The sequence below is a fragment of the Streptomyces zinciresistens K42 genome (assembly GCF_000225525.1).
Classification (GTDB): domain Bacteria; phylum Actinomycetota; class Actinomycetes; order Streptomycetales; family Streptomycetaceae; genus Streptomyces; species Streptomyces zinciresistens.
In genome coordinates, this window is record NZ_AGBF01000025.1 from 1 (window position 1) to 57,671 (window position 57,671).

A 57,671-nucleotide genomic window follows, 5' to 3' on the forward strand; every position below is an offset into this window, starting at 1 on the left:
CGTCATCCGCACGGCCTCGCTGACCGTGCGCGTCAAGGACGTGCCCGAGGCCCTGGACGCGGCCCGGACCACCGTCGAGGCGGCGGGCGGGTACGTCGGCAGCGAGACGACCGTCCGGGACGGCCGGGGCCGCGAGCGCACCCGTCTCGTGCTGCGCGTCCCCGTCGCCGGCTACGCCGGGGTGCTCGCCGGTCTGGAGGGCTCGGGCACGCTGCTGGAACGCAGCGCCAGGGCGCAGGACGTCACCGACCAGGTCGTGGACGTGGACAGCCGGATCTCCTCCCAGCGGGCCAGCGTGGCCCGTGTGCGCGCGCTGATGGACCGGGCGGCCAAGCTCAGCGACGTGGTGGCGCTGGAGGGCGAACTGAGCAGCCGGCAGGCCGAGCTGGAGTCGCTGCTGGCCCGCCAGGCGTCGCTGAAGGACCGCACCGGCCTCGCCACCATCACCCTGTCCCTGACGGAGACGGGGGTGAGGAAGGCGGCCGCGGACGACGGTCCCGGCTTCCTGGACGCGCTCGCCGGCGGCTGGAGCGCGTTCGTGACCACGGTGCGCTGGCTGGCCGTGGCCTTCGGCGCCGCGCTGCCGTTCCTGGTGGCGGCGGCCCTGCTCGCGCTGCTGTGGCTGAAGGTCCTCAGGGGCCGGCTGCCGCGCCGCCCGGAACCGGTGCACGCGCCCGTGCCGGGCCCCCCGCTGCCGCCCGTCTCCGCGCGCGAGGGTGCCGGGCGGGACTGAGACGCCGGACCCTCGTAGCGTGTCCGCATGACCATGAACGCTACGAGGAACGGGGCGGGTGTGCGGGAGAGGCTGGTCGTGATCGGCGCCGACGCCGCGGGGATGTCCGCGGCGTCGCAGGCGCGCCGTCTGCGGGGCGCCGGGGAGCTGGAGATCGTGGCGTTCGAGCGCGGCAACTTCACCTCCTTCTCGGCCTGCGGCATCCCCTACTGGGTGGGCGGCGAGGTCGAGGACCGCGACCTGCTGATCGCCCGTACGGCCGAGGAGCACCGCGCGCGGGACATCGACCTGCGGATGCGGACGGAGGTCGTGGAGATCGACGTGGCCGGCGGGCGGGTACGCGCGCGTGAGGCGGACTCGGGGGCCGAGTACTGGACGTCGTACGACAAGCTCGTGATCGCGACCGGGGCCCGGCCGATCCGTCCCGGCCTGCCGGGGATGGACGCGCCGGGTGTCCACGGGGTGCAGACCCTCGACGACGGGCAGGCGCTGATCGACGCGCTGGCCCGCGCGCGGGGGCGGCGCGCGGTGGTGGTGGGCGCCGGGTACATCGGTGTGGAGATGGCCGAGGCGATGATCCACCGCGGCTACGAGGTGACGGTCGTCAACCGCGGCAGCGAGCCGATGTCGACGCTCGACGCCGACATGGGGCGGCTGGTGCACGAGGCCATGGAGGGCCTCGGCATCACCATGGTCGACGACGCCGAGGTCACCGCGATCCGCACCGGGGAGGACGGCCGGGCCCGCGCGGTGGCCACGAAGGACGCCGAGTACCCGGCGGACGTGGTGATCCTCGGGATCGGCGTCCGCCCCGAGACGGGGCTCGCGCGGGCGGCCGGCCTTCCGCTGGGCGGCCACGGCGGGCTGCTGACCGACCTGGCGATGCGGGTGCGCGGTCACGGGAACATCTGGGCGGGCGGTGACTGCGTGGAGGTCCTGGACCTGGTCTCCGGCCAGGAGCGGCACATTCCGCTCGGCACCCACGCCAACAAGCACGGGCAGGTCATCGGCACGAACGTGGGCGGCGGCTACGCGACGTTCCCGGGTGTGGTCGGCACGGCCGTCAGCAAGGTCTGCGATCTGGAGATCGCCCGCACGGGTCTGCGCGAGAAGGACGCGCGCAGGGCGGGCCTGGAGTACGTGACGGCCACGATCGAGTCCACGAGCCGGGCCGGCTACTACCCGGGCGCCACACCCATGACGGTCAAGATGCTCGCCGAGCGCCGCACGGGACGGCTGCTGGGGGTGCAGATCGTGGGCCGCGAGGGCGCCGGCAAGCGCGTCGACATCGCGGCGGTGGCGCTCACGGCCGGGATGACGGTGGAGCAGATGACGGCCCTGGACCTGGGGTACGCGCCCCCGTTCTCACCGGTGTGGGACCCCGTGCTGGTGGCGGCGCGCAAGGCGGTGAGGGCGGTGGGACAGTCCGCCTGAACGCCTTCCGCGCCGCTCGCACCGCGCCGTCTACGCCGATCCGTTGATCCGCTCGATCGCCTGCCGGGCCTGCTCGGCGGGCGGCCGGGACGGCAGGGACGACACCGACGCGCTGGCCGGCATGGCGGCCGCGGCCGGCTGTTCGGCGGGCGGCTTCGCGTGCGTGGCGGCCCGCGGGGAGCGCAGCCGGTGGCTCACCGCCTCGTCGAGGGTCACCGGGCGCTGCGTCTGGGCGGCGAGCCGTCCGGCGTCCTGGCCCAGCCGGGCCACGTCTTCCCACGGCAGCCGCAGCACCACGGCGATCTCGGCCTCGCCGTCGGGCGTGGCGTGTATCGGAGGAGTACCTCGGTCGTTCATCGCCTGTCCTCACGTCGTCCCCGCGGCCCGCCTTCCCCGTGGCGCGGGTGGTTGCCGGGACATACGCACCCGGCGGCGCCCGTGTTCACCGGTTCACGTGCCGTCCGCTGGGCAGATACTCCTCGTGGTCATCCCCGTCCATGACGTGAACCCGGTGAACCGCACCCCCTGGGTGACATACGCGCTGATCGCGGCGAACGTCCTCGTGTTCCTGTGCACGCCGGGCACCTTCGGGCCGGCCGGGGGCGAGAGCGCCACCGAGCAGCTCTGCCGGCTCCAGGCGTTCCTGGACCAGTACGCGCTGGTGCCGCGGGAGTTGATCCACGGCCGGCTGCCGGGCGCCGTCCCGACCGGCGAGGTGGCGGTCGGCGCGCAGGGGCCGGGCTGCGTCGTCGGCCCGCCCGGCTACGACAAGTCCCCGGTGCTGTCCGTGCTCACCTCGCTGTTCCTGCACGGCGGTTGGCTGCACCTGGCGGGCAACATGCTGTTCCTGCTGATCTTCGGCAACAACATCGAGGACCGCATGGGCCATGTGCGGTTCCTGCTGTTCTACGTCGTCTGCGGCTACGCGGCGTCGTACGGCTTCGCGCTCCTCAACGACGGCTCGGCCGAGCCGCTGATCGGCGCGTCCGGGGCGATCGCGGGGGTCCTCGGCGCCTACCTCGTGCTGTATCCGAGGGCCAGGGTGTGGGTGCTCGTGCCGTTCCTGGTCTTCCTGCCGCTGCGGCTGCCGGCGTGGCTGGTGCTCGGCTTCTGGTTCGTGCTCCAGGCGGTGTACTCGAAGGGCGACGCCGTCTCCGGCGCGGGCACCGTGGCGTACACGGCGCACATCGCGGGCTTTGTGGCCGGCATGGTGATCGCCTGGCCGCTGCGGGCGGGGACGCCGCCGCCACCGGAGCCGCGCGGACTGCTGTTCGGCAGGCGCGCGCGGCCGACGTGGTGAGCGGGGTTCAGCGCGCGCCGTGCGTGTGGACCACGTCGACGAGCCGGGTCAGCGCGTCGGGGTCGGTGGACGGCATGACGCCGTGGCCGAGGTTGAAGACGTGCCCCTCCAGGCCGGACGCCGCGTCCAGCACCTCGCGGGTCTTGGCCTCGACGACCTCGGGCCCGGCGAACAGGACGGTGGGGTCGAGGTTGCCCTGGAGCGCCTTGCCGGGGCCGACCCGGCGGGCGGCCTCGTCGAGCGGGACGCGCCAGTCGACGCCGACGACGTCCGCGCCGGCCTCGCCCATGAGGCGCAGCAGTTCCCCGGTGCCGACGCCGAAGTGGATGCGCGGGACGCCGTGTCCGGCGACGGCGTCGAAGACCTTCACCGAGGCGGGCATCACCGAGCGCCGGTAGTCGGCGGGGGCGAGGGAGCCGACCCAGGAGTCGAAGAGCTGCACGGCGGAGGCGCCGGCCTCGATCTGCACCGTGAGGAAGGCGGCCGTGATGTCGGCGAGGCGGTCCAGCAGGTCGGCCCAGAGCTCGGGGTCGCCGTACATCATCGCCTTGGCGTTCTCGTACGTGCGCGAGGGGCCGCCCTCGACGAGGTAGCTCGCGAGGGTGAACGGCGCGCCCGCGAAGCCGATGAGCGGGGTGGCGCCGAGCTCGGCGGTGAGCAGGCCGATCGCCTCGGTGACGTAGGAGACGTCCTCGGGGGTGAGGTCGCGCAGCCGGGCGAGGTCGGCGCGGGTGCGCACGGGCTCCTCGACGACGGGTCCGACGCCGGGCTTGATGTCGAGGTCGATGCCGATGGCCTTGAGGGGGACGACGATGTCGCTGAAGTAGATCGCCGCGTCCACGTCGTGCCTGCGCACGGGCTGGAGGGTGATCTCGGTGACCAGCTCCGGGCGCATGCAGGACTCCAGCATCGGGATGCCCTCGCGCACCTTGCGGTACTCCGGCAGCGAGCGCCCGGCCTGCCGCATGAACCACACGGGCGTGTGCGGTACGGGTTCACGCCTGCACGCCTTGAGGAAGGCGGAGTCGTACGTGGCTTGCGGCGGCGTCTGCTTGGCACTCACGGGGGCAAGTCTCGCACGGCCGCCGCGGGCCCCGGGCCGGGGCCGCCGTGTCGTCCGGGTGTCCCTCCCTGCGCGAAGCTCCCGTTCCCCTTAACCTTCCCGGCATGGCTGCGGCTCAGGGAAGACTGTCGGACGGTACGGGCGGGGCGGATGACGCGAGGGGGACCGGAGGGGCGGACCGGCAATCGGGGGGTACGGCGCCGCCGGCCTTCCGGGCCGCGGTGGAGGCCCTGCGCGGCAGCCGGCCGCGTCCGCAGATCGAGATCGAGCCGACCAGGGCGCCCCAGCGCCTGGCACCGTTCGCGTACGCCCTGGAGGCCGCCGTCGTCGAGGACGACGAGGACCTGGCCGACGGCCGGCTGGTGCTGCTGCACGACCCGGACGGCCATGACGCGTGGCGGGGCACGTTCCGGCTCGTGACGCTGGTGCGCGCGGAGCTGGAGCCGGAGATGGCGGCCGATCCGCTGCTGCCGGAGGTGTGCTGGTCCTGGCTGACCGGGGCGCTCCAGGCGCGCGGGCTGTCCTACGGCGAACCGAGCGGCACCGTCACCCGGGCCGGTTCCCACTACTTCGGCGGGCTGTCCGAGCGTCCCGCGGCCTCGCAGATCGAGATCCGCGCGTCCTGGACGCCCCGTGAGGGGCGGGGCGGGGTGCCGGACACCGGGGCCCATCTCGCGTCCTGGTGCGATCTGCTCGCGCAGGTGGCGGGGCTGCCCCCGGCGGGTCCCGGCGACGCGTCGGTGGTGACCCTGCCGCAGCGCCGCGATCCGCAGGCGCGCTGACCCGCGTCCGCACCGCCTTCTCGCGCCCGCGTCCCGTCCGTCCCCTCCGTCCCGTCCGATCCCTCTGATCCCTCTGATCCGTTCGATCCGTACCGGCCCCTCCGGGATTCCCGGAGGGGCCGCGTCATGCTCCGCGGCCACCTGCTTGACCGTCACTTTGTCGATACGGCCACATTCGGTCAGGAAAACGTTCTTGATCGAAGCGATTTCCTCACCGAACGATCGACCGTGTGTCTGAATTGCCCTGATTGTTACTCACTAAATCGTGATCTTTCTCTAAAGGGCCACGGGTTTGGTGCCGAAGACGACTGTGACCTTGAAAGCCGTCCCCGCACCCCAGGAGGCCCGGTGTCCGTTCTCCTCGAGCAGCCCGCAAGCCTGGTCGCCTACCGCCCGAACAAGCCGACCGCCATGGTGGTCGTGGCCGACCCGCGCGTCCGCTCCACCGTCACCCGTCATCTCTGGGCCCTCGGTGTGCGCGACGTGATCGAGGCCTCGTCCGTCGCGGAGGCTCGTCCCCGCATCGGCAACCCCCGCGACATCTGTGTCGCCGACGTCCATCTGCCCGACGGCTCGGGCCTGACCCTGCTGTCCGAGACCCGCGCCGCGGGCTGGCCCAACGGCCTGGCCCTGTCCGCGGCCGACGACATCGGCGCCGTGCGCAACGCCCTCGCCGGCGGCGTGAAGGGCTATGTCGTCACCGGCACCCGCACCAACCTCGGGCTCCCCACCCGGCCCGGTGCCGCCCCCATCGGCGCCGCCGCCGCCCGTATGCACCGTCGCCACCCGGGTGCCCCGAGCCACCCGGGCGGCTACCGCGAACTGTCCGGCCGCGAGGTCGAGGTGCTGCGGCTGGTGGCCGAGGGCCAGTCGAACAAGGCGATCGGCGTCTCGATGGGCCTGTCCGCCCTGACCGTCAAGAGCCACCTCGCCCGCATCGCCCGCAAGCTCGGCACCGGCGACCGCGCCGGGATGGTGGCCGTGGCCCTGCGCACGGGCATCATCCACTGAGTCCCGCCACCCCGCTCCACCGTCAGATCGTTCACTGGCGTGAACGGGACCTGCCAACGGACCCGCTCCCGCCCCTCGGCCGTCGTGAGCCGGACCCTTCACTTGACTGACTGGTTTACGACCCTCAGGCGCCCGCCGACGGAACGTTCCGTCGGCGGGCGCCGTCCATCCACGGATACCCTTGACAGGTGACCGACGCCCAAGACACCGCAGCAGACAGTTCACTGCGAACCACCGGAGGCGCCCCTCCGGACGACGCCGGATCTTCTGTTCCGGAGGCGCCGATCCCTCTGCTGGAGCCGCGCGAGGGCATTCCGCAGGTGATCGCCGACGACGCCGCGCTCGCCGAGGCGGTCGCGGCCTTCCGCGCCGGGTCGGGTCCCGTGGCCGTCGACGCGGAGCGCGCGTCCGGCTACCGCTACGGCCAGCGCGCCTATCTCGTCCAGCTGCGCCGGGCCGGGGCGGGCTCCGCGCTCATCGACCCCGTGGCCTGTCCTGACCTGTCCGGGCTCGGCGAGGCGCTGTCCGGCGTCGAGTGGGTGCTGCACGCCGCCACCCAGGACCTGCCCTGCCTGCGGGAGATAGGCATGGCGCCGACCCGGCTGTTCGACACCGAGCTGGCCGGCCGGCTCGCCGGGTTCCCCCGCGTCGGCCTCGGCGCCATGGTGGAGAGCGTGCTCGGGTTCGTCCTGGAGAAGGGGCACTCCGCGGTCGACTGGTCGACCCGCCCGCTGCCCGAGCCGTGGCTGCGCTACGCCACGCTGGACGTCGAGCTGCTCGTGGACCTGCGGGACGCGCTGGAGAAGGAGCTCGACCGGCAGGGCAAGCTGGAGTGGGCCCACCAGGAGTTCGACGCGATCGCGAGCGCTCCGCCCGCCGAGCCGCGCAAGGATCCGTGGCGGCGGACCTCCGGGATGCACAAGGTGCGCAGGCGCCGGCAGCTCGCCGTGGTGCGGGAGCTGTGGCAGACCCGCGACCGGATCGCCCAGCGCCGCGACGTGTCGCCGGGCAAGGTCCTCTCGGACACGGCCATCGTGGAGGCGGCGCTGGCGCTGCCCGCCACCGTGCAGGCGCTGGCCGCGGTCAACGGCTTCGGGCACCGCACCGGGCGGCGGCAGCTGGAGCAGTGGCAGGCGGCGGTGGACCGGGCGAAGGCCCTGACCGACGCTCAGCTGCCCTCCCCGGGCCAGCCGGTCACCGGGCCACCGCCGCCGCGCGCGTGGGCCGACAAGGACCCGGTGGCCGCCGCCCGGCTGTCCACGGCTCGGGCCGCCGTCTCCGCGCTCGCCGAGCGGCTCGCCATGCCGCAGGAGAACCTGATCACCCCCGACACCGTGCGCCGGGTGTGCTGGGAGCCCCCGAAGGACCTGGACGCCGAGTCGGTCGCCGGGGCGCTGGCCGCCCACGGGGCGCGGCCCTGGCAGGTCGAGCAGGTCACCCCGGTGCTGGTGGCCGCGCTGTCCGCGCGGGCGTCGTAGGGCGCTCACGACGGCCGCAGGCGGCGGGACCGCGCCACCGGTCCTGCCGGGAGCGAGCGTCCGGGGCCGCCGGACGGGTCACGGAAGCGGCGAGGCACCGTCGAGATCGCGCCAAGATCTTTCGCGTCCCGGGGCGCCGGGCCGCCGCGGCGGCCCGCCCGCGCCCGAGGCGGGACGCCGCCGATGGTGTGACCTTCGCCGCTCCCCCCGCCAGGACTGTGCAGCTACGTTACCCATAAGTAGCATGGGGCCTGAGCGCACGCTCAGCGTGTCGCGCAGCAGTAGTGCCATCCCGCACCCTGGAGGAGAGCCATCGTGCCTCGTACCGTCAGGGACGTCGTCTTCGTCGACGGCGTCCGCACCCCGTTCGGCAAGGCGGGCCCGAAGGGCATCTACCACGAGACCCGCGCCGACGACCTCGTCGTGAAGGCGATCCGGGAGCTGCTGCGCCGCAACCCCGGGCTCGACCCGCAGCAGATCGACGAGGTCGCCATCGCCGCGACCACCCAGATCGGCGACCAGGGCCTGACCATCGGCCGCACCGCGGGAATCCTCGCAGGTCTCCCCCAGTCGGTGCCCGGCTACTCGATCGACCGCATGTGCGCCGGCGCGCTGACCGCCGTCACCTCGGTCGCCGGTGCGGTCGCCTTCGGCGCGTACGACATCGCCGTCGCCGGCGGTGTCGAGCACATGGGCCGCCACCCCATGGGCGAGGGCGTCGACCCCAACCCGCGGTTCGTCAGCGAGAAGCTGGTCGACGAGTCGGCCCTGTTCATGGGCATGACGGCGGAGAACCTGCACGACCGCTACCCGCACATCACCAAGCTGCGCGCCGACGAGTACGCCGTGCGCTCGCAGGAGAAGGCCGCCAAGGCGTACGCCGACGGCAGGATCCAGGCCGACCTGGTGCCGATCTCGGTGCGCCGCACCGACCCGGCGGCCGGCGAGACCGGCTGGGGCCTGGTCACCGCCGACGAGCCGATGCGGCCGGGCACCACGCTGGAGAACCTCTCCGCGCTGAAGACCCCGTTCCGGGTGCACGGCCGGGTCACCGCGGGCAACGCGGCCGGTCTGAACGACGGCGCCACCGCCTCCCTGATCGCGTCCGAGGACTTCGCCCGCGAGAACAACCTGCCGGTGAAGATGCGCCTGGTGTCGTACGCCTTCGCGGGCGTCGAGCCCGAGGTCATGGGCTACGGCCCGATCCCGGCCACGGAGAAGGCCCTCGCCAAGGCGGGCATGGACATCTCCGAGATCGGCCTGTTCGAGATCAACGAGGCGTTCGCCGTCCAGGTCCTGGCCTTCCTCGACCACTACGGCATCGCGGACGACGACGCGCGCGTCAACCAGTACGGCGGCGCCATCGCCTTCGGCCACCCGCTGGCCTCCTCCGGCGTCCGGCTGATGACGCAGCTGGCCCGCCAGTTCGAGGAGCAGCCGCACGTCCGCTACGGCCTGACCACCATGTGCGTCGGCTTCGGCATGGGCGCGACGGTCATCTGGGAGAACCCGCACTTCGACACCGCCGGAGGCAGCAAGTGAGCACCACCGCCGAGCTTTTGAAGGGTGCGGCCGAGCTGTTCCCCGACGAGGTCGTGACGCAGGCGCACGTACGCCACCTCGACCTGCCGTACGGCGCCGGGCGCTTCGCGCTCATCACGCTGGACAACGGCTTCGACCACACCAAGCCGACCACCTTCGGTCCGGCCTCGCTGGCGAACCTGAACACCGCCGTCGACCAGGTCGAGGCGGAGGCCGCGGCCGGCGACATCGTCGGCGCCGGCGTCACCGGCAAGCCGTTCATCTTCGCCGTCGGCGCCGACCTCAAGGGCGTCGAACTGCTCACCGAGCACCAGGACGCGCTGGCCATCGGCAAGGGCGGCCACGAGGTCTTCAAGCGCCTCGCGGGCCTCGCGGTGCCGACCTTCGCGTACTACAACGGCGCCGCCATGGGCGGTGGCGTCGAGGTCGGTCTGCACTGCACGTACCGCACCGTCTCCCAGGCGCTGCCGGCGTTCTCGCTGCCCGAGGTCTTCCTCGGCCTGGTGCCCGGCTGGGGCGGCTGCACGATCCTGCCGAACCTGATCGGCGCGGACAGGGCCGTCTCGGTGATCATCGAGAACAGCCTCAACCAGAACAAGCAGCTCAAGGGCCGCCAGGTCTTCGAACTGGGCATCGCGGACGCCCTGTTCGAGGGGGCCGACTTCCTGGAGCAGTCGCTGATCTGGACCGCCCGGGTGCTGAAGGGCGACATCGCGGTCGAGCGCCCGGTGGTCGACCGCGGTGAGGGCTGGGACCAGGCCGTCGCCAGGGGCCGCTTCCTCGCCGACTCCAAGGTGCACGGGGCCGCCCCGGCCGCCTACCGCGCCCTGGACATCATCGCCGCCGCCAAGGACGGCGACCTCCAGCGGGGCTTCGACGCCGAGGACCGGGCGCTCGCCGACCTGATCATGGGCGGTGAACTGCGCTCCGGCATCTACGCCTTCAACCTGGTGCAGAAGCGCGGCAAGCGCCCCGCGGGCGCGCCGGACAAGAGCCTGGCCCGCCCGGTCACCAAGGTCGGTGTCGTCGGCGCCGGTCTGATGGCCTCCCAGCTCGCGCTGCTCTTCCTGCGCCGCCTGGAGGTGCCGGTCGTCCTGACCGACATCGACCAGGAGCGCGTCGACAAGGGCGTGGGCTACGTCCACGCCGAGATCGACAAGCTGCTCGGCAAGGGCCGGATCGGCCAGGACCGGGCCAACCGCCTCAAGGCGCTGGTCACCGGTGTCCTGGACAAGGCCGAGGGCTTCGCGGACGCCGACTTCGTGATCGAGGCCGTCTTCGAGGAGATCGGCGTCAAGCAGCAGGTGTTCGCGGAGGTCGAGGCGGTCGCCCCGGCGCACGCGATCCTCGCCACCAACACCTCCTCGCTGTCGGTCACCGAGATGGCGTCGAAGCTGAAGAACCCCGAGCGGGTCGTGGGCTTCCACTTCTTCAACCCGGTCGCGATCCTGCCGCTGCTGGAGATCGTGCGCGGCGAGCAGACCGACGACGCCTCCCTGGCCACGGCGTTCGCCGTCGCCAGGAAGCTGAAGAAGACCGCGGTCCTGACCAAGGACGCCCCCGCGTTCGTCGTGAACCGCATCCTCACCCGCTTCATGGGCGAGATCCAGAACGTCATCGACGAGGGCACCCCGGTCGAGGTCGCCGAGAAGGCCGTCGAGCCGCTCGGTCTGCCGATGTCCCCGCTGGTGCTGCTGGAACTCGTCGGCCCCGCGATCGGCCTGCATGTCTCGGAGACCCTCAACCGGGCGTTCCCGGACCGCTTCACGGTCTCCCCGAACCTCGCGGCCGTCGTCAAGGCGGGCAAGCGCGGCTTCTACGTCCACGACTCCGGCAAGCCGGAGCTGGACCCCGAGGTCGCCGCGCTGCTGAAGCAGGGCGACGCGGTGCTCACCGAGGAGCAGGTCCGCGACCGCGTCCTGGACGCCGTCGCCCAGGAGATCGGCCTGATGCTCGACGAGGGTGTCGTCGCCGAGGCCCAGGACATCGACCTCTGCCTGATCACCGGCGCCGGCTGGCCCTTCCACCTGGGCGGCATCACGCCGTACCTGGACCGCGAGGGCGTCTCCGAGCGGGTGAACGGCAGGAGGTTCCTGGCGCCGGGCGTCGCGAGCGTGCCCGCGTAGTACGGCCCGTGCCGGACGCCGGTGCCCCGCACATCCGTCGGTGTGCGGGGCACCCTGGTGCCGTCAGCCGTCAGCCGGGCGCCGGTCCTCGACGTGGACGACCCGCAGTTCCGTGCCGTCCTGATGGCGCTTGGCGCGGCCGTGCAGGCCGACGGCCAGATGCGTGGGGTCGGCGGGCTCGTCGGGACCGACATGGGTCATCACGTCGGGGTGATGGCCCGTCACCAGCCACCCCATGTCGTCCTTGAGGGTGAGCACGTTGAAGTCCCCGGCCTGGGAGCCGACGTGCACGGGACCGTACTCGCCCAGGAGCCGCACCGCGGCGTCCGCCAGATCGCCGGCGGGCTCCTTCAGCACCACGCAGGTGCCGTTCTCGAACAGTGCCCAGGACGCCCCCGAGGGCTCCAGGACCCGCTGCCAGACCACTATCAGCTCTTCCGTCTCCATACCCGCCATCCTGCCTGCCGCGCCCCTGTTCCTCCCGCCCGCGGTCCCGGTGACCGGGGCGCCCTCAGACCTCCCGCCACGCCTCCAGCGCGAGGCCGGGCTCGTCCTTGCGCCGGGTGACCAGCAGCCGGCCGTCCGACGGCGACAGGGTGGCCGCGACCACCCGCCCGCCCTCGTCGAGCGCCAGCGCCACCAGCGCGTCCTCCGGCAGCGGCGGACCCGACTCGGTCCACCACGCCCCCGCAGACTCCTGTTCGGTCGGATACGCGGCGAAGGCGACCCGGCCGGCGGCCGAACGCCGGGCCAGCAGCGTGCAGTCGTGGCCGTCGAGCCGGCAGCGCAGCGCCCGGAGGGGGCCCGGACCCGCGGACGTCAGCAGCCTCACCGGCTCCGATCCCGGGCGCCAGGCCCACAGCCCGTCCGCCTCGTCGGCGTAGAAGAGCGTGGTGTGCTCCGCGGAGGTCGCCAGCGCGTAGAGGGTGTCGGCGCGCACGGGGGTCTCCAGCGCCTCCTCCAGCACCGGCACGCTGCCCGGCTCCTCCTGCCGCCAGTGCAGCACGGCGCCGGGGACGGCCGCGTACAGCTCGACACGCCCCGACTCCCCCACCACGGCGGCCGGACGCTCGGCGACGTCGCGCCCCTTCAGGTCCCGCCACGGGCCCCAGCCGCCCACCTGCTTCTGGCCGCGCATGCTCATCCCGCCGGCCCGGTTGCGGACGAAGACATGGGCGCGCCCCTGCGCGTCGACGGTGACGGCCGGGCTGCCCGTACGGTCCCCGGTGCCGTCCGGGTGGCCGATGGACGCCCAGTCCAGGGCGGCGAGGCGCGGGCGGAAGTGCGTGGTGTGCACCAGCCCGGACTCGCCCGGCTTGGTGGGGCGCCAGGCCGCCAGGTGCGCATAGGAGTCGGCGCCCTGCCCGAACGCGGGGCCGGGGCGCAGCTTCTGCTCGCCGCCCACCCGGCGCGGCGGCTCCCAGCGGCCGTCCGCTCCGAGCTCGGCCCGGCACAGCACGGTGTCGCCCGCCGGCAGATAGACGCTGAGGCGGCCGTCGCGGCCGCGGATGAGCCAGTCGCCGTTCACCTGTTCACTCTATTCGGGGGCGGTACGCCGTGGGGCCCCGCCCCCGGGCAAGCTGGGTCACGGCAATGTCCGTACGAGAACAGGAAGTCGACGTATGACCGACAAGCTCACCGTGAGTGTCCTGGGCACCGGCATCATGGGTGCCGCGATGGCCCGCAACATCGCCGGGGCCGGGCACACCGTCCGGGTCTGGAACCGCACCCGTGCCAAGGCAGCGCCCCTGGCCGCCGACGGTGCCCATGTCGCCGGCACCCCCGCCGAGGCGGTCGAGGGCGCCGACGTCGTGCTGACCGTGCTCCACGACGGTCCGGCGACGCTGGAGGTGATGCGGGAGGCGGCGCCCGTGCTGCGCTCCGGCGCGGTCTGGATGCAGTCGACGACGGCGGGGATCGACGGCGTCGCGGACCTGGCGGAGTTCGCCGCCGAGCACGGCCTGGTCTTCTACGACGCCCCCGTCCTCGGCACCCGGGCGCCCGCCGAGGCGGGGCAGCTGACCGTGCTGGCGGCCGGGCCGGCCGAGGGCCGGGAGCGGCTGGCGCCGGTGTGCGACGCGGTCGGCGCCCGTACGGTGTGGACCGGCGAGGACGGCGCCGCCGGGACCGCGACCGGGCTGAAGCTGGTCGCCAACAGCTGGGTGCTCGCGGTGACGAACGCGGCCGGGGAGGCGCTGGCACTGGCCAAGGCGCTGGACGTCGATCCCCGCCGGTTCTTCGAGGTGATCGAGGGCGGTCCGCTCGACATGGGCTATCTGCGCGCCAAGTCGGGGCTGCTGCTGGAGGGGGGTCTGACGCCGGCCCAGTTCGCGGTCGCCACGGCGGCCAAGGACGCCCGGCTGGTCGTCGCGGCGGGCGAGCGGCACGGGGTGCGCCTCGACGTGGCCGAGGCGGGCGCGGAGCGCTTCGAGCGCGCGGCGGCGCAGGGCCACGGGGACGAGGACATGGCGGCGGCGTACTTCGCCAGCTTCGTGCAGGACGCGGAGGAGCGGTGACGGCACCGCCCTCCCGGTGAGGCCGCCGGCGTCGCGGGACGCCGCCGGGGTCGACGGGCATGCGACCCTTGCCGCATGACTGAGGACGTGCCGCTGCTGGTGGTCGTCGACGCCGCGAACGTCGTCGGATCGGTGCCCGACGGATGGTGGCGGGACCGGCGGGGCGCCGCCGAGCGGCTGCGGGACCGGCTGGCGGCCGACGGGGTGCCGGGACAGGCCGGGCCGGTCGAGATCGTGCTCGTCGTCGAGGGGGCCGCGCGGGGCGTGGAGTCGGTGCCGGGAGTGCGGGTGGAGGCGGCGCGCGGCAGCGGGGACGACCACATGGTCGGGCTGGTCGCGGCGGCCGGGGGGCGCCGCACCCTGGTGGTCACGGCCGACCGCGGGCTGCGGCGGCGGGTCGAGGAGCTGGGGGCGCGGGTCGCCGGTCCGCGCACGGTCCGCCCGCGGTGACGGACGGGCCCCGCGGCCGTCGCCGGGTGGGCGCGTCCGCGGGGCCCGTGCCGGGCGGGGGGCGGGGCTACGGCGTCGCGCCCGAACCCCGCCCGGCCTCCGCCTGCTGCTGTCCCAGACGGCTGTGGGAGCGGCCGTAGAGGAAGTACACGGCGAAGCCGGCGACCATCCAGATCGCGAAGCGGAGCCAGGTCTCCGCGGGCAGGTTGATCATCAGCCACAGCGAGGCGCACACCGACAGGACGGGCAGGACCGGCACCCAGGGGGTGCGGAACGCACGCGGCAGGTCGGGGCGGGTGTTGCGCAGGATGATCACGCCGATGGCCACCACCACGAAGGCGAACAGGGTGCCGATGTTCACCAGGGCGGCGAGTTCGGTCAGCGGGGTGAAGCCGGCGAGCACCGCGATGATCACGCCGAGCAGGATCGTCGGCCGGTGCGGGGTCTTGAACCGCGGGTGGACGTGGGAGAAGAACCGCGGCAGCAGCCCGTCGCGGCTCATGGCGAAGAAGACGCGGGTCTGGCCGAGGAGCAGGATCATGCAGACCGTCGTGAGGCCGACCGCGGCGCCGAAGCTGATGAAGCCGGCGTACCAGGGGTGTCCGGTCTCCTTGAACGCGTCGGCGAGGGGGGCGTCCACGGAGAGCTTGGTGTAGTTCTGCATGCCCGTGACGACGATCGACACGAGGACGTAGAGCGTGGTGCAGATGATGAGGGAGCCGATGATGCCGCGCGGCATGTCGCGCTGCGGGTTCCTGGTCTCCTCGGCGGCGGTGGCCACGACGTCGAAGCCGATGAAGGCGAAGAAGACGACGGAGGCGGCGGTGAAGATGCCCATCACGCCGAAGTTGGACGGCGCCCAGCCGAACATGAGCTGGATCAGCGGCGCCTGGAGGCTGCCGCCGGCGTCCACGGGCTGGCTCTCGGGGATGAACGGGTCGTAGTTGTCGGCGTTGATGAGGAAGGCGCCGGCGATGATCACGGTGAGGACGACGGCCACCTTGATGGCCACGACCACGGACGTGATGCGCGCGGAGAGCTTCATGCCGAGGACGAGGACGAAGGTGAGGACGAGGACGAGGGCGGCGGCGAGGATGTCGAAGCCGAAGGCGTCGGCGCCCTCCCTGCTGCCGAGTCCGGCGGGCATCGTCCAGCCCGCGTTGTCCATGAGCGACTGGATGTAGCCGGACCAGCCGACCGCCACCACCGCCGTCCCGAGGGCGAACTCCAGGACCAGGTCCCAGCCGATGATCCACGCGGGCAGTTCGCCGAGGGAGGCGTACGAGAACGTGTACGCCGACCCGGCGACCGGCAGTGTGGAGGCGAACTCGGCGTAGCAGAGGGCGGCCAGGGCGCAGGCGATGCCGGACACGACGAACGCCAGGGCCACGGCGGGCCCGGCGTTGTCCTTCGCGACCGTGCCCGTCAGCACGAAGATGCCCGTGCCGATGATGACGCCGACCCCGAAGACGGTCAGGTCCAGCGCCGACAGGGACTTCTTGAGGGCGTGCTCCGGCTCCTCGGTGTCGGCGATGGACTGCTCGACTCTCTTCGTCCGGAAGAGTGTGCTGCTCACGGTCGTACCTCCCACGCTTGTCGTCCCCGACATGATCGAGAGGGGGCCTGGTACGCCTGCCCCGGCGCGCGCCGATTCATACGGATGGGCCGGTTTCACCACCCTTCGCGGTGGTGAAACCGGCCCGTACGGCCCAGTGGGGCGGGGTCAGTCGCGCGCGGTGCGCACCGGGTCGGCCTCGGCGGCGGTGCGGTCGAACCGGCCGTCCAGCTTGGAGACGAGTCCGGTGACCTGGCGGGCGATGTCGGGGGCGGTCAGGCCGATCTCCGCCATCACCTCGGCGCGCGAGGCGTGGTCGAGGAACCGCGGCGGGATGCCGAAGTCGCGCAGCGGGACGTCGACGCCCGCGTCGCGCAGGGCCTGGGCGACGGCCGAACCGACGCCGCCGACGCGGCTGTTGTCCTCCACGGTGACGACGACGCGGTGCCGCTCGGCGAGCGGGGCCATGGCCTCGTCGACGGGCTTGACCCAGCGCGGGTCGACGACGGTGGTGGAGATGCCCTGCCGGTCGAGCAGGGCGGCGATCTCCAGGCACATCGGGGCGAGGGCGCCCACGGAGACCAGCAGCACGTCCGGGGTGTCGGTGCCCGGCTCGCGCAGGACGTCCATGCCGCCGACGCGTCCCACGGCCGGGACGGCGGGGCCGACGGCGCCCTTGGAGAAGCGGACGACGGTCGGCGCGTCCTCGACCGCGACGGCCTCGCGCAGCTGCGCCCGTACCTGGTCGGCGTCGCGCGGGGCGGCCAGCCTGAGGCCGGGGACGACCTGGAGGATCGACATGTCCCACATGCCGTTGTGGGAGGCGCCGTCGGTGCCGGTGACACCGGCGCGGTCGAGGACGAAGGTGACACCGCACTTGTGCAGCGCCACGTCCATCAGGACCTGGTCGAAGGCGCGGTTGAGGAAGGTGGCGTAGACGGCGAAGACGGGGTGCAGTCCGCCCGTGGCCAGGCCGGCGGCGGAGACGGCGCCGTGCTGCTCGGCGATGCCGACGTCGAACACGCGCCGGGGGAACTTCCTGGCGAAGCGGTCCAGGCCGACCGGCTGGAGCATGGCGGCGGTGATGGCGACGACGTCGTCGCGCTCCTCGCCCAGCTTGACCATCTCGTCGCCGAACACGGAGGTCCAGTCGGCGCCGGAGGTGGCGATCGGCAGCCCGGTGTCGGGATGGATCTTGCCGACGGCGTGGAAGCGGTCGGCCTCGTCCTGGAGCGCGGGCTGGTAGCCGCGGCCCTTCTCGGTGAGGCAGTGCACGATGACCGGGCCGCCGAAGCGCTTGGCGCGCGCGAGCGCCGACTCCAGGGCCTCGATGTCGTGGCCGTCGATCGGGCCGACGTACTTCAGGCCGAGGTCCTCGAACATGCCCTGCGGCGCGATGAAGTCCTTCAGGCCCTTCTTGGCGCCGTGCAGGGTCTCGTACAGGGGGCGTCCGACGACCGGGGTGCGGTCGAGGAGGTCCTTGGTGCGGCTGAGGAAGCGCTCGTAGCCGTCGGTCGTGCGCAGCGTCGCCAGGTGGTTGGCGAGGCCGCCGATGGTGGGCGCGTAGGAGCGCTCGTTGTCGTTGACGACGATGACGAGGGGGCGGTCCTTGGCCTCGGCGATGTTGTTCAGCGCCTCCCAGGCCATGCCGCCGGTGAGCGCGCCGTCACCGATGACGGCGACGACGTGGGCGTCGCGTGCGCGCAGCTGGTTGGCCTTGGCGAGGCCGTCGGCCCAGCCGAGGACGGTGGAGGCGTGGGAGTTCTCGATGACGTCGTGCTCGGACTCGGCCTGCGAGGGGTAGCCGGAGAGGCCGCCCTTCATCTTCAGTCCGCTGAAGTCCTGGCGGCCGGTGAGCAGCTTGTGGACGTAGGACTGGTGGCCGGTGTCCCAGAGGACCTTGTCCGTGGGCGAGTCGAAGACCCGGTGCAGGGCGATGGTCAGCTCCACCACACCGAGGTTGGGGCCGAGGTGGCCGCCGGTCTTGGAAACCGCCTCGACGAGGAAGGTCCGGATCTCCTCTGCCAGCTGGTCCAGCTGCTCAGGGCTGAGCCGGTCCAGATCGCGCGGTCCCGTGATGCGGGTCAGCAGCGGCACCCGTGCCTCCTTGCAGTAGAGCTGTTCGAGCTGTTGCCGGGCGTGTCGAGTCTAATGTTCCGCCCTGGTGGCCGGAGCCGGGACGGTGCGTCGTACGTCACGCGATCGGCTGTACCCATCTTGTGGCGGTCCTATGACACGACTGTGCCCGGCACCGCGGTGGGTGCCGGGCACAGTGCTGGTCGGCGCCTACGCGCGGCCGGCCGTCTTCTGCGTCTTCCGGGTGATCGAGTCGATGACCACGGTGGTGAGCAGGACGCCCGCGGTGATCATGTACTTCACCGGCTCGGCGATGGACTCCAGCTGGAGGCCGTACTGGATCGAGACGATGACCAGCACACCGAGGAGCGCGTTCCAGGTGCGTCCGCGGCCGCCGAAGAGCGAGGTGCCGCCGATGACGGCCGCCGCGATGGCGTTCATCAGCAGGTCGCCGGTGCCGGCGCTCTGGTTGGCGGAGGCGATCTTCGAGGCCAGGAACAGACCGCCGACGGCGGCGAAGCCGCCGGAGATCGCGAACACGGAGATCCGGACCGCGGTGACGTTGATGCCCGCGCGGCGCGACGCCTCGACGCTGCCGCCGAGCGCGAAGATCTTGCGGCCGTAGGAGGTGCGGCGCAGCAGGAAGTCCGTGCCGAACAGGAACACCAGGAAGATCACGGTGGCCAGCGGCAGGCCCTTGTACTGGTTGTACATGATCGCCGCGGCGAAGGAGACCACGCCGAGCAGCGCGGTCCGCAGGAGGGTGTCGCTCAGCGGGCGGAAGGGGATGCCCGCGGCCTCGCGGCGGCGGTTGCCCAGGAACGAGGTGACGAAGAAGAGCACCGTCACCAGGCCGGCCAGGCCGTAGGCGGCCGCCACGTCGGTGAAGAAGTACGTGGTGAGCTTGCCGATCAGGCCGTCGCTGTCGAGGTTGATCGTGCCGTTCTCGCCCAGCGTCTGGAGCATGAAGCCGAGCCAGAAGAGCAGGCCGGCCAGGGTGACGGCGAAGGCGGGAGCGCCGAGGACGGCGAAGAAGAAGCCGTGGAGCGCGCCGATGACGACACCGGCGGCGATGGCGAAGAGCACGGCCGCCCACTCGGGCCAGCCCTGGTTCACCGCGAGGACGGCGGCGATGGCGCTGGACGCGCCGCTGACGGAGCCGACCGACAGGTCGATCTCGCCGAGCAGCAGCACGAAGACGATGCCGACCGAGATCATGCCGGTGCCGACCATCGTGACGGTGATGTCGTTGATGTTCTGCGCGGACAGGAACGCGGGGTTGAGGCTCTGGAAGATGATGCAGATGGCGACGAGGCCGAGGATGACCGGCAGCGAGCCGAGCTCACCGGCCTTGATCTTGCGCCGGAACTCGGTGACGTATCCGGCCAGGCCCTGCTCCTGCACCAGCAGGCGCGGGTCGACCGCGGTGACCGCGGCCGCGGCGGCCTCGGTGTTGAGGACCTCGTGCTCGTCCTGCGGTGTCGCGGAGGTCTTGTCGATGCTCACTGGGAAACCTCCCCGGTCGTGCGCGCCGCACGGCGGGTCACGGCGTTGTCGGTGGCGCCGGTGATGGCGGAGATGATTTCCTCCTGCGAGGTCGTCCTGACCTCGAAGACGCCGTTGTTGCGGCCGAGGCGCAGCACCGCGACCTTGTCCGCGACGGCCTTGACGTCGGCCATGTTGTGGCTGATGAGGATGACGGCGTGGCCGCGCTCGCGCAGCCGCTCGACCAGGTCGAGGACCTGGGCGGTCTGCTCGACGCCGAGGGCGGCGGTGGGCTCGTCGAGGATGACCAGCTTGGGCGCGCCGAGCATGGAGCGGGCGATGGCCACGGTCTGGCGCTGACCGCCGGAGAGCGAGGCGATCGGGATGCGCACGCTGGGGATGCGGATCGACAGCGTCTGGAGCAGCTCCCGGGAGCGGCGCTCCATCTCGACCTCGTCGAGGATGCCGCGCTTCTTCAGCTCGCGGCCCAGGAAGAGGTTGCCGACGACGTCGATGTTGTCGCACAGCGCGAGGTCCTGGTACACCGTCGCGATGCCCAGGCTCTGGGCGTCGTGCGGCCGGTTGATCGACACCGCCTTGCCTTCCCATTCGATGACGCCCTCATCGATGGGGTGCACGCCGGCGATCGTCTTGACCAGCGTGGACTTGCCGGCGCCGTTGTCGCCCACCAGGGCGACCACTTCACCGGCGTGGACCTCAAGCTCTACGTCGGTGAGCGCCTGAACGGCACCGAACCGCTTGGAGACCCCGCGCAACGCCAGCACGGGCGTAGCGGACACGTGAACCATCTCCTTCGCCGCCTGACCCGGCGGAAGGGTTGTACAGGGAGAGTTGGGGGGTTCCGTCCGGCGCCCCGCGCCGAGCTTGCGGGGCTGAATGATGCGCGGAGCGCCGGAGGAGTCTGGTGCGGGCAGGTCCGCCTCGCGGGAATCCGGGGGGATTCCCGCGTCGTGGCGGGGGCCTGTGCCGCGGCCGTTACTGCTTGACGCCGGCCTTCTCGCAGGCGGACTTGTACTTGCCGCCGCAGATCTCGTCGTACGTGTAGACGCCGTCCTTGAGGACCGTGTCGTTGACGTTGTCCTTGGTCAGCGAGGTGACCGGCACGAGGACCGACGGGATGGCCTTGGCGCTGCCGCTGTCGACCTTGTCCTTGGCGATCGAGTCGAGCGTCTTGCCCTGGGCGAGCGCGACGGCCATCTCGGCGGCGGCCGCGGCCTCGGGGGCGTACGGCTTGTAGACGCTCATGAACTGCTCACCGGCGACGATGCGCTGCACGGCGGCGAGTTCGGCGTCCTGGCCGGTGACCGGGACGTTGATGCCGGCGGCCTTCAGGGCGGTGATGATGCCGCCCGCCATGCCGTCGTTGGCGGAGTAGACGCCGACGATCTTGTTCTTGCCGAGGGCCGAGATCGCCGCCTCCATGTTGGCGTTGGCGTTCTCCGGCTTCCACTCCTTGGTGTCGTACTCCTTGCCGACCTTGACCTTGCCGTCGATGACGGAGTGCGCGCCCTTCTTGAACATGGCGGCGTTGGGGTCGGTGACAGAGCCGTTCATCATGACGATCTGGCCGCTCTTGGCCTTGCCGCCGAGGGCCGCCAGCAGGGCCTCGCCCTGGGTCTTGCCGACCGAGACGTTGTCGAAGGACGTGTAGGCGCTGATCGGGCCCTCCGCCAGGCGGTCGTACGCGACGACCTTGATGCCGGCGTCCACGGCCTTCTGGACGGAGTTCTTGACGGCCTTGGCGTCGACGGCGTCCAGGATGAGGACGTCCACCTTGTTGGTGATCATGGTGTCGACCTGCTGCGCCTGCAGGTTGGCGTCCTGCTTGGCGTTGTTGTAGTCGATCGTCGCCTTGTTGTTCGTCAGCTCCTTGATCTTCGCCTCGATCAGCGGCCGGTCGAACTTCTCGTAGCGCGCGGTCTGGTTCTCCGGCAGCAGGAGACCGATCCTGATGTTGTCGCCCTTGGCGGCGGAAGAAGAGGAGGAGCCGCTACCGCCGTCGGCCTTGTCGGCACTGCCGCAGGCGGCCAGCGAGACGGCCATGGCACCGGTGGCGACTGCAACGGCGGCGCGACGCATACGCGTGTTCACTTCAGAAACCTCCCTGACGAGGCCGCGACGTTGCGGCCGAGGTGGCTGGAAGTCAACTCGGCCGCACGTGCGAGGTCAAGAAGTAAATCCTTAACGGGTTGGCAACGATGCCATCCGTTCTCTAAGTGAAGGCGGGCGTGGCCGCGTGCAGCGTGCCGTCCAGAAGGGTCGAATCGCCCATCTCGCTGAGGGCGAGGGCCAGAGCGCCCAGCACCTCGGCCCGCCCGCCAAGTGCCCCGGGGAGTACGGTCAGTTGGCGTGCCGCACTCGGAATGGCGTAGCGGCCGACGGACTCCCGGATCGGTCCGAGGACCAGCTCACCGGCCTCGGCGAGATCACCGCCGAGCACCACCCGGCTCGGATTCAGGAGGTTGCAGAGGTTCGCGACGCCGCTGCCGATGTGCCGGCCGACGTCGGCGATCACCCGGCGGCAGCCCGGATCGCCGTCCCTGGCCAGCCGTACGACGCCCTCCATGCTCAGATCGGTGCCGTGGCTGGACTGGAGCAGCGGCAGCACGTAGCGCGCCGCCGCGAAGGTCTCCAGGCAGCCGCGGTTCCCGCAGCGGCAGACCGGGCCGGACTCGTCGAGGGTGATGTGCCCTATCTCACCCGCCGTGCCGCCGGGGCCCCGGTAGATCTTGCCCTCGATGACCAGGCCCGCGCCGACACCGCTGGCGACCTTGATGTACGCCAGGTCCCGCACGCCCCGCCCGCTGCCCCAGACCAGCTCGCCCAGGGCGCCGAGGTTGGCGTCGTTGTCCACGTGCACGGGCACGCCCAGCCGGCCGCGCAGCTCCTCGGCGGGCTTGGTGCCGGTCCAGCCGGGCAGGATGGCGGTCGAGCCCAGGGTCCCGGACTCCACGTCGATCGGGCCGGGCACGCCGAGGCCGACCCCGGCGATCTTCGCGCGGTCCACACCGGTCGCCGCGATCAGGCGGTTGACCAGTTCCTCGGCCCGGTCGAAGCCCTGCGCCGAGGAGGCGTCCACGTCCAGCGGCTCGGACTCCTCGGCCAGCACCTGGTGGGCGAGGTTGCCGACCGCCACCCGCAGATGGGTGTGGCCGAAGTCGACTCCTATGACGATGCCGGCGTCGCCGCTCAGCGACACGCTGCGTGCCCGGCGCCCGCCCGCGGACGTGGGCGTGACCTCGACCGTTCCGCCGTCCTTCAGCTCCCGGACGATGTTGGAGACCGTCGCGGCGGACAGCCCCGTGGTCCTCGCGATCTCCGCCTGTGTGAGCGATCCGGCCAGCCTGACGGCCCGGACCACCCGTTCGAGGTTGGCTCGGTGCAGCGACGACTGCGACCCCGGAGTCTCCACGACGACCTCCTGCGCGCGGGACCGCTTCTATGAGGCCCCGTTCGTGTCCAACTAGTGAACTCTAAGCTGAGCCGTTCGGGTTGCCTCCCGTCAAGAGGTTGAACCGGATCGGGGGGTGTGTGCACGCACATGTGAGCCGCCCCGGTGTGGGGCGGCTCACATGTCGACGCGGAGTGACGCGCCCCTCACCCAGGGGCCGCCGCAGAGCGCTTGCGGGGCCCGGGGCCCTGCCGGGGCGGCGCCGGGAGGTGAAGGCGGGCGCGGCGCGCCGCCGCGCCCGTCCCGCCTACTTCAGCGCCCCCGCGGTCAGTCCCTGCACCACCTGTCGCTGGAAGACGATGTACGCGGCGAGCACCGGGAGCATCGCCATCACCAGTCCGGCGAACAGACCCGACCAGTCGCCCTTGTAGCCCTGGCTGACCGCGAGCTGCACCAGGCCCTGGGTGAGGACCCGCTTGTCGGGGTCGGTGTTCAGGACCGTCGGCAGCATGTACTGGTTCCACTGGCCGAGGAAATTGAAGATGCCGACGCTGATCAGTCCCGGCTTCGCCATCGGCAGCATGATCTGGAAGAACGTCCGCGCGTGCGAGGCGCCGTCGACGAAGGCGGCCTCGGCGACGGAACTCGGCAGGGTGCGGAAGAACGCCGTCAGGAAGAACACCGTGAACGGCAGCGAATAGGCGATGTAGACCAGGATCAGACCGTGAACGGTGTTCAGCAGGCCCATGTTGTTCACGACGTAGAACAGCGGGACCAGCGCGAGCATGATCGGGAAACTCATGCCGCCGATGAACAGGAAATAGATGAACCGGTTGCCGGGGAAGTCGAATCGGGCCAGCACATAGGCCGCCATCGACCCGAGCACCAGGGTGCCGATCAGCGACCCGCCCACCACCAGCACGGTGTTGAGGAAGTAGTCGCTCATGTTGGCCTGGGTCCAGGCCCGCGACCAGTTCGAGAAGCGCAGGGTGTCCGGGAGCGACCAGGGCGAGCCGAAGATGGAGGCGTCGTCCTTGAAGGACGTCATCACCGCCCACAGCAGCGGCAGGACGACCATGATCGCCCAGATGACGAGCACGCCGTGGGAGAAGACGTTGAGTGTGGTGCCCTCCTTCTTCTTCCCGCGGGCCGGCTCCCCGGCCGGCCCGCGGGACCTGGTCGGGGGCGCTCCGGACCCGGCCGGAACGGGAGCGGTGGTCTCGGTCGTCTTCATCTGTTCAGAACTCCAGCCGCTCGCGCCGTCCCACCCGCATCACCAGCGCGGCGAAGGCCAGCGTGACGATGAGCAGGGCGACGCCGATCGTGGTGGCGTAGGCGGCCTGCCCGTCCCGGAACGCTTTCTGGTACACGTACAGGACCATGACCGTGGTCGAGTAGTCGGGGCCGCCCGGTCCCGTCGTCATGATCTGCACGACCGCGAACGACTCGGCGCCGAGGGCGAGGATGCCCATGTAGACCCAGCCGGACTGCACGGTGTCCCACAGCAGCGGCAGGGTGATCCGGAAGAACGTGGTGGCCCGGTCGGCGCCGTCGAGCAGCGCCGCCTCGTACAGGTCGGCCGGGATGGAGGCCATGCCGGCCGAGAACAGGACCACGAAGAAGCCGACCGTGGACCAGACGAGGACGGCCATCACGGCCCACAGGGCGAGGTTCGGGTCGCCCAGCCACAGCGGCTGGACGCTGTCGAGCCCGATCCCGCGCAGGACCGAGTTCACCGCGCCGCTGTCCGGGTTGTACGCGAAGGCGAACAGCAGCGCGACGATCGCGATGGACAGCACCTGCGGGAAGAAGTAGACGATCTTGTAGAAGGAGGAGCCGCGGACACCGGTGATCACCGGACCGCCCTTCCTCCTGCGCCCGCCCACATTGATCATGAAGGCGAGGAACAGCGCGAAACCGAGCGTCACCAGCGGCAGCAGCAGCGCGAACAGCAGGCTGTGCTGCAACGACTTCCAGAAGATGTCGTCGTCGAGCATCCTCGAGTAGTTGTCGAAACCGACCATCTTGAAGTCGGGGCTGAGGCCGGTCCAGTCCGTGAACGAGTAGTAGATGGACTGGATGAACGGCCAGACGACGAAGAGCGCGTACAGCCCCAGGGGCACCGCGAGGAACCCCGCGATGAACCGGTACTTGCCGTGCTGCATTGCTATCGACCCCGATCTGCGCGCGGATGCAGCCGCTGGTGACGGACCCTCATCAGGACTACTGGTGCTTGTAGCGCTTGATCGACGGGTCCTTGGCCGTCTCGTCGGCGAAGCCCTGGATCTTCTTGACGGCCTCGGCCGGGGTGAGGCGCCCGGCCATCATCTCGCCGAGACCGGAGACACCGATCTTCTCCTTCTGGAGCTGGGCGTACCAGTCCTGGAGCCGGGGGTTCACCACGTTCTCGCCGGCCTTGTCGAGCGCCGCGACGCCGGACTTCAGGCCCGGGGTCAGGGTGATGCCCTCGGTGCCGCCGTTGTACGCCGTCAGGGACTTGACCTTGCTGGTGAAGTTCTTGGAACTCGCCTCGCTCAGCATGATGCGCAGCTGCTCCATGCCGCCCTCGGTGTTCTTCGCCTTGGACGGGACGATGAAGGGCTCGCCGCCGGAGGCCCAGATCGTGCCGAACGGCATCTTGTCGGAGGAGTCGATGCCGGTGGGCGCGGCGACGGCGAGGTCGAAGTCCTGGGGGATGACGTTGGCGGACTCGTTCTCCACCCAGGAGCCGTTCGGGAGGAACAGCGCCTTGCCCTTGGCCCACGCGGTCTGCGACTGGATGTGGTCCAGGCCGGGGGTCCCCTTGAGGACGTAGCCCTTCTTGTAGAGCTCGTAGTAGGCCTCGAAGCATGCCTTCACCGCCGGGTGCTTCCAGGCGTTGGGCTCCAGGTTGTCGATGGCGTCCAGGACCTCGACGCCGCCGACCTTGCCGATCATCGGGTACAGCGAGAAGGGCAGGTAGTACGGGTACTTGCCGGCGTACGTCCAGCCGGCCATGCCCTTCTTCTTCGCCTTCGCGCAGACCGCGAGCATCTGGTCCCAGGTCTGCGGGTACTGCTCGTCGAGCGAGTCCAGGGCCTTCTGCGAGTACCAGACGCCGTACACGGTGTAGGCGTAGTAGAGGATCCAGACCTGCTCGCCGTCGAACTGGCCCATCTCGACGATGCCGGGGCGCAGGGTGTCGCGCACCTTCTTGGCGGGGTCGTCGACGGAGGGGGCGTCCAGCAGGGGCGTGAGGTCGGCGAGCTGGTTCTTGCCGACCAGGACGCCCATGTCCATCTGCTCGGCGCCGGAGTTGTCGATGAGGTCCGGCGGGGTGCCCTGGTTGAACCGGGGCTGGAGCGTGGACTGGATCTTCTGGGTCGCGGAGAACTTCACCTTCGCCCTGGGGAGGTTCTTCTCGTAGACCTTCACGGCGTCCTCGGCGTATTCCTTGCCGAATCCGCCGTCGAAGAGGACGAACTCCATCTGGGCGGTGTCGTTCACGCCCAGCGGGTTCTTCGACGTCTTCTTGCCCGCTTTCGCCTTGTCGCCGTTGCCGCTGCCACCGCCGCTGGCGCAGGCGGACAGAAAGCTCATGGCCGGTACGGAGATCAGGCCCAGCGCGGCGGACCGCTTGATCAGATCGCGGCGTCCGACACCCGCGGAGCCGTTGTTCTCAGGGTTGCGCGCAGAAGTGGATCCCATGCTCAAGTCCTCGCCTTCTCCAGGACTCAGGCGGTGAACCGGATCCTCCCCGGCACCGCGATCGGGTCAAGCTGGGGTCGTGCAGGCAGTGCGGAATCATGTGAAGTGCCGACAGGTATAGTCCACTTCCCGCCAGCGGAGCAAGATCGAATGCAAGGTTGGACAGTGGTCTTTTCCGAGTTGAGACCTCGCGGAAATATGCGTCGGCTGTGTGCGCCTTGCCGGAAAAATCCACGACATAAGGCGCGAACGCCACGCCCAACACCCTTGACAATGCTTGGTACTTGAGCCACAACTGATCCTTGCGCGGCTGATTTGACAACGTTGTCCCGTGCGCAGGGAGGGTACCGGCTTATGCAGCAGAGAGCTCGGCACAGATGGAGTACGGCGGTCGTGTCGGCGACCGCCTTCGCTTTGGCCGTGGGCTCGCAGGGGGCGGCGCTGGCCCTGCCCCCGCAGTCCGCGACGGCCGACCGGGAGTTCTCCTCCTCGTTCGAGGCGGACGACCCGGCACCCGACTGGCTCAACACCGTCGACACCGCGGCCGACGGCTCGAAGCGCGCCTCCGGCGTGGACGGCGGCTACAGCAGCGGCATCCCGGGCAACGTGACCGACCACGTCACGGACGTCCGCGCAAACGGGGAGAACAGCGGCGCCGGGGAGGTGAAGGAGAACCTGGCGGACGGCGAGCCCGGCAGCAAGTGGCTGGTCTTCGAGCAGACAGGCTGGGTGGAGTTCGACCTCGACAAGCCGGCCGGCATCAAGAAATACGCGCTCACCTCCGCCAACGACTTCGCCGAGCGCGATCCGCGGGACTGGACGCTGAAGGGCTCCACGGACGGCAAGGACTGGAAGACGGTCGACACCCGCGCGGGCGAGACCTTCGCCGAGCGGTTCCAGACGAAGACCTACGACCTGGCGGAGCCGGGCGAGTTCCAGCACTTCCGGCTGGAGATCACCCGGAACAACGGCGCCTCCGGCATCCTGCAACTCGCCGACGTGCAGTTCTCCACGGGCAGCGGCGACGTCCCGGTGCCGCAGGACATGCTCTCGCTCGTCGACCGCGGCCCCAGCGGCTCCCCCACCGCCAAGGCGGGCGCCGGCTTCACCGGCAAGCGCGCCCTGCGCTACGCCGGCCGGCACACCGCGGACGGGCGGGCGTACTCGTACAACAAGATCTACGACGTGAACGTGGCCGTCGGCCGCGACACCCAGCTCTCCTACCGCGTCTTCCCGTCGATGGCGGACGGCGACCGCGACTACGACGCCACGAACGTCTCCGTCGACCTCGCCTTCACCGACGGCACCTTCCTGAGCGGCCTCGGCGCCGTCGACCAGAAGGGCTTCGAGGTCTCGCCGCGCGGGCAGGGCGCCGCCAAGGTGCTGTACGTCAACCAGTGGAACAACGTCGTCTCCCGGATCGGGTCGGTCGCGCGCGGCAAGACCGTCGACCGCATCCTCGTGGCGTACGACTCCCCCAAGGGCCCGGCGAAGTTCCGGGGCTGGCTGGACGACGTCGCGCTGAAGACGGTGGCCCCCGAGAAGCCGAAGGCCCATCTGTCGGACTACGCGCTGACCACGCGCGGGACGCTGTCGAGCGGCGGCTACTCGCGCGGCAACAACTTCCCCGCGACGGCCGTGCCCAACGGCTTCAACTTCTGGACCCCGGTGACCAACGCCGGCTCGCTGAGCTGGCTCTACGACTACGCGCGCGCCAACAACGACGACAACCTGCCCACGATCCAGGCGTTCAGCGCGAGCCATGAGCCGAGCCCGTGGATGGGCGACCGGCAGACGTTCCAGCTGATGCCGTCGGCCGCGGCCGGCACGCCCGACACCGGGCGCGAGGCACGCGAGCTGGCCTTCAAGCACGAGAACGAGACCGCCCGGCCGTACTACTACGGGGTGCGGTTCGAGAACGGGCTCAAGGCGGAGATGACGCCGACCGACCACGCGGCGGTGCTGCGCTTCACCTACCCCGGCGATGACGCGAGCGTCGTCTTCGACAACGTCACCGACCAGGCGGGGCTCACGCTCGACAAGGACAAGGGCGTGGTCACCGGCTACTCGGACGTGAAGTCCGGGCTGTCGACCGGCGCGACCCGGCTGTTCGTGTACGGCGAGTTCGACAAGGCCGTGACCGAGGGCTCGTCCAGCGGGGTGAAGGGCTACCTGCGCTTCGCCGCGGGGGAGGACCGGACGGTCACCCTGCGGCTGGCCACCTCGCTCATCAGCGTCGACCAGGCGAAGGACAACCTGCGCCAGGAGGTGGACGGCGCCTCCTTCGAGACGGTGAAGAAGCGGGCCCGGGAGCAGTGGGACCGGCTGCTCGGCAAGGTCCGGGTGGAGGGCGCCACACCCGACCAGAAGACGACGCTGTACTCCAGCCTGTACCGGCTGTACCTGTACCCGAACTCCGGCTTCGAGAAGGTCGGTTCGAAGTACCAGTACGCCTCGCCGTTCTCGCCGATGCCGGGCCCCGACACCCCGACGCGGACCGGCGCGAAGATCGTGGACGGCAAGGTCTACGTCAACAACGGCTTCTGGGACACCTATCGGACGACCTGGCCCGCGTACTCGCTGCTGACCCCGGGCCGGGCGGGTGAACTGGTCGACGGCTTCGTGCAGCAGTACAAGGACGGCGGCTGGACCTCGCGCTGGTCCTCCCCCGGCTACGCGGACCTGATGACCGGCACGTCCTCCGACGTCGCCTTCGCCGACGCCTATGTCAAGGGGGTCGGCTTCGACGCCGAGGCGGCCTACGACGCGGCCGTGAAGAACGCGACGGTCGTGCCGCCCTCCTCCGGCGTGGGCCGCAAGGGCATGGCCACCTCGCCCTTCCTCGGCTACACGAGCACCGAGACCGACCAGGGCCTGTCGTGGGCGCTGGAGGGCTACCTCAACGACTACGGCATCGCGCGCATGGGCCAGGGCCTGTACAAGAAGACCGGCAAGAAACGGTACAAGGAGGAGTCGGAGTACTTCCTCAACCGCGCCCAGGACTACGTGAACCTCTTCGACCCGAAGGCCGGCTTCTTCCAGGGCCGCAACCTCAAGGGCGACTGGCGCGTGGACTCCGCCAAGTACGACCCGCGCGTGTGGGGTTACGACTACACGGAGACCAACGGCTGGGGGTACGCCTTCACGGCCCCCCAGGACAGCCGGGGACTGGCCAGCCTGTACGGCGGGCGCGGCGGCCTCGCGGACAAGCTGGACGAGTACCTCACCACCCCGGAGACGGCGTCACCCGACGTCGTCGGCTCCTACGGCGGTGTCATCCACGAGATGACCGAGGCGCGGGACGTGCGGATGGGCATGTACGGCCACTCCAACCAGGTGGCCCACCACGCCCTGTACATGTACAACGCGGCCGGACAGCCGTACAAGACGCAGAAGAACGTCCGCGAGGTCCTCTCCCGGCTGTACACCGGCAGCGAGATCGGTCAGGGCTACCACGGCGACGAGGACAACGGCGAGCAGTCGGCCTGGTACCTCTTCTCCGCGCTGGGCTTCTACCCGCTGGTGATGGGCAGCGGCGAGTACGCCATCGGCTCGCCCCTGTTCACCAAGGCGACGATCCGGCTGGAGAACGGCAAGAAGCTGGTCGTGAAGGCGCCGAGGAACAGCTCGCGCAACGTGTACGTGCAGGGGCTGAAGGTCAACGGCGTTCCGTGGAAGTCGACTTCACTGCCGCACTCGCTGATCTCGAAGGGCGCGGTCCTGGAGTTCGACATGGGCCCGCGGCCCTCGGCGTGGGGCACCGGCAGGAACGCGGGGCCGGTGTCGATCGCCAGGGACGACAAGGTGCCGACGCCCCGGGCGGACCTGCTGAAGGGCGAGGGCCCGCTGTTCGACAACACCTCGGGCACCCAGGCCGCCGTCACCTCGGTGGACCTTCCGGTGACCGGGAGCGCCAGGGCAGTGCAGTACACGCTGACGTCCTCGGCCGACCGGACGAAGGCGCCGTCGGGCTGGAAGCTCCAGGGCTCGGCGGACGGCACCGCGTGGCAGACGCTGGACGAACGCTCCGGCGAGTCCTTCGCCTGGAACCGCCAGACACGGGCGTTCTCGGTGAGGTCACCGGGCGCGTACGCCGAGTACCGTCTGGTCCTCGACGGTGAGGCGGAGGTCTCGGAGGTCGAACTGCTGGGCTGACCGGTCCGGAAGAACGGTTCGGGGGCCGCGTCGGATGCGACGCGGCCCCCTTTCCGCCGTGCCGGGGTCTCAGCCCACGGCGAGCGCGAACACGTGCAGATCGGTCTCGTCGGGCAGCTTCACCCGGGCGATCGTGCGCCCCTGCGGTGCCGTGAACGGCCGGGTCGCGAAGACGTAGGTGTCGACCTGGTCCCGGTCGGCCCCCGCGACGTTGCGGTACGCCGCCCTGGCGAGGATCTCGTTGCCGTACTGGACGGTGCCCGAGCCGCCGCCGACGGTCCAGTCGGTGAAGGCGAGCGGGATCTCCTCGGTGCCGCCGTCGGTGTAGGTGACGGTCGCGCTGGACTGCCGGTTGCCGTTGACGGCGCTGCCGATGAACGACAACTTCGCCGCGGGACTGGTGAGTTCGATGCTCTGGCCGGACGCCGCGGCGTTGTCCGGGCGGCCGCTCGGCGAACCGGGCCAGGTGTAGGCCAGGCCCTCCGCGGTGGTCCGCCCGCCCGGGGTGAGACCGGCGGCGGCGAGGGCCTGGCGGGAGTAGCTCCAGCCGCCGCCGTCGTAGTCGGCCTCGTCGTGGTCCCCGGCGTCGTCGGAGACGCCGGTGTTGTCGTAGGCGGCGAGCAGGGTGCCCGGGGCGGCCACCGTCAGGGAGACCGGCTGGACGTAGGAGGTGCCCGCCGAGGTCACCGTGACCCGCACGTCGCGGAAGCCCTGCCCGGCGTCCTCGGCCGCCTTCAGGGTGATCTTCTGTGCTCCGTCGCGCACCGTGCCCTCGGCGGGCGTCGCCGTGACGCCGTCGGGGGTGTCGACCCGGAAGCGCACCTCGGGTCCCTGGCCGCCGCTCATCGACAGGGCGCGGACGCCGACCTCGGCGCTGCCGCCGGGCGCGAGGGTGGCCGTGGTCGGGCCCACGCCGATCTGGTAGGGCTGTTCGCCCGCGCGGAAGGAGGGCGGTGGCTCGGACGCGCCCCAGGAGCGGTCCGGTTCGGTGGACAGGGTGTAGTCCAGCACGCCGCCCTCGCGCACGAAGGAGGCGGGCAGCCAGGGCCGTTGGCTCGTGCGGCCGTCGACCTTCAGCGAGCGGACGTAGGGGGCGTCGGCGGCCGCGCCGCGGGCCCGCACGGAGATGTCGCCGCCGCCGGGGCGGTCGATCTCGATACGCGGGAACAGCGGCGAGGACAGCACGAGTTCGGCCCGGGACGGCACCTGGGGGTACATGCCGAGCGCGGAGAAGACGTACCAGGACGACATGGCGCCCAGGTCGTCGTTGCCCGGGATGCCGCCCGGCGCGGTTGTCCACAGCGCGCGCATGGCGGCACGCACGGTCTCCTGCGTCTTGTACGGGGCGCCCGCGTAGGCGTACAGATAGGGCACGTTGACCGACGGCTCGTTGTCCAGCTCGGACTTCTCGCCCCCGCTGCCGGTGAGGGCCCAACTGCCGTCGTCGTTGCGGAAGAAGGAGTCGAGCCGTTTCACGGCCGCCGCCCGGCCGCCCATGGCGGCGAACAGCCCTGCGGGGTTGTGCTGGACCATCCAGGTGTACTGGGCCGCGGTGCCCTCCACGAAGCCGTTGCCGGTGGCCGGGGTGAAGCCGGTGACCCAACTGCCGTCGGCCTTGCGGTTGGCGATGTAGCCGCCGGTCTCGGTGGCGGCCGCGTTGAAGTTGTTCTGCCACCACTGGGAGCGCTCGGCGAAGGTCTTCGCCGTCTCCTTCTGCCCTGCCTGCGCGGCGAGTTGGGAGAGGGCGAAGTCGGCCCCGGACATCTCCAGCGTCTCCGCCGCGCCGCCCCAGGCGTTGGACACCGAGGGCATGTAACGCAGCTTCAGGTACTTGTCCAGGGAGGGACGCTGCCCGACGGACATGATCGGCTTGCCGGCCGGTGACAGGTCCGCCTCGGTGGGCACCGTGGCCGCCTTGACGAGGGAGCCGAGCGCGCCGCGCAGATCGAAGCCGGTTCCGCCGAAGGCCCGGATGCCGGCGAGCGCGATCGGCGAGGGGTCGCCGTTCATGACGTGGGTGCCGCTCGCGCCGTGGAGCCAGCGGTCCCACACGCCGCCGTTCTGCCGGGAGAGCACGTACAGCGACTGCGCGATGTCCGAGCCGACGCGGGGGTTGAGCAGGGTGAGCAGCTGCACCTGGCTGCGGTAGACGTCCCAGCCGGAGAAGGTGCCGTACATGGCGCGCTGGCCGCGGCCCACGATGCGCACCTTGCCGTCGGAGCCGCGGTAGCGGCGGTCGGCGTCGCTGATGACGTTGGGGTGCAGCAGCGCGTGGTAGAGCGCGGTGTAGAAGGTGGTGCGCTCGGCGTCGGTGCCGCCGCCGACCCGGATCGCGGACAGCCGCTCGCGCCAGGCGTCCCGGGCCGCGTCCCGCACCTGCTCGAAGCTGCGCCGCGGGGGGTTCTCCGCGGCGAGGTTCGCCTCGGCTCCGGCCGCGCTGACGTAGGAGATGCCGACCTTGACGCCCACAGGTCCGGTGCCCTGCTCGAACTCGACGTAGCCGCCGGCGCCCTTGCCCGCCACGGGCCGCCCGCCCGCGGCGAAGCCGCCGGTGCCGCCGCTCGCGGAGGTGGACCCCGCGTCGAGCCGGTCGTCCTGCCAGGTGCCGGTGGCCTTGAAGGCGCGGTCGAAGCGGGCGGTGAAGTACAGGGTGTAGTAGGCGCGGCGGCCCTCGGGGTCGAGGTAGCCGCAGAAGTTCCCGGCGGTCACCGACCCGGAGACGGTGCGTGTCGCCGGGTCGATGCGCACGGTCGAATCGGTCGACCCGACCTGGGAGTTGGCCGTCCGCACGAGCAGCGAGGCGGGCTTGTCGGAAGGGTAGGTGAAGCGCGCGGAGCCGGTGCGGGCCGTCGCGGTGAGGTCGGCCGTGACACCGGACTTGAGGCCCACCCGGTAGCGGCCGGCCTCGGCGCGCTCGTCGGCGTGGCTGAAGTCGGAGGCGTAGACGGCGTCCTTGGTGTCGCTCGCGGGCGAGGAGGTGACCTGGCCGGCGTACGGGAAGAGGGGGATGTCACCGGCGCCGCCCGCGCAGCCGGTGCCCGACATGTGGGTGAGGCTGAAGCCGCGGATGCGGGTGGCGTCGTACTGGTAACCGCCGGGCGCGGCGGTCCGGGTGGCGTCGCCGCGGGTGTTCTCCGGGCTGAAGGAGAACATGCCGAACGGCGCGACGGCGCCGGGGAAGACGTTGCCGCCGTTGCTGGTGCCGATCAGCGGGTCGACGTAGGCGGTGGGGTCGTCGACGAGCGGGGGCGGGGCCGCGCCGGACGCGGCGAGGGCGGGGGTGGCGCCGGCGAGCGTGAGGACGGCTGCCAGCAGGACGGACGTACGGCGTGACGGACCTCGGCGGGACGGTCCGGAACGCACGCGGACGGACACTCTGGGGCGGAATCGCATGACGCGGCCCCTCCTTCTTCGGACGGGTCGCGCACCACAGGTCGCACAAGCCGCTCGGACAGTAGCGTGCGTCACGCGTACCACGGAAGACCGCGTCCGGCGTGCGGGGCGCTCTGGGCGCTCACCTGGCCGGGGGATCGCGTCAACTGGCTTGACATCGTTGTCCGTTGAGGCGGTACAGTGCTTGGCAGACCGTCAGACAACGTTGTCGCGCAGCGCGCGGTCCCCCACAAGCCAGGCAGTCCCCGGGACGGCACGATCCCCCCTCGGATCGTCCCGGCTCGCGGACCCGGTGGTCAGCGGCTCAGCGCCACCGGGTCCGCCCCGAGCGGTAGCGGCACGGCCGCGCGCCTCCTCCCCGGCGGCGACCGACTCCGTCCGGGCTGCGAGGCGCCGCGAGCGGGGCGGGGGCGCTCCCCGGGCAGGTTCCGGTCCACACGATGGGAGCGCTCCCACCCCCTCGGCGAGGAAGATAGCGTGCTCCGGGGCGGATGTGAACGGCGGGCGCGCCCAGGTGCGCGGTTCTTCGCCGCAGGATGCGCTCCGCCCCGGGAACAGCTCACGGGCGTTCATGGTCACCCGCGCGCCTTCCGCCCCGCCGGGCGCGAGCGCTCCGCCCTCTGCGCGAGGTGCAGAGGGCGGAGCGCTCGTTCACATCGGCTCAACTGCCGACAAGGTCGCGCAGCACGTACTGCATGATGCCGCCGTTGCGGTAGTAGTCGGCCTCACCGGGGGTGTCGATGCGGACGACCGCGTCGAACTCGACGCCCGTGTCGGTGGTCACCTTGACCGTGCGCGGGGTGGTGCCGTTGTTGAGCTCCTCGACGCCCGCGAAGGAGAAGGTCTCCTCGCCGGTCAGGCCGAGGGAGGAGGCCGTGGCGCCCTCCGGGAACTGCAGCGGCAGCACGCCCATGCCGATCAGGTTCGAGCGGTGGATGCGCTCGTAGGACTCGGCGATGACGGCCTTGACGCCGAGCAGCGCGGTGCCCTTGGCGGCCCAGTCGCGCGAGGAGCCGGAGCCGTACTCCTTGCCGGCCAGGACGACCAGCGGGATGCCCTGCTCGATGTAGTTGCGCGAGGCGTCGTAGATGAACGACACCGGGCCGTCGGCCTGGGTGAAGTCGCGGGTGTAGCCGCCCTCGGTGCCCGGCGCGATCTGGTTGCGCAGGCGGATGTTGGCGAACGTGCCGCGGATCATGACCTCGTGGTTGCCGCGGCGCGAGCCGTAGCTGTTGAAGTCGCGGCGCTCGACGCCGTGTTCCGTCAGGTACGTGCCGGCCGGGGTGTCGGCCTTGATGGCGCCGGCCGGGGAGATGTGGTCGGTGGTGACCGAGTCGCCCAGCTTGGCCAGCACCCGGGCGCCGGAGATGTCGGAGACCGGGGACGGCTCCATCTGCATGCCCTCGAAGTAGGGGGGCTTGCGGACGTACGTCGACTCCGGGTCCCACTCGAAGGTGTCGCCGGTCGGGATCGGCAGGGCCTGCCACTGGGCGTCGCCCGCGAAGACGTCCTGGTAGGACTTGGAGAACATGTCCTCGCCGATGGCGTTGGCGACGACGTCGTTGACCTCGGCCTCGCTCGGCCAGATGTCCTTCAGGTAAACCGGGTTGCCGTCCTGGTCGGTGCCCAGGGCCGCCTCGGTGATGTCCACCTTCATGGAGCCGGCCAGGGCGTAGGCGACGACCAGCGGCGGGGACGCCAGGTAGTTCATCTTGACGTCGGGGTTGATCCGGCCCTCGAAGTTCCGGTTGCCGGAGAGGACCGAGGTCACCGCGAGGTCGTGGTCGTTGACGGCCTGGGAGACCTCCTCCGGCAGCGGGCCGGAGTTGCCGATGCAGGTGGTGCAGCCGTAGCCGACGAGGTTGAAGCCGACCTTGTCGAGGTAGGGGGTCAGGCCCGCCTTGTCGAAGTAGTCGGTGACGACCTTCGAGCCGGGGGCGAGGGTGGTCTTGACCCACGGCTTGCGGGTCAGGCCCTTCTCGACCGCCTTCTTCGCCACGAGCGCGGCGGCGACCATGACGTACGGGTTGGAGGTGTTGGTGCACGAGGTGATGGCCGCGACGGTGACCGCGCCGTGGTCGATCTCGTACGTCGAGCCGTCGGGGGCGGTGACGGTGACCGGGTTGGACGGCACGCCGTTGGGCGAGACGGCCGGGGCGTCGGAGGCCGGGAAGGACTCCTTGCCCGACTCGTCCACGGTGTCGACGTAGTTGAGGACGTCGCGCTTGAACTGCTCGGCGGCGTCGGCGAGGACGATGCGGTCCTGCGGGCGCTTCGGTCCGGCGATGGAGGGGACGACCGTGGCGAGGTCGAGCTCCAGCTTCTCGGAGAAGTCGGGCTCGGCCTGCGGGTCCAGCCAGAGGCCCTGCTCCTTGGCGTACGCCTCGACGAGCGCGACCTGCTGCTCGGAACGGCCGGTGAGCTTCAGGTAGTTCAGGGTCTCGCCGTCGATCGGGAAGATGGCGGCGGTGGAGCCGAACTCCGGCGACATGTTGCCGATGGTGGCGCGGTTGGCGAGGCTCGTGGCGGCCACGCCCTCGCCGTAGAACTCGACGAACTTGCCGACGACACCGTGCTTGCGGAGCATCTCGGTGATGGTGAGCACGAGGTCGGTGGCGGTGGTGCCGGGCTGGAGCTCACCGGTCAGCTTGAAGCCGACGACGCGCGGGATGAGCATGGAGACCGGCTGGCCGAGCATGGCGGCCTCGGCCTCGATGCCGCCGACGCCCCAGCCGAGGACGCCGAGGCCGTTGACCATGGTGGTGTGCGAGTCGGTGCCGACCAGGGTGTCGGGGTACGCCTGGCCGTTGCGCACCATGACCGTGCGGGCCAGGTGCTCGATGTTCACCTGGTGGACGATGCCGGTGCCGGGCGGGACGACCTTGAAGTCGTCGAAGGCGGTCTGGCCCCAGCGCAGGAACTGGTAGCGCTCCTTGTTGCGGCCGTACTCCAGGTCGACGTTCTGCTTGAAGGCGTCGCTGGTGCCGAACTTGTCGGCGATGACGGAGTGGTCGATGACCATCTCGGCCGGGGAGAGCGGGTTGACCTTGGCCGGGTCGCCGCCGAGGGCCTTGACGGCCTCCCGCATGGTCGCGAGGTCGACGACACAGGGCACGCCGGTGAAGTCCTGCATGATCACGCGGGCCGGCGTGAACTGGATCTCCTGCGACGGCTGGGCCTGGGAGTCCCAGCCGCCGAGGGCGCGGATGTGGTCGGCGGTGATGTTCGCGCCGTCCTCGGTGCGGAGGAGGTTCTCCAGCAGCACCTTCAGGCTGTAGGGGAGGCGCGCGGAGCCCTCGACCTTGTCCAGCCGGAAGATCTCGTACGACTCGTCGCCCACCTGCAGCGTGCTGCGGGCGTCGAAGCTGTTCGCCGACACGACAGTCTCCTTCATTGATGTGCGCGTACCACCACGATCCTGCCGCCACGGCATCCCGGCCGATCCGCTAAGGTAAGGCTTAGTTAGGTAACCCTTACCGCTAGATCGGTGTGCCGCGCGGCTGCGGTGCACCTCGGCAGATATCTCGATGTCGAGATAACTCTAGTACATGGGGCCGGGATGGTCATGCCCGGCCTCTCCATGAAGTTGCCCACGGGCCCTTTGCATGGTCATGCGACATCATGCATACTCTTCCTATGTCCAAGGTCCTCACCTCCCTGCCCACCGGCGAGCGCGTCGGCATCGCCTTCTCCGGCGGTCTCGACACCTCGGTCGCGGTCGCCTGGATGCGCGACAAGGGCGCCGTCCCGTGCACCTACACCGCCGACATCGGCCAGTACGACGAGCCCGACATCGCGTCCGTGCCCGGCCGCGCGAAGAGCTACGGCGCCGAGGTCGCGCGCCTGGTCGACTGCCGTGCCGCGCTGGTCGAGGAGGGCCTGGCGGCGCTGACCTGCGGTGCGTTCCACATCCGCTCCGGCGGGCGGGCGTACTTCAACACCACGCCGCTCGGCCGCGCGGTCACCGGCACGCTGCTGGTGCGGGCGATGCTCGACGACGACGTCCAGATCTGGGGCGACGGCTCGACCTTCAAGGGCAACGACATCGAGCGGTTCTACCGCTACGGCCTGCTCGCCAACCCGAACCTGCGGATCTACAAGCCCTGGCTGGACGCGGACTTCGTGACCGAACTCGGCGGCCGCAAGGAGATGTCCGAGTGGCTGGTCGCGCACGGGCTGCCCTACCGGGACTCCACCGAGAAGGCGTACTCCACCGACGCCAACATCTGGGGCGCCACCCACGAGGCCAAGACGCTGGAACACCTGGACACGGGTGTCGAGACCGTCGAGCCGATCATGGGCGTGAAGTTCTGGGACCCGTCCGTCGAGATCCCCGCCGAGGACGTGACCATCGGCTTCGAGCAGGGCCGCCCCGTCACCGTCAACGGCAAGGAGTTCGCCTCCCCCGTCGACCTGGTGATGGAGGCCAACGCCATCGGCGGCCGGCACGGGCTCGGCATGTCCGACCAGATCGAGAACCGGATCATCGAGGCCAAGAGCCGCGGCATCTACGAGGCGCCGGGCATGGCCCTGCTGCACGCCGCCTACGAGCGCCTGGTCAACGCGATCCACAACGAGGACACCCTCGCCCAGTACCACAACGAGGGCCGCCGGCTCGGCCGGCTGATGTACGAGGGCCGCTGGCTGGACCCGCAGGCGCTGATGATCCGCGAGTCGCTCCAGCGCTGGGTCGGCGCCGCCGTCACCGGCGAGGTGACCCTGCGGCTGCGGCGCGGCGAGGACTACTCGGTCCTCGACACGGCCGGCCCGGCGTTCAGCTACCACCCGGACAAGCTGTCCATGGAGCGCACCGAGGACTCGGCGTTCGGCCCGGTCGACCGGATCGGCCAGCTCACCATGCGCAACCTCGACATCGCCGACTCCCGCGCCAAGCTGGAGCAGTACGCGGGCCTCGGCCTGATCGGCACCGGCAGCCCCACCATCGGCGCCTCGCAGGCCGCCGCCACCGGGCTGATCGGCACCATGCCGGAGCTGCCGCAGGGCGGTGCGGAGGCCATCGCCTCGCGCGGCGAGGTGTCCGAGGAGGACGCGCTGCTGGACCGCGCGGCGATGGAGGCCGGCACGGACTGACCGGCCGGGAGGACGGACCCGCCGAGGGGCCGGCGCGACACCGCGGGGTGTCGCGCCGGCCCCTCGGTTTTCGACGTGCCATCAGTTCGCGGACTCGGGGTAAGCGGGGAACACGTACTCGACTCCGAAGGGAGAGCACCGTGCCTCTCACGTTCCGCAAGAGCTTCCGGATCCTTCCGGGCGTACGGCTGAACATCAACCGGCGCTCCTGGTCCATCACCACGGGCGGCGGCAAGAACGGTCCCCGCTACACGCACAGCAGCACCGGACGTCGTACGACATCGATGGATTTGCCCGGACCTTTCGGCTGGCGTCGGACTCGTTCCGGCAAGCGGCGTTGATGCCCCGTCACCCGAATGGACCCCCCTGGGAGGTGCCATCTCATATCTGAGATAGCCTCAGCCTCATGGCAGACGACTACCTCGTACGTATCGGCAAGCTCATCCGTGACGCCCGGCAACACCGCGGCTGGACACAGACGCAGCTTGCCGAGGCGCTCGGCACCTCCCAGAGCGCCGTCAATCGCATCGAGCGCGGCAACCAGAACATCAGCCTTGAGATGATCGCCCGAATCGGTGAAGCCCTCGACAGCGAGATCGTGTCGCTGGGGTACGCCGGGCCGATGCATCTGCGGGTCGTCGGCGGGCGTCGGCTGTCCGGCGCCATCGACGTGAAGACGAGCAAGAACGCCTGTGTCGCCCTGCTGTGCGCCTCTCTGCTCAACAAGGGGCGCACGGTTCTGCGCCGGGTCGCCCGCATCGAAGAGGTCTACCGCCTGCTGGAGGTCCTCAACTCCATCGGCGTGCGCACCCGTTGGGTCAACGACGGCGTCGACCTGGAGATCGTGCCGCCGGCCCGGCTGGACATGGCGGCGATCGACGCGGAGGCCGCCGTGCGCACCCGCTCGATCATCATGTTCCTCGGCCCGCTGCTGCACCGCGAGGCCCACTTCAAACTGCCCTACGCCGGCGGCTGCGACCTCGGCACGCGGACCATCGAGCCGCACATGATCGCGCTGCGCCGCTTCGGACTCGACGTCGCGGCGACCGAGGGGCAGTACCACGCGGTGGTGGACCGGGGCGTACGGCCGGACCGCCCGATCGTGCTGACCGAGCGCGGCGACACCGTGACCGAGAACGCGCTGCTGGCCGCCGCGCGCCACGACGGCGTCACCGTCATCCGCAACGCGTCCTCCAACTACATGGTGCAGGACCTGTGCTTCTTCCTCGAGGCGCTCGGTGTGCGGGTCGAGGGCATCGGGACGACGACGCTCACGGTGCACGGCGTGCCGGCCATCGACGTGGACGTCGACTACTCCCCCTCCGAGGACCCGGTCGAGGCGATGAGCCTGCTGGCCGCCGCCGTGGTGACGGAGTCGGAGCTGACGGTGCGCCGGGTGCCGATCGAGTTCCTGGAGATCGAGCTGGCGGTCCTGGAGGAGATGGGCCTCGACCACGACCGCACCCCGGAGTACTTCGCGGACAACGGCCGTACGCGGCTGGTGGATCTGACGGTCCGCCCCTCCAAGCTGGAGGCGCCGATCGACAAGATCCACCCGATGCCGTTCCCCGGCCTGAACATCGACAACGTGCCGTTCTTCGCCGCGATCGCGGCCGTCGCGTCGGGCAAGACCCTGATCCACGACTGGGTCTACGACAACCGCGCGATCTATCTGACCGACCTCAACCGCCTCGGCGGCAGGCTCCAGTTGCTGGACCCGCACCGCGTCCTGGTCGAGGGCCCGACCCGCTGGCGCGCCGCCGAGATGATGTGCCCGCCGGCCCTGCGCCCCGCGGTGGTCGTCCTCCTGGCGATGATGGCGGCGGACGGCACGTCGGTCCTGCGCAACGTGTACGTCATCAACCGGGGGTACGAGGACCTCGCGGAGCGGCTGAACTCGATCGGAGCGCAGATCGAGATCTTCCGGGACATTTGATATGAGGATGCCGCCGCACCCCGTCTGATCTGCTACTTAGCGGGTCAGGGCGGGGTGCGGCCGCCGATCCGGCCACGAGCCTCCAGCAGCAGCGGGTTAAGCCCCTTGGCCCGCCGTCCCGTTCGACATTCTCACCCCGCGCCTCAGTGACCAGCGGGTAGGCAGATCACGGTGGAGGCCGCAGTGCACGAAATCCGAGGAGACGTTGTCGCCCAGAGTGATGCGTGTGCAGCAGTCCCAACCTTCGGTGTCGGTCGTTTGCGAGGCTTCGCCGATCAAGGACTCGCCCGATCCTCGATCACTCCTCGGCGGTCAGCCCTCACAGTGGACCGGAGGCCAGGACTCTGGTGGCGAAGTTCGCCAGCTGTGCCCGCATTCTTTCCCGCGGAATGTGCCCTTCTCCGGCCAGGTGCTCGACGAGGTCGGCTCGTGTGGCGGCGAGCAGGGCGTGGGCGGTGAAATCGCAGTCGGTCAGGCCCGGGATCTGCTCCAGTACCGCGCGGAGCAGGCTGTGCCACCGCTCGTAGTGCTCCGCCTGGTACGGACTGTTGCCCCCGCCTTCCTCCAAGGCCAGCGCGAGGCGCCGGTTGTCGAGTTTGAAGCACAGGACGGCATCGAGCAGGGCGGGTACGCGATCCCGCGGCGGGGCCGTGGGCCCCAGGGGCGGTGGGCCGGTCTCGACGGCTTGTCTGATCGGTTCGAGCCGTGCGGCGTACAGAGCGCGGAGCAGCCCGGCGCGGTCGCCGAAGGCCCGGAAGAGCGTGCCCTTGCCGACGCCGGCCGCTGCCGCCACGTCGGCCATGGTGACGTCCTCGGGACTCTCGCGGCGAGCGAAGAGCGCATCGGCGGCCGTGAGCACGGCCTCCCGGTTGCGGACGGCGTCCTTGCGAGACGACTGGCGTTCGGGCATGCCGGTCCTTCCACTTGAAAAACGGACCCGTAGTCCATATCGTCGATACGGACCCAGGGTCCGGATTCTACGACTGGAGGATACCCATGCCCGAACCGACTTCACCCGCCGAGGACGTCTACCGCCACGGCCTGCGGCTCATGCTGGACAAGGACATTCCCGCCTGGGTGGATCTGTGGGCCGAGAACGGCGTCATGGAGTTCCCCTTCGCCCCCGACGGCTGGCCCAGGCGCCTGGAGAACCGGGAGGCCGTCGCCGCGTATATGCGCCACTACCCGGACCACATCGACCTGCAAGAGTTCCCCGAGCTGCGAGTTCACCAGACCACCGACCCCGAGACCATCGTGGTCGAGATGCGCGGCATCGGCCGCCTGGTGGAGACCGGGCGCCCCTTCGACATGACCTACATCGCCGTCGTCACGGTCCGGAACGGGCACTTCACGTCCTATCGCGACTACTGGAACCCACTTCAACTCCTAGAACCGGGCGCCGACTTCACCGGGAGCAGCCGTTGACCACCACCGGCACCACTCTGGTCATCGGTGCCACCGGCACCACCGGAAGCCGCACCGCCGCACAGCTGACGGCCGCGGGGCACCGCGTCAAAGCCGCCAGCCGCCGGGCCACCCCGGTCGCCGGCGCCGAGCCGGCCCCCTTCGACTGGTACGACCCCGCCACCCACGCGGCCGCCCTCGACGGCGTCGACCGCGTCTACCTCATACCGCCCCTGGGCGACTCCGACCCCGCAGCGACCATGCTGCCGTTCCTCCATCAAGCCCGCACCGCCGGCGTGCACCGCGCGGTGCTGCTGAGCTCCTCGGCCATCCCCGAGGGCGGCCCGGCGGTGGGAACGGTGCACCAGGCCCTGCCCGATCTCTTCACGCAGTGGGCGGTACTGCGGCCCTCGTGGTTCATGCAGAACTTCACCGGCACGCACGCGCACGCTCGCAGCATCCGGAACGAGGGCATCATCTGGACCGCCACTGCGAGCGGTCGGGTCGGCTTCGTCGACGCCGCTGACATCGCGGCCGTCGCCGTGCGCGCTCTGACCGACGAGCAAGCCCCCAACACCGATCTCGTCCTCACCGGACCCGAGGCACTCAGCCACGACGACGTCGCCGCGGTCATCACCGAGGCCACCGGTCGGCCCGTGGTCCACCGCCGTCTGTCCTACGAGCAGATGCGCGACCGCCTCACGACGCAGGTGCCGGTGGAGTTCGCCGCCATGCTGGCCGGCATGGACCGTGCCATCGCCGAAGGCGTGGAGGACCGCATCACCGACACCGTCCAGCGCCTCACCGGTCGGCCCCCGCGCACCTTCCGAGCCCTCCTTGAGAGGGAGACGCGATCCAGCGGATGATGTCCGGGGCGATCAGCAGTTCCGTTTGAGACCCCTGCGACGTCACGTCTGTGGCCAACGCCCTCCTCGCCAGAGCAGGTGGCAGAGCACCGGCAGCATCGCGATCCGGCCGCCTCCGCCCCGGACGACAACGGCCGCGGCCTCGGCGAACACCTCCAGCAGCCGCCCGGCCGTCTCCTGCCGCCAGCAGCGAGGATGGCCGTAGCCCCACAGCCAGCGCAGGTTCGCCGGTAGAACGGGGCTGATCACACCCACTCGCCTGACCTCGCCGTTTCGGTTGGGAACGGCGGGGTTAGCTCTGTCTGCGGGGAGGCCGCGTCGAAGGTCTGCGGCGTAGACGTGGCGATGCTGCCGGGGTAGAGCTGGGCGCCTCCCTGACCGATCGATCACACGGTGAACGTGGGAACCATCCGCGGTCGCCCTCCTGTTGGACAGCCGGTTCAGCGGTGGGCAGGTCCGTTGCCGATTGAGGACCGTGGGATGGGGCGGAGGCCCCGTAGTAGTCGCGGGCGTGACGACCTGCCGTGGGGGCCGTGAGAGACGGCCGCAGGGCGAAGGAGGCCAGCAAGTCAGCAGTCGATGCTGCTGGCACATCGGGAGGTTTTCGCTGGTGAATACCGACGAACTGGAGCACGCCGTATACATGGCGGAGCGACGGGTACTGAATATCCAGACCAAGCTGCACCGTTGAGCCCGTGATGATTCCCATCGCAGGTTCGACGACCTCTACAACCTCGTTGCCGATCCCGGCTTCCTTTTGGCGGCCTGGGATCGGTTGAGGGGTAACAAGGGTGCCCGCACGGCTGGAGTGGACGGGCGCACGGCCCGTTCCGTTGAAGCCGGGCAGGGCGTCGGGGATTTTCTCGACGGACTGCGGTCGCAGTTGAGGCACCGCAGTTTTCGCCCGCTACCGGTGCGGGAACGGATGATCCCGAAGACGGGCGGGAAGCTCCGCCGCCTGGGGATCGCGACCATCACCGACCGGGTGGTCCAGGAATCCTTGAAAAACAGTCGGCTCGAAGCTACTGCTCCTCGCTGAAGATCTGGCAACGCCCTGATCAGGGGCATGTCTTCACTGCTCAGGCATCGAGTGCACGGCTTTGAGGAGAAAGTCTTTATGTGCCACTTCTGTGTCAGGAGAACCGAGAAACCTTAACGTCAAGAGCTGCATCGTCTCGTATCGCAAGCGTTACGGAACTGACGTCGTCGGCCGGTCCAAGGGGACGGGAGTTGCCGAGGCAGTTGTGGAAGCCTGACCGTCCTGGCGCTCCGTAGGATCTGCCCCCACATTACGGTCCGCGTCACTTCGGGACGGGGTGGTGGACGGTCGGACGTCAGACTGGGAATCGCTACCATTTACGCCGAGTCCGATGGCCAGCGCACAAGTGACAAGCACGGTCACGGCTGCTCCAATCACGAGCTGAATTCGCGCTCGCGACATCTTTGAAGGTTGCGCAACTTTTTTCGTCTGCGCGGTGTCATCCGCCTCCGAAAGGTGCGACTACGAGCGCGCTACCGGTAGTTCGCCCAACCCGGCGGTAGCGGGGTTGACGCACGCAGGTCGACACTCGGCGGCTGGACCTGATGCGGACCGACCCCGCGCCGGCACCGCACGAGGGCGGGGTGCTGGTCATCGACGACTGCGGGAACCGCGAGGGACGACACGGCCACCGCTCACGCGGGCAGCGGCCGGGGAGGCCGGGTAAGTGCGTTGCGGCAAAGGGAGTCCCTGTTCGATGAGCAGGGGCTTCTTCGTGTGCGGGGCATGATCGCGGAGGGATGGGGCAGGCAGCGGACGGCTTGTTGCGGGTCGAGGAGGGCGCGATGCCGTCGACGCGCTGCGCCGCGCCCCGCATCGACAGGGCGTCCACACCCTCCTCGTCCACGATCCGCCCACGGCTCGTGCGCACCGCTGCCGGTCCCGGCGTGTCCTGAATGGGCCCGTGGGCGAAGCCCCGCCCCGAAGCCGCCCGGCGCGGCGTTCCCTGTTCGTACAGCCGCTTCGGAGAGGGTGGCCGGGGCGGTCCGTGCCGGCCCGGCGGCCGGGAAGGCATCGGGCTGCTGAGCGGTCACGGGCCCGCCCACCTCCCGCAACCCCGTCACGGCCGCGGCGCCGGGTCCGCCGTACGGAGCGCCCGTCCGGCCGGCCCGCGCCGTGCCGCACCCGCCCCGGCGGGGCATGCGCGGCACGGCCGTCCCCGGTGCCGCGGCAGTCAGCCCCCGCCGGTCGCGTATTGGAACACCTCTTGACACCTCTGATTCAAGCCACCTACGTTAAAGACTAGTCGTCTAGACATTTTATTCCTGTCGGGGTCCCCCACGGAGGTGACGATGAACTCGCAGACACCGCAGCTGAAGGAAGCCCGCTACGAGCTGGTCGAGGTGCCGGAGCCCATGGGACCGGTCGCGGTCACCGTGGACCGGCGCAAAGTGCTCGACTACGCCTTCAGCGAGGACGATTTCGGGGCCTGGTACTTCGGGAGGTCGCCGTTCGGCGGCCCGGTGGGCCACCCCCTGGTCCTCGCCAACGACCTGCTGTTCCTCTTCTACGAGAACTACGACGGCAACACCGCCCAGGGCCTGCACACGCACGAGCACCTGACCTTCCACTCCCCCGTGGAGGTGGGCGAGACGGTCACCGTCTCGGGCGGCTACACGGAGAAGTACGAGCGCCGCGGCCAGGGCTATGTCGTCCTGGAGGCGGAGGCCCGCGGCGCCGACGGACGGCTGCTGGTGCGGCACGTCGGCAAGGAGATCATGCGGACGGTCGCCGGTGAGGTCACCGGGCAGAACCGTACGGCGGGCCAGACCCGCTCCCGCACGGTGGCCGGCACCTGCGACCCGGCCCTGCCGCCCCTGGAGCGGGCCCGGCTCGACGCGCCCGAGCGGTCCGCGCTGCCCCGGCGCACCACGTCCTTCACCCAGGACCAGATGTCCGTCTTCTCCTGGGCCGGGCGCGGCTACGCCAATGTGCACACCCACCAGGAGAAGGCCGCCGCCGCGGGCCTCGACCGCACGATCGTCCAGGCCCAGCAGCAGACCGGACTCATCGTCGCGAACCTCGTCGACGTCTTCGGCAAGTCGTTCTTCACCTCCGGCGAGGTGGACCTCCGGTTCGTCTCACCGGCCTTCGTGAACGACGAGCTGACCACCGGCGGTGCCGTCGTCGGCGCCGAGGGCGACCGCCTGCTCCTGGAGGTCTGGGTCGACAAGGCCGACGGCACTCGCACGGCGCTCGGCTGGGCCTCGGCACGCGTCGACGACGATCCGGAGCGCCCCGCCCGCCTGATCTGACCCCTCCGCCCACCGTCCTGAGATCGACAACGGAGTCATCCATGACGCATCCAGACACCGCACCTCACAGCACGGCAGAGGACCGGACCGTCCTCGCCAGACGCGCCGCCATCGCCAGCCTCGTCGGCACGGCCGTCGAGTGGTACGACTACTTCATCTTCAGCACCGCGTCGGCCCTGGTCTTCGGCCAGTTGTTCTTCCCGAACGAGAACGACCCGATCATGGGCACCCTGTCGGCGTTCGCCGTCTTCGGCGTCGGCTTCTTCGCCCGCCCCGTCGGCGGCATCGTCTTCGGGCACTTCGGTGACAAGGTGGGCCGCAAGGCGGCCCTGGTCACCACGCTCATGCTGATGGGCGGCTCCACCTTCCTCATCGGCCTGATCCCCACCACCGACCAGATCGGCATCTGGGCGCCGATCCTCCTCGTGCTGCTGCGCCTCGTCCAGGGCTTCGGGGTCGGCGGCGAGTGGGGCGGGGCCGCCCTGGTCGCGGTGGAGTACGCGCCGCAGCACAAACGCGGCGCCTACGGCAGCTTCCCGCAGATCGGCAACGCGGTGGGGCTCGTGATGTCGACAGGCATCTTCGCGCTGGTCTCCGCGCTCCCCGACAAGCAGTTCCTCAGCTGGGGCTGGCGGCTGCCGTTCCTGCTCAGCGCCCTGCTGATCGTCGTGGGCCTGTTCATCCGGGTCAAGCTCACCGAGACGCCGACCTTCCAGGCCGCGCAGGAGCGGCTGGAGCGGAACACCACCGAGCAGGTCAAGGAGCGGATGCCGATCGCGGAACTGTTCAAGCGGTTCAAACGGCCCCTGCTGCTCGCCATGGGCATGCGCCTGGGCGAGGCGGTGTTCGGCTACATCCTCCTCACCATCGGCCTGACCTTCGCCGCGAACTACACCGACATCCCGCGCACCCACGTCCTGGTGGCGAGCAGTGTCGCCGCCGCGGCCGCCATATACACCTACTACTTCTTCGGCAAGCTCTCCGACCGGATCGGCCGGCGCGCGGTCTTCATCCTGGGATCGGTCGTCGGAATCGTCGTCACGTTCCCCTTCTTCTGGATCCTCGACGCCAACGCCCTGGTGCTGACCTATGTCATCTACACGGTGGCGTACGCGATCGGCGTGGGCGCGCTCTACGGCGTCGAACCGGCCTTCTTCGCCGAGCTGTTCAGCACCAAGGTGCGCTACACCGGCCTGTCGCTGTCCGCGCAGATCCCGAGCGTGCTGATCGGCCTGTGGCCGCTCGCCTCGACCGCGCTGCTGGCCGCGACCGACGGCGACCCCTGGCCCATCGCGCTCATCACCATCGGCTGCCTGCTGATCGGCCTGGTCTGCGCGTGGCTGGCCCCCGAGACCAACAAGACCGACATGACCCGCGTCGGCACCGAACCGGAGGAGGCACGATGACCGACTCGTCCACCCGTTCCCGGCGGGACCTCACCGACCCGCTGCGCGCCCTGCACACCGACGACCTCGAAGCGGGCCTGAAGGAGCCGGAGTTCGGGAACCTGGAGATCCCCGAGGATCTGGGCACCGTCCAGGTCGTGCTCGACGACCACAAGATCAAGCGGTACGCCTTCACCCACGACGACCACCACCCCTGGGCGCTCGCCGGGAGCCCCTTCTTCGACGGGGCCCGGGTCGGGCAGGCGGCACTCCTCGGCAACGACCTGGTCCAGTTGTTCACCCTCGTGTACGCGGGCAGCAGGGTCGTCGGCTACCACACCGAGGAGCAGATGTGGTTCGACAGCCCGGCGGCGCTGGACGAGGTCGTCACCCTGCACGGCACCTACACCGAGGCGTACGAGCGCCGCGGCGAGGGCTATGTCGTCATGGAGGCCACGGCCACCGGCGCCGACGGACGCAGCGTGGTGCGCCACCGCGGCGTGGAGATCCTCAAGACGAACCCGGGCGCCATCGGCGGGCGCGGCTCGGCCGCTCCGGAGCGCCGGGTGAGCGGTGAGGTCCCGGCCGGGGCGCGGTTCACGGACGCGCTCGGCCCGGACGTGCGCGCCGGCGACGCGCTCGAACCGCTGGGCAAGACGGTCACCGCCGAACAGGCCGCCGTGTTCAGCCGTATCGGCGAATACGTCCGCAACATCCACAACGACATCGACCTGGCCCGCGCGGGCGGTCTGCGGGTGCCGATCGTCCAGGGCCAGCAGCAGTTCGGCGTCCTGGCGCAGCTGCTCACGCTGCGCTGCGGCCCGGCCTTCCTGACCTCCGGGTGGCTGCGGGTGAAGTTCCTCGCCCCGCTGGACGTGTTCGAGCCGTTCACCTCGAACGGGATCGTCACCGCGGTCACCCCGGTCGACGGCGGCCTCCGCGTCGACCTGGAGGTGTGGATCCGCCGCGACCGCGACCGGCGGCTGATGACGGCCGGCTGGGCCGCGGTCACCCTGCCGGCCTCCTGACCCCTCGCACCACCACCTCACCGACAGACACAGAAAGCGGATTTTCGCTCATGAGCACTCCCAAGACCGGTGGCCGGCTCGTCGTCGACATGCTGACGTCCCTGGGCGTCGAGTACGTCTTCGGCGTCGTCGGCGGTCAGACCCTCGCCATCACCGACGCCCTCATCGACACCCCCGGCATCGAGCTGGTGCACACCCGGCACGAGAACGCCGCCGCGGTGATGATGGACGCCTACGGACGGCTCACCGGCCGGCCCGCCGCCTGCATCTCCACCACCGGCCCCGGCGCCACCAACCTGCTCACCGGCGTCGGCGGCGCCTACCGCGACTCCAGTCCCGGCTTCGTCATCACCTGCAACAACAACGGCGAGAACATCCACAAGGACGACGCGCAGAACGCCGACCACGTCGAGCTGGTCAAGCCGCTGGTGAAGTGGTCCCGGCTGGTCGCGCACGGCTCCTCGGTGAAGCAGGCGATGGAGGAGGCGTACGTCAACTGCCTCACCGGCAATCCCGGCCCGGTCCACCTCGACTTCGCCCGCGACACCATAGAGGGCCTGATCGAGAACCCGCCGCAGGTGCCCGCCGTGCACCCCAGCCGCGCCTGGGTGACCGAGCGGCCGTCCGCGAACCCCGTCGCGCTTACCCGGGTCGCCGAGCGGGTGCTGCGCGCCGAACGGCCGGTGATCTGGCTGGGCAACGGGGGCAATCGGGCCCGCGCCGCCGAGGACGTGCTGGCGCTCGCCGACGCCCTCGGCATCCCGGTCGTCACCACCTTCAACGGCATCGGCTCGGTGCCGACCACGCACCCGCTGGTGTTCGGCGCCGTCACCCGCATGGGCACCGCGCTGGCCGGCGACGTCCTCGCCGACGCCGACCTGGTGCTCGCGCTCGGCAACAGCCTCAACGCCGTCTCCACCACCCGCTGGCGGCGCGCGCTGCCCGAGATCGTGCAGGTCGACGTCGAACCCGCGATGATCGGGCGCTACTACTCCGAGATCACCCAGGGCGTGGTGAGCGACCTCGGTTCCTTCGCCCGCGCCCTGGTCACGGCGACCGCCGGACACGCGGAGGCGGCGCGGGCCGGGCGCGCGCAGTGGATCGCGGCGCTGGACAAGGCCCGCACCGCGTGGTGGCAGGGCACGGACGTGGCCGACCCCGGCGCCGAGGGACCGCTCTCCCCCGCCGACGTCGTCCGTTCGCTGCGCGAGGTGGCGCCCGAGGACACCCTGCTGATCCCCGACGCCGGCAACCCGGGCGTCTGGTCGTTCCTGTGGGAGATCCAGCGGCCGAACAGCTACATCAAGCCCGTCGGCTTCGGCAACATGGGCTTCGCGCTGCCCTCCGCGATCGCCGCCTCCCTGATCGACCCGGAGCGCCCGGTGCTCGCGCTGATCGGGGACGGTTCCCTCGGCATGAGCCTGGGCGAGCTGGAGACGCTGGCCCGGGTCGGCGGCAACGTGTGCGTCGTCGTCCTCAACGACTCCAGCTACGGCAACATCCGCCAGGAGCAGGAGCTGCACTTCGAGGGGCGCACCACCGGCGTCGACTTCGGCCCCGTGGACTTCGGCATGGCGGCCCGCGCCATGGGGGTGCCGGGCGAGGTCGTCACCGGGCTGTCCGCGCTGCGCGAACGCGTCGCCGACGCCTTCGCGGCCGGCGGCCCGGTCGTCCTGGACGTGCCGATCGACCGTGAGGTCAACGCCTGGACGTTCCCGGCGTTCACCGGCGGCGCGAAGTAGCAGACCGGGCAGCAGACCGGAAACCATCAGCAGGAGGCGACGACGACGATGCCGAACACGACCAACGCACCCCTGGACGGCGTGAAGGTGCTCGACCTGTCCCGGTTCATCGCGGGGCCGCTGTGCGCGCAGATCCTGGGCGACTTCGGCGCCGAGGTGGTGAAGGTGGAACGGCCCGGCGGCGAGGACTCCCGCCACCACGGGCCGTACCACCGGGACGAGAGCATCTACATGTTCCTGTACCACCGGAACAAGTACGACGCCTCCCTGGACACCCGGCACCCGGAGGCGCTCGGCATCCTGGAGCGGCTGATCGAGTGGGCCGACGTGGTGGTGGAGAACTACCGGCCCGGCACCATCGAGAAGATGGGCATCGGCTACGCGCGCATGAAGGAGCTGAACCCGGACATCATCCTGGTGTCCGTCTCCGGCTTCGGGCAGACCGGCCCCGACTCCCGGCGGGCGCTCTTCGACGCGATCTCGCAGGCGTCGTCGGGGCTGATGGACATGACCGGCGAGCCCGGCGGCAAGCCCACGCTCAGCGGTACCTACATCGCGGACTACACCACGGGCTACCAGAGCGCGATCGGGGCGCTGACGGCGATCCTGCACCGGGAGCGCACCGGCGAGGGGCAGCTCGTGGACGTCGCGTCCTTCGACACGATGTTCTCCGCGCTCGGCATCCGGCTGATGTCCCAGCTGATGCTCGGCCAGGACATGCCCCGCAGCGGCTCCCGGGACCTGCTGACCGCTCCGGTCAACGTCTACGAGTCCGCCGACGGCCCGGTCTACATCCAGGCCGGCACGGCCTCGCTGTTCCCGAAGCTGTGCGCGGTCATGGACCGGCCCGACCTGGCGGGCGACCCGCGCTTCGGCACGGTCGAGGGGCGGATGACGCACCAGGACTTCCTGGAGGGCGAGATCGGCGCCTGGGCGGCGGGGCGCACCACCCGGGAGATCGGGGAGGTGCTCGACGCGGCGGGCGTGCCCTACGCCAAGGTCGCCTCCGTGGCGGAGGTCGCCGAGTCACCGCAGATCGCCGCCCGCGACATGATCGTCGAGGCGGAGCATCCCGAACTCGGTACGATCCGGATGCCGGGCAACCCCGTCAAGATGGAGAAGACCCCGCCCACCGTCCGCAAGGCCCCGCCGAGGGCCGGCGAGGACAACGCGTACGTGTACCAGGAGATCCTGGGCATGTCCGCGCAGGACCTGGACCGGCTGCGGAAGTCAGGAGCGATCTGAATCATGTCGCGTGCACCCAGGTATCAGGTGATCTACGACGACCTCGTGTCCCAGATCCGCTCCGGCAGCCTGGCGCCGGGCACCCGGCTGCCCGGCGAGACCGATCTGGCCCGCCAGTACGGCGTGAGCAGGATGACGGTGCGCCAGGCGCTGGATCTGCTCGACGCGGAGCGGTGCGTGGTACGGCGGCAGGGCAGCGGCACCTTCGTCAACGACCACACCGAACGGGGACGGCGGCTCAACCGGCTGCGCTCCTTCGCCGACGAGGTGGAGGGCGACGGCGGCCAGTCGTCGCGGGTGATCCGCTGTGAGACCGCGCCGGCGCCCGCCGAGGTGGCCGAGGCGCTCGGCGTCGGCGCGGGCGACACGGTCAACCGGCTCACCCGGGTCCGTCTCATCGGCGGTACCCCCGCCGCGCTGCAGGATGCCTGGGTGCCCTACTCGGTGGCGCCGTCCCTGTCCCGGGAGCCGCTTCTCGACGGCTCCCTCTACCGCACGCTGACGGAACGCTTCGGGGTGGAACTGCGCCACGCCGACCAGTCGATGGCGGCCGCCCTGCTCACCGACGAACAGGCGGAGCTGCTGGCCACGGCGCCGGGCGGGGCCGCTCTTGAGGTGCGCCGCACCACCTACGGGTCACGGGGTGAGACCGTCGAGTTCACCACGAGCTGGACGCTGCCCGCCTTCCCGTTCCTGCTGCGGATCGACGCCGAATGAGCGGGCACGTCGTCGCGGTGGACGTCGGCACCTCCGCCGTCCGTGCCGCGCTCGTGGACGCCGGCGGCCGGATCGTCGCCCAGCGGCGCATCGGCCGCGGCGGCGGGCTGGGAGGTGACACCTTCGACGCGGCGGCGCTGGAGAAGGACGTGCGGGCAGCGCTCGCGGGCGTGTCCGGCGGCCCCGAGCCCTCGGCGCTGGCGATCGCCGCGCACATCGGAACCGTCGCCGTCGGCCCCGGTCTCGACCCCGTCGGCCCCGGCGGCGGCTGGGCCGACACGACGGGGGTGGACCGGCTGGCCGCTCTCGGCGACACCGCGGTACGGCGGCTGCTGCGCACGGCGGGCCGGCCGGCCCTGACCGGCGGCGCACTGGCACGTCTTCTGGACCTGGCGGCACGGTCGGCGCCCGGAGTGCGCGCCGTGCTGTCCCCGAAGGACTTCCTGCTCGCCCGGCTCACCGGCCGGCTCACCTCGGACACCGTCAGCGCCGCCTACACCCTCGCCTCCGACGTGCGCCGCCGCGCCTGGAACCTCGACGTGCTCGCCGCGGCGGGGCTCGACCCGGCGCTGCTGCCGCCGCAGGCCGAACCCGCGTCCGTGATCGGGACGCTCACCGCGGAGGCGGCGGCCGCGACGGGACTGCCCGCCGGGCTCGCGGTCGCCGCGGGCGGCCCGGACGGTTCCGTGGGCATGGGACTGCTGCTCGGCGCGGACGAGGACCTGATCGCCGATGTGGCGGGCACCACCGACGTCGTCGGCCGGCTGCTGCCGGTCGACGGGACCCTGCCGGACGGCGCGGTGCTCAACCCGGCCGTGCTGCCCGGCCGGTTCGTCGCCGGCGGGGCGACGGGCCTCACCGGCGGGGCCGTCGCCCGGTGGCGCGCCCTGGTCGGCGCCGTCGACGACGACCGGCTGGCCGCGCTGCCCCCCGGCGCGCACGGCCTGACCGTGCTGCCGGCCATGACCGGCGCACGCTTCCCCGACTGGCGGCCCGCCGCCCGGGGCGCGGTCCTCGGCCAACGCCCCGAACACGACGCCGCGTGCCTGCTGCGCGCGGCCCAGGAGGCGGCGTCCTTCACGGTCCGCGAGGGTCTGGACCGGCTGGACCCCACGGGCACCCTGCCGGTCGCCTTCGCCGGCGGCTCCTCCCGCAGCGCCCACGTGGCCCGGCTCCGCGCCGACGTCTTCGACCGCCCGCTCCTGGTCTCGCCCCAGCCGGACATCACCCTGCTCGGCGCCGCGGCCCTGGCCTTCCTCGCCTCCGGCGCCGACGACGACCTGACCACCCTGCGCACCCGCCTCGTCGGTCGCCTCCACCGGATCGACCCCGACCCCGTCCGCGCGGCCCGGTACGCACGCCTCCACACCCGGTGGCGGGAACTGCGGGACACCGTTGACGCGACCGCGACCGCGACCTCAGCCGGACCTGGCCCGGGGTGAGAGGCGGGCGGGGGCCGGATCGAGGGTGAGGGCGCACCAACTCGGGGTACCAACTCGCCACCGTCCAAACTGCGTTCGGCCTTTAGCGGCCCGGCACTCCGACGTTGCCGTCGTCCGGCCCTCGGCCGTGGCACCGGCCCTGCGACGCACCCCCGGGCATCGAAAACCGGCCATGTGCTGACCGGGATTGGCCGCCCGCCAAATCAATCACTTGATTTAATCCGCCGGTTGCGGTGTGCTGAGGCGAGACGGTTCTCCCACTCCCCACGGCTGGAGCGACCATGACCGCCGCCGCCCCCGGATCGCGCCCCGGTACACGCTCGGCCGCCACCCGTGCGGCGATCCTCGCGGCCGCCGAACGGCTCTACGCCGAACACGGCCTGGCCGCCGTCTCCAACCGGCAGATCAGCGAGGCCGCGGGGCAGGGCAACGTCACCGCCGTCAACTACCACTTCGGTACGCGGCTGGACCTCGTGCGCGCCGTGATGGCCCGCCACGGTGAACCGGTCGATCTGCTGCGCGGCCGCTACGCCGCCCGGGTCGAGGACCCCTCCGATCTGCGGGCGTGGGTGCGCTGCCTGGTCGGACCGGCGACCGAGTACCTGGCCGGGCTGGGGGTTCCCTCCTGGCAGGCCAGATGCGCCGTCCAGGTGCTCACCGACCCGACGGCGCGCAACCTCGTGGCGGAGGACTCCCTGGCCCGTCCCGCCCTGGCCACCGTGATGCGCGGTCTGGAGCAGGGCCTGGCGTGGCTTCCGCCCGGGGTCCGCCGAAGACGCGGCGCCATGGCACGCAATCTCCTCACCCACACCTGTGCCGAGCGGGAACGGGCCCTGGCCACGGACACGGCCCTGCCCTACGAGTCCTGGTCGGACACTGCCGACGAGTTGGAGGACGCCCTCTACGGGCTCCTCACGGCTCCGGTCACCCACCACCCCCACACCAGGGAAGCGCCATGAAGATCATCGTTGACGAAGAGAAATGCTGCGGCGCCGGCCAGTGCGTGCTGATCGCCCCCGACGTCTTCGACCAGCGCGACGACGACGGCATCGTCGTCCTGCTGGACGCTCGGCCACCGGTCGTCCGGCACGACGCGGTCCGCGAGTGCGCGGCCGTCTGCCCGGGGGCCGCCATCTCGCTGGACGAGGACGCGTGAAGCACACCCTTCCGGATCACGTCCTCGTGGTCGGCGCGTCGGCGGCCGGCCTCAGCACCGCGGAGGCACTGCGCCGCAAGGGGTTCGGCGGCCGGCTGACTCTCCTGGGGGCCGAGACCGCTCTGCCGTACGACCGGCCGCCGTTGTCGAAGCAGATCCTCTCCGGGATCTGGGAACCCACCCGGGCGCAACTGCGCGCGAAGGAGGCGCTGGACGCGCTGGACGCCGAGTTCCTCCTGGGGGACGCGGCCACGGCGCTCGATGCCGGACGCCGTACCGTCCGTACCGCCTCGGGCGGGTCGGTGACGGCCGACGCCGTCGTCGTGGCCACGGGTGTCAGCCCCCGTGCGCTGCCCGGTCAGGACGGTCTGAGAGGCGTGCACAGGTTACGTGCCGTCTCCGACGCCGTCGCTCTGCGTACCGCGCTGCTCGGAGCCAGGCGCCTGGTCGTCGTGGGCGACGGTGTGCTCGGCGCGGAGACGGCGGCCACCGCACGCCAGATGGGGCTGGACGTCTGCCTGCTCGGCCCGCAACCGGCGCCGTTGACGGCTCAGTTGGGGCCGTACGTGGCCGAGTGCCTCGCGGACCTGCACCGGCAGCACGGCGTCGCCCTGCGCGGCGGGGCGCTGGTCGACCGGCTGCTCTCGCGCGACGGAACGGTCACGGGCGTCAGGCTCGCCGACGGGGAGGAACTGGCCGCCGACGTGGTCGTGACGGCGGTGGGCAGCGCCCCCGCGACCGACTGGCTCCGGGACAGCGGCCTCGTCCTGGACGACGGGGTCGTCTGCGACGAGCGCAGCCGCGCGGACGAGGGAATCTGGGCCGTCGGGGACGTGGCCCGCTGGCGCCACCAGGGGCTGGGCCGGACGCTCCGGCTGGAGAACCGCACCAACGCCACCGAACAGGCGCTGGCCGTGGCCGGGAACATCCTCGGCGAGGACCGCCCCTACGTGCCGGTTCCGTACTTCTGGACCGACCAGTTCGACGTCCGCATCCAGGCGTTCGGTCTGCCGTCGCCCGACGCGAGGACCGTGCTCGTCGAAGGCGATCCGGCGGAGGGGCGGTTCGTGGTCCGCCACGACGGCCCGCACGGCCCCGTCTGCGTCCTCGGCTGGAGGATGCCCAAGCAGACCCGGCTGCACAGGGCGAGCGTCGTCGACCACTACACCCGGCCGTCACGGCGGACCACTCCGTCCGCGGGCATGTCCTCCGCGTAGGCCGTTGCGCGGGCACGCACGCGACGCGCGGCGTCCCGCCCGCTCTGCTCGACGCCTGGACACCACCGGCAGGGTGGCCGTCGAGCACACCCTCACCCCCCGCCCCCATTCCCCCTTCTCCTCTCGCAGCCACGCCCATGGAGGACTCGCCATGACGACACACCACGAGACCGCCGCGGACATCCCCGACTTCCCGGCGCCGCGTTCCCCGGCCTGCCCCTTCGACCCCTCACCGGAACTGCGCGCGCTGAGCGAACACGGCCCCCTCACCCGCGTCCGTTCCTGGGGCGGCACCACGCCCTGGGCGGTGACGGGGCACGCGGAACAGAAGGCACTCCTGTCCGACGCCCGGTTGAGCGTCGACTTCGCCCTGCCCGGTTTCCCCAGCCCCGTCGACCCTCGGCACAGCCGCAGGCAGAGTGCGGGCGACCTGAGCTTCGTGGGCATGGACGATCCGGAGCACACCCGGCTGCGCCGCATGGTCAGCGGCGCCTTCACCATCAAACGCGTCGAGGCCATGCGCGCGTCGATCCAGCGGATGACCGACGCCTTCATCGACGACATCCTGGCGGGCCCCAAGCCCGTCGACCTCGTGCAGGCCCTGGCGCTGCCCCTGCCCTCCCTGGTCATCTCGGACCTGCTCGGCGTCCCCTACCAGGACCACGACTTCTTCCAGACGAACAGCAAGACCCTGGTGTCGGCCGTGACCACCGGCGAGCAGCGGCAGGCCGCCCACGCGGCACTGGCGCAGTACCTCGACGACCTGATCGGGAAGAAGATCACCGCGCCGGGCGAGGACCTGCTGTCCAAACTGGGCCGGCATGTCACAGAAGGCGAACTGACCCGCCGCGGTGCGGCCACCATGGGTGTCCTGCTGCTGCTCGGCGGCCACGAGACGACCGCCAACATGATCAGCCTGGGCACCCTGCTGCTGCTCCGGGACCCCGGCC

Annotated in this window: 44 protein-coding genes (1 of these 44 running past the window's edge); 27 read left to right on the forward strand and 17 right to left on the reverse strand. The window is 71.0% G+C overall.

What is annotated here, in order from left to right:
- Positions 1-733 (forward strand): DUF4349 domain-containing protein (locus SZN_RS11020; RefSeq protein ID WP_007494283.1); only part of this gene is annotated, 733 nt, incomplete at its 5' end.
- A 27-nt stretch (positions 734-760) separates the two neighbouring features.
- Positions 761-2,167 carry an FAD-dependent oxidoreductase gene (locus SZN_RS11025; RefSeq protein ID WP_043729964.1) on the forward strand — a complete coding sequence of 469 codons (1,407 nt, stop codon included), beginning with the start codon at positions 761-763 and terminating at the stop codon, positions 2,165-2,167.
- 30 nt (positions 2,168-2,197) lie between these two features.
- Here SZN_RS11025 and SZN_RS11030 read toward each other — a convergent pair whose 3' ends face one another.
- A complete protein-coding gene (locus tag SZN_RS11030; protein ID WP_007494288.1) occupies positions 2,198-2,524 on the reverse strand; it encodes a hypothetical protein in 327 nt (108 codons plus the stop codon).
- 124 nt (positions 2,525-2,648) lie between these two features.
- On the opposite strand from SZN_RS11030, the gene SZN_RS11035 reads away from it, so the two are divergent.
- Entirely contained in the window at positions 2,649-3,467 is an 819-nt protein-coding gene (locus tag SZN_RS11035; protein ID WP_007494290.1) for a rhomboid family intramembrane serine protease, read from the forward strand.
- Positions 3,468-3,474: 7 nt separating this feature from the next.
- On the opposite strand, the gene hemE is transcribed toward SZN_RS11035, so the two are convergent.
- Positions 3,475-4,530, reverse strand: coding sequence for a uroporphyrinogen decarboxylase (hemE, locus tag SZN_RS11040; RefSeq protein WP_007494292.1), 1,056 nt, complete (start codon positions 4,528-4,530; stop codon positions 3,475-3,477).
- Positions 4,531-4,634: 104 nt separating this feature from the next.
- On the opposite strand from hemE, the gene SZN_RS11045 reads away from it, so the two are divergent.
- The 5 genes from SZN_RS11045 (at position 4,635) to SZN_RS11065 (ending at position 11,469) form a co-directional block, all read left to right on the forward strand.
- Positions 4,635-5,312: a DUF3000 domain-containing protein gene (locus SZN_RS11045; protein WP_043729970.1), complete on the forward strand. Its 678-nt coding sequence runs from the start codon at positions 4,635-4,637 to the stop codon at positions 5,310-5,312.
- Positions 5,313-5,660: 348 nt separating this feature from the next.
- Complete coding sequence (locus tag SZN_RS11050) at positions 5,661-6,323, forward strand: response regulator transcription factor (protein ID WP_007494297.1); 663 nt, start codon at positions 5,661-5,663, stop codon at positions 6,321-6,323.
- A 188-nt stretch (positions 6,324-6,511) separates the two neighbouring features.
- A complete protein-coding gene (locus SZN_RS11055) occupies positions 6,512-7,801 on the forward strand; it encodes a ribonuclease D (RefSeq protein ID WP_078508530.1) in 1,290 nt (429 codons plus the stop codon).
- 315 nt (positions 7,802-8,116) lie between these two features.
- Positions 8,117-9,343, forward strand: a complete 1,227-nt coding sequence (locus SZN_RS11060; RefSeq protein ID WP_007494301.1) for a thiolase family protein — start codon at positions 8,117-8,119, stop codon at positions 9,341-9,343.
- Positions 9,340-11,469 (forward strand): 3-hydroxyacyl-CoA dehydrogenase NAD-binding domain-containing protein, encoded by a 2,130-nt coding sequence (locus SZN_RS11065; protein WP_007494302.1) that lies wholly within the window; start codon positions 9,340-9,342, stop codon positions 11,467-11,469. Before SZN_RS11060 ends, SZN_RS11065 begins: the two co-directional genes overlap by 4 nt.
- A gap of 63 nt (positions 11,470-11,532) precedes the next feature.
- Here SZN_RS11065 and SZN_RS11070 read toward each other — a convergent pair whose 3' ends face one another.
- Together SZN_RS11070 and SZN_RS11075 are read right to left on the reverse strand one after the other, a co-directional pair.
- Positions 11,533-11,925 carry a hypothetical protein gene (locus SZN_RS11070; protein WP_007494304.1) on the reverse strand — a complete coding sequence of 131 codons (393 nt, stop codon included), beginning with the start codon at positions 11,923-11,925 and terminating at the stop codon, positions 11,533-11,535.
- Between the two features lie 55 nt (positions 11,926-11,980).
- A complete protein-coding gene (locus SZN_RS11075) occupies positions 11,981-12,997 on the reverse strand; it encodes a PLL family lectin (protein ID WP_007494305.1) in 1,017 nt (338 codons plus the stop codon).
- Positions 12,998-13,091: 94 nt separating this feature from the next.
- Here SZN_RS11075 and SZN_RS11080 point away from each other — a divergent pair, with 94 nt between their 5' ends.
- Positions 13,092-13,985, forward strand: coding sequence for an NAD(P)-dependent oxidoreductase (locus tag SZN_RS11080; protein WP_007494307.1), 894 nt, complete (start codon positions 13,092-13,094; stop codon positions 13,983-13,985).
- 75 nt (positions 13,986-14,060) lie between these two features.
- Positions 14,061-14,435, forward strand: coding sequence for a hypothetical protein (locus SZN_RS11085; protein WP_043729975.1), 375 nt, complete (start codon positions 14,061-14,063; stop codon positions 14,433-14,435).
- Between the two features lie 67 nt (positions 14,436-14,502).
- On the opposite strand, the gene SZN_RS11090 is transcribed toward SZN_RS11085, so the two are convergent.
- The 9 genes from SZN_RS11090 to ngcE form a co-directional block, all read right to left on the reverse strand.
- Positions 14,503-16,011, reverse strand: coding sequence for an amino acid permease (locus tag SZN_RS11090; RefSeq protein WP_007494311.1), 1,509 nt, complete (start codon positions 16,009-16,011; stop codon positions 14,503-14,505).
- A gap of 147 nt (positions 16,012-16,158) precedes the next feature.
- A complete protein-coding gene (gene dxs / locus SZN_RS11095; RefSeq protein WP_007494313.1) occupies positions 16,159-18,087 on the reverse strand; it encodes a 1-deoxy-D-xylulose-5-phosphate synthase in 1,929 nt (642 codons plus the stop codon).
- Positions 18,088-18,276: 189 nt separating this feature from the next.
- Positions 18,277-19,572: a sugar ABC transporter permease gene (locus SZN_RS11100; RefSeq protein ID WP_007494315.1), complete on the reverse strand. Its 1,296-nt coding sequence runs from the start codon at positions 19,570-19,572 to the stop codon at positions 18,277-18,279.
- Entirely contained in the window at positions 19,569-20,360 is a 792-nt protein-coding gene (locus SZN_RS11105; RefSeq protein WP_007494316.1) for an ATP-binding cassette domain-containing protein, read from the reverse strand. Before SZN_RS11105 ends, SZN_RS11100 begins: the two co-directional genes overlap by 4 nt.
- 187 nt (positions 20,361-20,547) lie before the next feature.
- Positions 20,548-21,651, reverse strand: a complete 1,104-nt coding sequence (locus tag SZN_RS11110; protein WP_007494318.1) for a sugar ABC transporter substrate-binding protein — start codon at positions 21,649-21,651, stop codon at positions 20,548-20,550.
- Between the two features lie 133 nt (positions 21,652-21,784).
- Positions 21,785-22,984, reverse strand: a complete 1,200-nt coding sequence (locus SZN_RS11115) for an ROK family transcriptional regulator (RefSeq protein WP_007494319.1) — start codon at positions 22,982-22,984, stop codon at positions 21,785-21,787.
- 286 nt (positions 22,985-23,270) lie between these two features.
- Positions 23,271-24,197 carry a carbohydrate ABC transporter permease gene (locus SZN_RS11120; RefSeq protein ID WP_007494321.1) on the reverse strand — a complete coding sequence of 309 codons (927 nt, stop codon included), beginning with the start codon at positions 24,195-24,197 and terminating at the stop codon, positions 23,271-23,273.
- 4 nt (positions 24,198-24,201) lie between these two features.
- Complete coding sequence (locus SZN_RS11125) at positions 24,202-25,128, reverse strand: carbohydrate ABC transporter permease (RefSeq protein WP_007494323.1); 927 nt, start codon at positions 25,126-25,128, stop codon at positions 24,202-24,204.
- A gap of 58 nt (positions 25,129-25,186) precedes the next feature.
- A complete protein-coding gene (gene ngcE, locus SZN_RS11130) occupies positions 25,187-26,650 on the reverse strand; it encodes an N-acetylglucosamine/diacetylchitobiose ABC transporter substrate-binding protein (protein WP_007494325.1) in 1,464 nt (487 codons plus the stop codon).
- Between the two features lie 354 nt (positions 26,651-27,004).
- Here ngcE and SZN_RS11135 point away from each other — a divergent pair, with 354 nt between their 5' ends.
- Entirely contained in the window at positions 27,005-30,805 is a 3,801-nt protein-coding gene (locus SZN_RS11135) for a GH92 family glycosyl hydrolase (protein ID WP_208865781.1), read from the forward strand.
- A 69-nt stretch (positions 30,806-30,874) separates the two neighbouring features.
- Here SZN_RS11135 and SZN_RS11140 read toward each other — a convergent pair whose 3' ends face one another.
- Both SZN_RS11140 and acnA read right to left on the reverse strand, forming a co-directional pair.
- The gene (locus SZN_RS11140) at positions 30,875-34,198 is read right to left on the reverse strand and encodes a GH92 family glycosyl hydrolase (RefSeq protein ID WP_007494329.1); all 3,324 of its coding nucleotides are present in this window, start codon (positions 34,196-34,198) and stop codon (positions 30,875-30,877) included.
- 661 nt (positions 34,199-34,859) lie between these two features.
- The gene (acnA, locus tag SZN_RS11145) at positions 34,860-37,577 is read right to left on the reverse strand and encodes an aconitate hydratase AcnA (RefSeq protein ID WP_007494331.1); all 2,718 of its coding nucleotides are present in this window, start codon (positions 37,575-37,577) and stop codon (positions 34,860-34,862) included.
- 257 nt (positions 37,578-37,834) lie between these two features.
- On the opposite strand from acnA, the gene argG reads away from it, so the two are divergent.
- The 3 genes from argG to SZN_RS11155 all read left to right on the forward strand — a co-directional run bounded on the left by argG (position 37,835) and on the right by SZN_RS11155 (position 41,225).
- A complete protein-coding gene (argG, locus tag SZN_RS11150; protein WP_007494332.1) occupies positions 37,835-39,289 on the forward strand; it encodes an argininosuccinate synthase in 1,455 nt (484 codons plus the stop codon).
- A 140-nt stretch (positions 39,290-39,429) separates the two neighbouring features.
- Positions 39,430-39,630: a DUF4236 domain-containing protein gene (locus SZN_RS38465; RefSeq protein WP_078508532.1), complete on the forward strand. Its 201-nt coding sequence runs from the start codon at positions 39,430-39,432 to the stop codon at positions 39,628-39,630.
- A 65-nt stretch (positions 39,631-39,695) separates the two neighbouring features.
- Complete coding sequence (locus SZN_RS11155) at positions 39,696-41,225, forward strand: helix-turn-helix domain-containing protein (RefSeq protein WP_007494334.1); 1,530 nt, start codon at positions 39,696-39,698, stop codon at positions 41,223-41,225.
- A gap of 319 nt (positions 41,226-41,544) precedes the next feature.
- On the opposite strand, the gene SZN_RS11160 is transcribed toward SZN_RS11155, so the two are convergent.
- Positions 41,545-42,135, reverse strand: coding sequence for a TetR/AcrR family transcriptional regulator (locus SZN_RS11160; protein WP_007494336.1), 591 nt, complete (start codon positions 42,133-42,135; stop codon positions 41,545-41,547).
- Between the two features lie 86 nt (positions 42,136-42,221).
- Here SZN_RS11160 and SZN_RS11165 point away from each other — a divergent pair, with 86 nt between their 5' ends.
- Together SZN_RS11165 and SZN_RS11170 are read left to right on the forward strand one after the other, a co-directional pair.
- Positions 42,222-42,650 (forward strand): nuclear transport factor 2 family protein, encoded by a 429-nt coding sequence (locus SZN_RS11165; RefSeq protein ID WP_007494338.1) that lies wholly within the window; start codon positions 42,222-42,224, stop codon positions 42,648-42,650.
- Positions 42,647-43,495, forward strand: a complete 849-nt coding sequence (locus SZN_RS11170) for an NmrA family NAD(P)-binding protein (RefSeq protein ID WP_007494339.1) — start codon at positions 42,647-42,649, stop codon at positions 43,493-43,495. The genes SZN_RS11165 and SZN_RS11170 overlap by 4 nt, the downstream gene beginning before the upstream one ends.
- A gap of 42 nt (positions 43,496-43,537) precedes the next feature.
- Here the strand turns inward: SZN_RS11170 and SZN_RS11175 are convergent, their stop codons facing one another.
- Entirely contained in the window at positions 43,538-43,750 is a 213-nt protein-coding gene (locus SZN_RS11175) for a hypothetical protein (protein WP_007494341.1), read from the reverse strand.
- A gap of 2,076 nt (positions 43,751-45,826) precedes the next feature.
- Between SZN_RS11175 and SZN_RS11180 the strand changes: the two genes are divergently transcribed.
- From SZN_RS11180 to SZN_RS11230, 11 genes are all read left to right on the forward strand, one after another.
- Positions 45,827-46,789: a MaoC/PaaZ C-terminal domain-containing protein gene (locus SZN_RS11180; protein ID WP_007494343.1), complete on the forward strand. Its 963-nt coding sequence runs from the start codon at positions 45,827-45,829 to the stop codon at positions 46,787-46,789.
- A gap of 41 nt (positions 46,790-46,830) precedes the next feature.
- Entirely contained in the window at positions 46,831-48,195 is a 1,365-nt protein-coding gene (locus SZN_RS11185) for an MFS transporter (protein ID WP_007494345.1), read from the forward strand.
- Positions 48,192-49,202 (forward strand): MaoC family dehydratase, encoded by a 1,011-nt coding sequence (locus SZN_RS11190; RefSeq protein ID WP_007494348.1) that lies wholly within the window; start codon positions 48,192-48,194, stop codon positions 49,200-49,202. The genes SZN_RS11185 and SZN_RS11190 overlap by 4 nt, the downstream gene beginning before the upstream one ends.
- Before the next feature lie 50 nt (positions 49,203-49,252).
- Positions 49,253-50,944, forward strand: coding sequence for a thiamine pyrophosphate-binding protein (locus tag SZN_RS11195; RefSeq protein WP_007494349.1), 1,692 nt, complete (start codon positions 49,253-49,255; stop codon positions 50,942-50,944).
- A 48-nt stretch (positions 50,945-50,992) separates the two neighbouring features.
- Complete coding sequence (locus SZN_RS11200) at positions 50,993-52,189, forward strand: CaiB/BaiF CoA transferase family protein (protein WP_007494351.1); 1,197 nt, start codon at positions 50,993-50,995, stop codon at positions 52,187-52,189.
- 3 nt (positions 52,190-52,192) lie between these two features.
- Complete coding sequence (locus SZN_RS11205; protein WP_043729983.1) at positions 52,193-52,906, forward strand: GntR family transcriptional regulator; 714 nt, start codon at positions 52,193-52,195, stop codon at positions 52,904-52,906.
- A complete protein-coding gene (locus SZN_RS11210) occupies positions 52,903-54,348 on the forward strand; it encodes a xylulokinase (protein WP_007494355.1) in 1,446 nt (481 codons plus the stop codon). The genes SZN_RS11205 and SZN_RS11210 overlap by 4 nt, the downstream gene beginning before the upstream one ends.
- Before the next feature lie 281 nt (positions 54,349-54,629).
- Entirely contained in the window at positions 54,630-55,307 is a 678-nt protein-coding gene (locus SZN_RS11215) for a TetR family transcriptional regulator (protein WP_007494357.1), read from the forward strand.
- Positions 55,304-55,504 carry a ferredoxin gene (locus SZN_RS11220; RefSeq protein ID WP_007494358.1) on the forward strand — a complete coding sequence of 67 codons (201 nt, stop codon included), beginning with the start codon at positions 55,304-55,306 and terminating at the stop codon, positions 55,502-55,504. The genes SZN_RS11215 and SZN_RS11220 overlap by 4 nt, the downstream gene beginning before the upstream one ends.
- Positions 55,501-56,721: an NAD(P)/FAD-dependent oxidoreductase gene (locus tag SZN_RS11225; protein WP_007494360.1), complete on the forward strand. Its 1,221-nt coding sequence runs from the start codon at positions 55,501-55,503 to the stop codon at positions 56,719-56,721. The genes SZN_RS11220 and SZN_RS11225 overlap by 4 nt, the downstream gene beginning before the upstream one ends.
- A gap of 151 nt (positions 56,722-56,872) precedes the next feature.
- Positions 56,873-57,671 carry the 5' portion of a cytochrome P450 gene (locus SZN_RS11230; protein WP_007494362.1) on the forward strand. The gene runs 431 nt beyond the window's last position, so only the first 799 of its 1,230 coding nucleotides appear in the window; the start codon lies at positions 56,873-56,875; its stop codon lies beyond the right edge, outside the window.

Excerpts from the sequence above, each read along its gene's own strand:
- SZN_RS11025 (WP_043729964.1), top strand. The coding sequence starts at position 761 with ATGACCATGAACGCTACGAGGAACGGGGCGGGTGTGCGGGAGAGGCTG.
- SZN_RS11030 (WP_007494288.1), bottom strand. The coding sequence starts at position 2,524 with ATGAACGACCGAGGTACTCCTCCGATACACGCCACGCCCGACGGCGAG.
- SZN_RS11045 (WP_043729970.1), top strand. The coding sequence starts at position 4,635 with ATGGCTGCGGCTCAGGGAAGACTGTCGGACGGTACGGGCGGGGCGGAT.
- SZN_RS11070 (WP_007494304.1), bottom strand. The coding sequence starts at position 11,925 with ATGGCGGGTATGGAGACGGAAGAGCTGATAGTGGTCTGGCAGCGGGTC.
- SZN_RS11080 (WP_007494307.1), top strand. The coding sequence starts at position 13,092 with ATGACCGACAAGCTCACCGTGAGTGTCCTGGGCACCGGCATCATGGGT.
- SZN_RS11085 (WP_043729975.1), top strand. The coding sequence starts at position 14,061 with ATGACTGAGGACGTGCCGCTGCTGGTGGTCGTCGACGCCGCGAACGTC.
- SZN_RS11105 (WP_007494316.1), bottom strand. The coding sequence starts at position 20,360 with ATGGTTCACGTGTCCGCTACGCCCGTGCTGGCGTTGCGCGGGGTCTCC.
- SZN_RS11110 (WP_007494318.1), bottom strand. The coding sequence starts at position 21,651 with ATGCGTCGCGCCGCCGTTGCAGTCGCCACCGGTGCCATGGCCGTCTCG.
- SZN_RS11120 (WP_007494321.1), bottom strand. The coding sequence starts at position 24,197 with ATGAAGACGACCGAGACCACCGCTCCCGTTCCGGCCGGGTCCGGAGCG.
- SZN_RS11125 (WP_007494323.1), bottom strand. The coding sequence starts at position 25,128 with ATGCAGCACGGCAAGTACCGGTTCATCGCGGGGTTCCTCGCGGTGCCC.
- ngcE (WP_007494325.1), bottom strand. The coding sequence starts at position 26,650 with ATGGGATCCACTTCTGCGCGCAACCCTGAGAACAACGGCTCCGCGGGT.
- SZN_RS11135 (WP_208865781.1), top strand. The coding sequence starts at position 27,005 with ATGCAGCAGAGAGCTCGGCACAGATGGAGTACGGCGGTCGTGTCGGCG.
- SZN_RS11140 (WP_007494329.1), bottom strand. The coding sequence starts at position 34,198 with ATGCGATTCCGCCCCAGAGTGTCCGTCCGCGTGCGTTCCGGACCGTCC.
- argG (WP_007494332.1), top strand. The coding sequence starts at position 37,835 with ATGTCCAAGGTCCTCACCTCCCTGCCCACCGGCGAGCGCGTCGGCATC.
- SZN_RS11155 (WP_007494334.1), top strand. The coding sequence starts at position 39,696 with ATGGCAGACGACTACCTCGTACGTATCGGCAAGCTCATCCGTGACGCC.
- SZN_RS11160 (WP_007494336.1), bottom strand. The coding sequence starts at position 42,135 with ATGCCCGAACGCCAGTCGTCTCGCAAGGACGCCGTCCGCAACCGGGAG.
- SZN_RS11165 (WP_007494338.1), top strand. The coding sequence starts at position 42,222 with ATGCCCGAACCGACTTCACCCGCCGAGGACGTCTACCGCCACGGCCTG.
- SZN_RS11180 (WP_007494343.1), top strand. The coding sequence starts at position 45,827 with ATGAACTCGCAGACACCGCAGCTGAAGGAAGCCCGCTACGAGCTGGTC.
- SZN_RS11185 (WP_007494345.1), top strand. The coding sequence starts at position 46,831 with ATGACGCATCCAGACACCGCACCTCACAGCACGGCAGAGGACCGGACC.
- SZN_RS11190 (WP_007494348.1), top strand. The coding sequence starts at position 48,192 with ATGACCGACTCGTCCACCCGTTCCCGGCGGGACCTCACCGACCCGCTG.
- SZN_RS11195 (WP_007494349.1), top strand. The coding sequence starts at position 49,253 with ATGAGCACTCCCAAGACCGGTGGCCGGCTCGTCGTCGACATGCTGACG.
- SZN_RS11200 (WP_007494351.1), top strand. The coding sequence starts at position 50,993 with ATGCCGAACACGACCAACGCACCCCTGGACGGCGTGAAGGTGCTCGAC.
- SZN_RS11205 (WP_043729983.1), top strand. The coding sequence starts at position 52,193 with ATGTCGCGTGCACCCAGGTATCAGGTGATCTACGACGACCTCGTGTCC.
- SZN_RS11210 (WP_007494355.1), top strand. The coding sequence starts at position 52,903 with ATGAGCGGGCACGTCGTCGCGGTGGACGTCGGCACCTCCGCCGTCCGT.
- SZN_RS11215 (WP_007494357.1), top strand. The coding sequence starts at position 54,630 with ATGACCGCCGCCGCCCCCGGATCGCGCCCCGGTACACGCTCGGCCGCC.
- SZN_RS11220 (WP_007494358.1), top strand. The coding sequence starts at position 55,304 with ATGAAGATCATCGTTGACGAAGAGAAATGCTGCGGCGCCGGCCAGTGC.